The 54,919-nt window shown below is 67.1% G+C and carries 50 protein-coding genes and 4 tRNA genes; 37 read left to right on the forward strand and 17 right to left on the reverse strand.

Going from position 1 to position 54,919, the window contains the following annotated elements:
• Positions 1-191: 191 nt before the first annotated feature.
• Positions 192-893, reverse strand: a complete 702-nt coding sequence (locus tag EKG36_RS18580; RefSeq protein ID WP_126486730.1) for a lipopolysaccharide kinase InaA family protein — start codon at positions 891-893, stop codon at positions 192-194.
• 14 nt (positions 894-907) lie between these two features.
• On the reverse strand, positions 908-2,029 hold the full coding sequence (locus EKG36_RS18585) for a glycosyltransferase (protein WP_246007567.1): 1,122 nt from the start codon (positions 2,027-2,029) through the stop codon (positions 908-910).
• Positions 2,030-2,201: 172 nt separating this feature from the next.
• Between EKG36_RS18585 and EKG36_RS18590 the strand changes: the two genes are divergently transcribed.
• From EKG36_RS18590 to EKG36_RS18620, 7 genes are all read left to right on the forward strand, one after another.
• The gene (locus tag EKG36_RS18590) at positions 2,202-3,206 is read left to right on the forward strand and encodes an NAD-dependent epimerase (RefSeq protein WP_126486732.1); all 1,005 of its coding nucleotides are present in this window, start codon (positions 2,202-2,204) and stop codon (positions 3,204-3,206) included.
• Positions 3,207-3,307: 101 nt separating this feature from the next.
• Positions 3,308-3,655 carry a four helix bundle protein gene (locus tag EKG36_RS18595; RefSeq protein WP_126486734.1) on the forward strand — a complete coding sequence of 116 codons (348 nt, stop codon included), beginning with the start codon at positions 3,308-3,310 and terminating at the stop codon, positions 3,653-3,655.
• Between the two features lie 75 nt (positions 3,656-3,730).
• The gene (locus tag EKG36_RS18600; RefSeq protein ID WP_126486736.1) at positions 3,731-5,065 is read left to right on the forward strand and encodes a UDP-glucose dehydrogenase family protein; all 1,335 of its coding nucleotides are present in this window, start codon (positions 3,731-3,733) and stop codon (positions 5,063-5,065) included.
• A gap of 503 nt (positions 5,066-5,568) precedes the next feature.
• Positions 5,569-6,732, forward strand: coding sequence for a polysaccharide export protein (locus EKG36_RS18605; protein ID WP_126486738.1), 1,164 nt, complete (start codon positions 5,569-5,571; stop codon positions 6,730-6,732).
• Positions 6,733-6,912: 180 nt separating this feature from the next.
• Positions 6,913-8,904 (forward strand): polysaccharide biosynthesis protein, encoded by a 1,992-nt coding sequence (locus EKG36_RS18610; RefSeq protein ID WP_126486740.1) that lies wholly within the window; start codon positions 6,913-6,915, stop codon positions 8,902-8,904.
• A 204-nt stretch (positions 8,905-9,108) separates the two neighbouring features.
• On the forward strand, positions 9,109-10,041 hold the full coding sequence (locus EKG36_RS18615) for a hypothetical protein (protein WP_126486742.1): 933 nt from the start codon (positions 9,109-9,111) through the stop codon (positions 10,039-10,041).
• Positions 10,042-10,249: 208 nt separating this feature from the next.
• Positions 10,250-11,173: a glycosyltransferase family 2 protein gene (locus tag EKG36_RS18620; RefSeq protein ID WP_185827615.1), complete on the forward strand. Its 924-nt coding sequence runs from the start codon at positions 10,250-10,252 to the stop codon at positions 11,171-11,173.
• A gap of 86 nt (positions 11,174-11,259) precedes the next feature.
• Here the strand turns inward: EKG36_RS18620 and EKG36_RS18625 are convergent, their stop codons facing one another.
• The gene (locus tag EKG36_RS18625; protein WP_126486746.1) at positions 11,260-11,721 is read right to left on the reverse strand and encodes a DUF3592 domain-containing protein; all 462 of its coding nucleotides are present in this window, start codon (positions 11,719-11,721) and stop codon (positions 11,260-11,262) included.
• 14 nt (positions 11,722-11,735) lie between these two features.
• Between EKG36_RS18625 and EKG36_RS18630 the strand changes: the two genes are divergently transcribed.
• Both EKG36_RS18630 and EKG36_RS18635 read left to right on the forward strand, forming a co-directional pair.
• Positions 11,736-12,194 carry a tellurite resistance TerB family protein gene (locus EKG36_RS18630; protein WP_126486748.1) on the forward strand — a complete coding sequence of 153 codons (459 nt, stop codon included), beginning with the start codon at positions 11,736-11,738 and terminating at the stop codon, positions 12,192-12,194.
• A 100-nt stretch (positions 12,195-12,294) separates the two neighbouring features.
• Positions 12,295-13,536, forward strand: coding sequence for an NAD(P)/FAD-dependent oxidoreductase (locus EKG36_RS18635; protein ID WP_126486750.1), 1,242 nt, complete (start codon positions 12,295-12,297; stop codon positions 13,534-13,536).
• 2 nt (positions 13,537-13,538) lie between these two features.
• Here the strand turns inward: EKG36_RS18635 and EKG36_RS18640 are convergent, their stop codons facing one another.
• A complete protein-coding gene (locus tag EKG36_RS18640) occupies positions 13,539-13,994 on the reverse strand; it encodes a hypothetical protein (RefSeq protein ID WP_126486752.1) in 456 nt (151 codons plus the stop codon).
• A gap of 166 nt (positions 13,995-14,160) precedes the next feature.
• Here EKG36_RS18640 and pyrC point away from each other — a divergent pair, with 166 nt between their 5' ends.
• On the forward strand, positions 14,161-15,198 hold the full coding sequence (gene pyrC / locus EKG36_RS18645; RefSeq protein ID WP_126486754.1) for a dihydroorotase: 1,038 nt from the start codon (positions 14,161-14,163) through the stop codon (positions 15,196-15,198).
• Positions 15,199-15,409: 211 nt separating this feature from the next.
• On the opposite strand, the gene EKG36_RS18655 is transcribed toward pyrC, so the two are convergent.
• From EKG36_RS18655 to folD (EKG36_RS18670), 4 genes are all read right to left on the reverse strand, one after another.
• Positions 15,410-16,321, reverse strand: a complete 912-nt coding sequence (locus tag EKG36_RS18655) for an alpha/beta hydrolase (RefSeq protein WP_126486757.1) — start codon at positions 16,319-16,321, stop codon at positions 15,410-15,412.
• A 6-nt stretch (positions 16,322-16,327) separates the two neighbouring features.
• Positions 16,328-17,062, reverse strand: coding sequence for a 5'-methylthioadenosine/S-adenosylhomocysteine nucleosidase (gene mtnN / locus EKG36_RS18660; RefSeq protein WP_126486759.1), 735 nt, complete (start codon positions 17,060-17,062; stop codon positions 16,328-16,330).
• Positions 17,063-17,111: 49 nt separating this feature from the next.
• Positions 17,112-17,585 (reverse strand): S-ribosylhomocysteine lyase, encoded by a 474-nt coding sequence (locus tag EKG36_RS18665; RefSeq protein ID WP_126486760.1) that lies wholly within the window; start codon positions 17,583-17,585, stop codon positions 17,112-17,114.
• Between the two features lie 338 nt (positions 17,586-17,923).
• Complete coding sequence (gene folD / locus EKG36_RS18670) at positions 17,924-18,799, reverse strand: bifunctional methylenetetrahydrofolate dehydrogenase/methenyltetrahydrofolate cyclohydrolase FolD (protein WP_126486761.1); 876 nt, start codon at positions 18,797-18,799, stop codon at positions 17,924-17,926.
• 321 nt (positions 18,800-19,120) lie between these two features.
• On the opposite strand from folD (EKG36_RS18670), the gene EKG36_RS18675 reads away from it, so the two are divergent.
• From EKG36_RS18675 to EKG36_RS18725, 11 genes are all read left to right on the forward strand, one after another.
• Positions 19,121-19,197, forward strand: a tRNA-Pro gene (locus EKG36_RS18675).
• A 68-nt stretch (positions 19,198-19,265) separates the two neighbouring features.
• Positions 19,266-19,342: transfer RNA gene (locus EKG36_RS18680), tRNA-Arg, on the forward strand.
• Positions 19,343-19,396: 54 nt separating this feature from the next.
• A tRNA-His gene (locus EKG36_RS18685) sits at positions 19,397-19,471 on the forward strand.
• 24 nt (positions 19,472-19,495) lie between these two features.
• Positions 19,496-19,570 (forward strand) — tRNA-His (locus EKG36_RS18690).
• 262 nt (positions 19,571-19,832) lie between these two features.
• Positions 19,833-21,191, forward strand: a complete 1,359-nt coding sequence (gene tig / locus EKG36_RS18695) for a trigger factor (protein ID WP_126486763.1) — start codon at positions 19,833-19,835, stop codon at positions 21,189-21,191.
• Between the two features lie 90 nt (positions 21,192-21,281).
• Positions 21,282-21,902, forward strand: coding sequence for an ATP-dependent Clp endopeptidase proteolytic subunit ClpP (gene clpP / locus EKG36_RS18700; RefSeq protein WP_126486765.1), 621 nt, complete (start codon positions 21,282-21,284; stop codon positions 21,900-21,902).
• Between the two features lie 76 nt (positions 21,903-21,978).
• Positions 21,979-23,256, forward strand: a complete 1,278-nt coding sequence (clpX, locus tag EKG36_RS18705) for an ATP-dependent Clp protease ATP-binding subunit ClpX (protein ID WP_126486766.1) — start codon at positions 21,979-21,981, stop codon at positions 23,254-23,256.
• Between the two features lie 167 nt (positions 23,257-23,423).
• The gene (lon, locus tag EKG36_RS18710) at positions 23,424-25,832 is read left to right on the forward strand and encodes an endopeptidase La (RefSeq protein WP_126486768.1); all 2,409 of its coding nucleotides are present in this window, start codon (positions 23,424-23,426) and stop codon (positions 25,830-25,832) included.
• A gap of 177 nt (positions 25,833-26,009) precedes the next feature.
• Positions 26,010-26,282 carry an HU family DNA-binding protein gene (locus EKG36_RS18715; protein ID WP_126486769.1) on the forward strand — a complete coding sequence of 91 codons (273 nt, stop codon included), beginning with the start codon at positions 26,010-26,012 and terminating at the stop codon, positions 26,280-26,282.
• 180 nt (positions 26,283-26,462) lie between these two features.
• Positions 26,463-28,283 (forward strand): SurA N-terminal domain-containing protein, encoded by a 1,821-nt coding sequence (locus EKG36_RS18720; RefSeq protein WP_126486771.1) that lies wholly within the window; start codon positions 26,463-26,465, stop codon positions 28,281-28,283.
• Positions 28,284-28,409: 126 nt separating this feature from the next.
• Positions 28,410-29,420: a CobW family GTP-binding protein gene (locus EKG36_RS18725; protein ID WP_126486812.1), complete on the forward strand. Its 1,011-nt coding sequence runs from the start codon at positions 28,410-28,412 to the stop codon at positions 29,418-29,420.
• Positions 29,421-29,460: 40 nt separating this feature from the next.
• Here EKG36_RS18725 and folD (EKG36_RS18730) read toward each other — a convergent pair whose 3' ends face one another.
• Positions 29,461-30,393, reverse strand: coding sequence for a bifunctional methylenetetrahydrofolate dehydrogenase/methenyltetrahydrofolate cyclohydrolase FolD (gene folD / locus EKG36_RS18730; protein WP_126486773.1), 933 nt, complete (start codon positions 30,391-30,393; stop codon positions 29,461-29,463).
• A 208-nt stretch (positions 30,394-30,601) separates the two neighbouring features.
• On the opposite strand from folD (EKG36_RS18730), the gene EKG36_RS18735 reads away from it, so the two are divergent.
• Together EKG36_RS18735 and EKG36_RS18740 are read left to right on the forward strand one after the other, a co-directional pair.
• Positions 30,602-31,078 carry a methylenetetrahydrofolate reductase C-terminal domain-containing protein gene (locus EKG36_RS18735; RefSeq protein WP_126486775.1) on the forward strand — a complete coding sequence of 159 codons (477 nt, stop codon included), beginning with the start codon at positions 30,602-30,604 and terminating at the stop codon, positions 31,076-31,078.
• The gene (locus EKG36_RS18740; RefSeq protein ID WP_126486776.1) at positions 31,065-32,123 is read left to right on the forward strand and encodes a methylenetetrahydrofolate reductase; all 1,059 of its coding nucleotides are present in this window, start codon (positions 31,065-31,067) and stop codon (positions 32,121-32,123) included. Before EKG36_RS18735 ends, EKG36_RS18740 begins: the two co-directional genes overlap by 14 nt.
• Before the next feature lie 12 nt (positions 32,124-32,135).
• On the opposite strand, the gene EKG36_RS18745 is transcribed toward EKG36_RS18740, so the two are convergent.
• Together EKG36_RS18745 and EKG36_RS18750 are read right to left on the reverse strand one after the other, a co-directional pair.
• Complete coding sequence (locus EKG36_RS18745; protein ID WP_126486777.1) at positions 32,136-32,900, reverse strand: UDP-2,3-diacylglucosamine diphosphatase; 765 nt, start codon at positions 32,898-32,900, stop codon at positions 32,136-32,138.
• Positions 32,901-32,975: 75 nt separating this feature from the next.
• Entirely contained in the window at positions 32,976-33,482 is a 507-nt protein-coding gene (locus EKG36_RS18750) for a peptidylprolyl isomerase (protein ID WP_126486778.1), read from the reverse strand.
• Between the two features lie 264 nt (positions 33,483-33,746).
• Here EKG36_RS18750 and EKG36_RS18755 point away from each other — a divergent pair, with 264 nt between their 5' ends.
• Together EKG36_RS18755 and cysS are read left to right on the forward strand one after the other, a co-directional pair.
• Positions 33,747-35,426: a glutamine--tRNA ligase/YqeY domain fusion protein gene (locus tag EKG36_RS18755; RefSeq protein WP_126486780.1), complete on the forward strand. Its 1,680-nt coding sequence runs from the start codon at positions 33,747-33,749 to the stop codon at positions 35,424-35,426.
• A gap of 1 nt (position 35,427) precedes the next feature.
• Positions 35,428-36,819, forward strand: coding sequence for a cysteine--tRNA ligase (gene cysS / locus EKG36_RS18760; RefSeq protein WP_126486781.1), 1,392 nt, complete (start codon positions 35,428-35,430; stop codon positions 36,817-36,819).
• Positions 36,820-36,956: 137 nt separating this feature from the next.
• On the opposite strand, the gene EKG36_RS18765 is transcribed toward cysS, so the two are convergent.
• Positions 36,957-37,256, reverse strand: coding sequence for a hypothetical protein (locus EKG36_RS18765; protein ID WP_126486782.1), 300 nt, complete (start codon positions 37,254-37,256; stop codon positions 36,957-36,959).
• A gap of 531 nt (positions 37,257-37,787) precedes the next feature.
• Positions 37,788-38,747, reverse strand: coding sequence for a DUF1853 family protein (locus tag EKG36_RS18770; RefSeq protein WP_126486784.1), 960 nt, complete (start codon positions 38,745-38,747; stop codon positions 37,788-37,790).
• Between the two features lie 95 nt (positions 38,748-38,842).
• On the opposite strand from EKG36_RS18770, the gene osmF reads away from it, so the two are divergent.
• The 8 genes from osmF (at position 38,843) to EKG36_RS18810 (ending at position 48,577) form a co-directional block, all read left to right on the forward strand.
• Positions 38,843-39,757, forward strand: coding sequence for a glycine betaine ABC transporter substrate-binding protein OsmF (osmF, locus tag EKG36_RS18775; RefSeq protein WP_126486785.1), 915 nt, complete (start codon positions 38,843-38,845; stop codon positions 39,755-39,757).
• Between the two features lie 8 nt (positions 39,758-39,765).
• Positions 39,766-40,932 carry an ABC transporter permease gene (locus EKG36_RS18780; RefSeq protein ID WP_126486787.1) on the forward strand — a complete coding sequence of 389 codons (1,167 nt, stop codon included), beginning with the start codon at positions 39,766-39,768 and terminating at the stop codon, positions 40,930-40,932.
• Positions 40,929-41,873 (forward strand): ABC transporter ATP-binding protein, encoded by a 945-nt coding sequence (locus EKG36_RS18785; protein ID WP_126486789.1) that lies wholly within the window; start codon positions 40,929-40,931, stop codon positions 41,871-41,873. Before EKG36_RS18780 ends, EKG36_RS18785 begins: the two co-directional genes overlap by 4 nt.
• Positions 41,866-42,624, forward strand: coding sequence for an ABC transporter permease (locus EKG36_RS18790; protein WP_126486791.1), 759 nt, complete (start codon positions 41,866-41,868; stop codon positions 42,622-42,624). Before EKG36_RS18785 ends, EKG36_RS18790 begins: the two co-directional genes overlap by 8 nt.
• Positions 42,625-42,787: 163 nt before the next feature.
• Positions 42,788-44,008, forward strand: a complete 1,221-nt coding sequence (locus EKG36_RS18795) for a thiamine pyrophosphate-dependent dehydrogenase E1 component subunit alpha (RefSeq protein WP_126486793.1) — start codon at positions 42,788-42,790, stop codon at positions 44,006-44,008.
• Between the two features lies 1 nt (position 44,009).
• Positions 44,010-44,987: an alpha-ketoacid dehydrogenase subunit beta gene (locus EKG36_RS18800; protein WP_126486794.1), complete on the forward strand. Its 978-nt coding sequence runs from the start codon at positions 44,010-44,012 to the stop codon at positions 44,985-44,987.
• A 28-nt stretch (positions 44,988-45,015) separates the two neighbouring features.
• Positions 45,016-46,632 (forward strand): dihydrolipoyllysine-residue acetyltransferase, encoded by a 1,617-nt coding sequence (locus tag EKG36_RS18805; protein WP_126486796.1) that lies wholly within the window; start codon positions 45,016-45,018, stop codon positions 46,630-46,632.
• Positions 46,633-46,720: 88 nt separating this feature from the next.
• Entirely contained in the window at positions 46,721-48,577 is a 1,857-nt protein-coding gene (locus EKG36_RS18810; RefSeq protein WP_126486798.1) for a protein kinase domain-containing protein, read from the forward strand.
• Between the two features lie 3 nt (positions 48,578-48,580).
• Here the strand turns inward: EKG36_RS18810 and EKG36_RS18815 are convergent, their stop codons facing one another.
• From EKG36_RS18815 to EKG36_RS18830, 4 genes are all read right to left on the reverse strand, one after another.
• Entirely contained in the window at positions 48,581-49,114 is a 534-nt protein-coding gene (locus EKG36_RS18815; protein WP_126486800.1) for a winged helix DNA-binding protein, read from the reverse strand.
• Positions 49,114-50,412 (reverse strand): TRAP transporter large permease, encoded by a 1,299-nt coding sequence (locus tag EKG36_RS18820; protein WP_126486801.1) that lies wholly within the window; start codon positions 50,410-50,412, stop codon positions 49,114-49,116. Before EKG36_RS18820 ends, EKG36_RS18815 begins: the two co-directional genes overlap by 1 nt.
• Positions 50,413-50,425: 13 nt before the next feature.
• Entirely contained in the window at positions 50,426-50,977 is a 552-nt protein-coding gene (locus EKG36_RS18825) for a TRAP transporter small permease (protein ID WP_126486802.1), read from the reverse strand.
• A gap of 94 nt (positions 50,978-51,071) precedes the next feature.
• Positions 51,072-52,076: a TRAP transporter substrate-binding protein gene (locus EKG36_RS18830; RefSeq protein WP_126486803.1), complete on the reverse strand. Its 1,005-nt coding sequence runs from the start codon at positions 52,074-52,076 to the stop codon at positions 51,072-51,074.
• Between the two features lie 215 nt (positions 52,077-52,291).
• Between EKG36_RS18830 and EKG36_RS18835 the strand changes: the two genes are divergently transcribed.
• From EKG36_RS18835 to EKG36_RS20875, 4 genes are all read left to right on the forward strand, one after another.
• Positions 52,292-53,047, forward strand: coding sequence for a 5-oxoprolinase subunit PxpA (locus tag EKG36_RS18835; RefSeq protein WP_126486805.1), 756 nt, complete (start codon positions 52,292-52,294; stop codon positions 53,045-53,047).
• Positions 53,044-53,763 carry a 5-oxoprolinase subunit PxpB gene (gene pxpB, locus EKG36_RS18840; protein WP_126486807.1) on the forward strand — a complete coding sequence of 240 codons (720 nt, stop codon included), beginning with the start codon at positions 53,044-53,046 and terminating at the stop codon, positions 53,761-53,763. Before EKG36_RS18835 ends, pxpB begins: the two co-directional genes overlap by 4 nt.
• Entirely contained in the window at positions 53,760-54,695 is a 936-nt protein-coding gene (locus EKG36_RS18845) for a 5-oxoprolinase subunit C family protein (protein ID WP_126486809.1), read from the forward strand. Before pxpB ends, EKG36_RS18845 begins: the two co-directional genes overlap by 4 nt.
• A 118-nt stretch (positions 54,696-54,813) precedes the next feature.
• Positions 54,814-54,919, forward strand: a 106-nt coding sequence (locus EKG36_RS20875) for an OadG family protein (RefSeq protein ID WP_185827539.1), incomplete at its 3' end; no start/stop codon positions are given.

The following is a 54,919-nucleotide window of genomic DNA, read 5'->3' on the forward strand; positions in this document are numbered from 1 at the left end:
CGAAACCTCAGCTTGCCAGAAATCGTGCACCTGAATCCCGAGCGGGTCCCGATGTCACAGGCATCAGGATTTTAAAGAGCCGAAGTCATTTCATGTGCCAACTATGTTGACAGGCTCCGACCCTCGACCCTCGACCCTCGACCCTCGACCCTCACCCCTCGACCCTTACCCTTCACCCCACCTCTGGCCCGCTAATGCAACAACGCCTGCAGGCGCGAGGCTGCCTGTGCGCGATAGCGCTCGCCCCGCAGCTTGTTGACGGTCAAGGACCGTTCGAGAGCCGGCCATTGGTCGGCTCTTTTCGTTGGCAGGCGGCGCACATGGGCGTCGATCCATACGAGCCGGCCATCGGCCTTCACCAACAGGTTGTTGTAGTGCAGGTCGCGATGGGCGTAGCCGGCCCTTGCCAGCAGGGCCACCTCGTTGCAAAGGCGCTCGAGGAAGCGGCCTCGCTCGGCCTCGCCGAGGGCATCGAACACCTCGCCACCCATGCGGGCATCCGCCACGTGCTCGAGCAGCAGCAGCGAGGCATTGCGGTTGCAGGGATTCAGTGAGACGCCCCAGCCATGGCAGTGGGGCGTGGCCAGGCCGGCGTCTTGCAGGATGCGCAGGCTGAGGTATTCCTTGCGGGCATCCGATTGCAGCAGGCAGCGCTTCTCGAGGTAGTCCCGCCACACCCAGCCCAGGGGGCGATGGCGCTTGTGGAACTTGTCGGGCACCACCTTGGCGAGGAGGCGGCCGTCCTCGCTCAGGTAGAAGCGACTGCTGGCCACCGCCTCGAAGGCCGCGGTGGTCTTCGTACTGGCCAGGCGCAGCTCGCCCGGCAGAGCACTCGGGTGAAACACCAGATAGCGGCGACGGCGATCGTCGAAGGGGATGTCCAGCAGCTTCATGGTTATGGCGAGTCCTAGAGCGCCTCGAACTGCGGCAGCACGGTCTCCTTGAGGAACTGCCGGTAGTGGCGCGGCTCGATGGTCACCGGGGCCTGGTCCATGCGTGCGATCGCATCGGCCAGGCCCTTTTCGTTATCGGGGGCCACCAGGAAGTCCGCGAGCTCCTGGGTCAGGATTTCCTTCGGCCCGCTGGGGCAGTCCACGCTGATTACCGGGGTGTGCAGCAGCAGCGCCTCGATCAGCACACGCGGCAGTCCCTCGGCATCCGAGGTCAGCACCATGGCCTTGGCATGGCGAATGAAGGGGTAGGGGTTATGGTAGTAGCCGAGCAGCTTGACGCGCTCGCTCAAGCCAAGCTCCTCGACCAGGCGCTCGAGCTCCGCCTCATGCTCCGGCTTGCCCTTGCCCATGATGGCAAGCGGCGTTTCGATCCCGCTTTCGGCATAGGCCCGCAGCAGCCGGTCGTGGCGCTTGCGGGGCTCGAGGGCGGCCACGCAGAGGAAGTACTCGCCCTCGGGCAGCGACACCGGCTCGTCGGCCATGGCAACGAAGGGCTCGCGCTCGTAGGGGTTGTAGATGGGCACGATGCGCTCGGCCTCGAGCCCCACCACCTGTTCCAGGTTGGCCTTCACCCCCTGGGAGACGGCGATGACCTGGCGGCCACGGTAGAAGTGTCGCACCTTGTCGAAGGCCCGGCGACGCTGCTTCGGGTCATTGAATTTGGCCGAGACGTCCGATTTCACCCAGAAATAGAGGTTCGGCAGGTCCAGGTGGCGGGTGATCTTGTCGCAGGAGCAGGAGATCACCACATCCGGCCGCCAGGCCTCGAGGGCCTTGGCGATCCGCGAGGCCTGCCACTTCTCGGTCAACACCGTGCTGGTCGCCTTGGTGAACCAGGTGACCACGCCGAGATTCTCGATGTCCAGGCCCTCGGGCAAGCGATGTTCGATCCGCTCACGCAGGGTGAAGACCTTCACCGCGTGGCCGCGCTGACGCAGTTGGTCGGCGGTATAGAGCAGCGATTTCTGGGCGCCGCCGCCGTAGAGATCCTCGATCACGAAGGCGAAGCGCTTGGCGGGCGCGGCATCGGCCTGGGCGGAGACGTCGGGCGTCGAGGCGGAAGAGGGCATGGGCATGGGGCGATGTTAATTCCCGGAGTATTTGAATGCGCCGATTCTATCATGTCCCCGCCGGTGCGGCTCTCGGGGCTTGGCGTTGTATGGCTCGGCCTGGCTGTCTCGCTGCGTTACAATTCGCCCAACGAGCCCGCTGTCAGGCGGGCGGGGGACTGCAGGAGACATCACCACTATGAAACTGCTGATCACGGGAATGGCGGGGTTCATTGGCCATGCCGTTGCCAAGCGCCTTTCCGGACAGGGTCACGAGATCGTCGGCATCGATAACCTCAACGCCTACTACGATGTATCTCTCAAGCAGGCCCGGCTGGACGATCTGGCGGGATGCCAGGATGTGCGCTTCCTCCGGCTCGACCTGGCCGACCGGGACGCGGTGGCCGAGCTCTTCGCCAAGGAGGGCTTCGACCGGGTGATCCATCTGGCGGCCCAGCCCGGGGTGCGCTATTCGCTGGAGAATCCCCATGCCTATGCGGATGCCAACCTGATCGGGCACCTCAACGTGCTGGAGGGCTGTCGCCATGGGCGGGTGGGCCACCTGGTCTATGCCTCGTCCAGCTCGGTGTATGGCGCCAACGACAAGGTACCCTTCGACACCTCGGACCACGTCGACCATCCCATCAGTCTCTATGCGGCGACCAAGAAGGCCAACGAGCTGATGGCGCACACCTACTCGCACCTCTATGAGCTGCCGACCACTGGGCTGCGCTTCTTCACGGTCTACGGGCCCTGGGGGCGCCCGGACATGGCCATGTTCAAGTTCACCCGGGCCATCTTGGCCGGCGAGCCGATCCAGGTGTTCAACCACGGCGACATGTCGAGGGATTTCACCTACATCGACGATATCGTCGAGGGCATCGTGCGGATCCTGGATGTGGTACCCGAGCGGCGGGTCGTCTCGTCAGTGGATGACCAGCCCGACACCAGCCGTGCGCCCTATGCGCTCTATAACATTGGCCATGGCAGCCCGGTGGCGCTGATGGAGTTCGTGCGGGCGGTGGAGCAGGCCACTGGGCGGGAAGCCGTCTGTGACTTCCAGCCCATGCAGCCCGGCGACGTGCCGCGCACCTGGGCGGATACCGAGGCGCTCTTCGAGGCCACCGGCTACCGGCCCAAGGTGGGCGTGCAGGAGGGCGTGCGGCGCTTCGTGGAATGGTATCGGGGGTATTACGGGGACTGAGGGGCGAGGGACGAGGTGCGAGGGGCAAGGTATGAGAGTGGAGGTACGCGTGGGGAAGTAGGAGGTCTAAGCTGTAAGAGCGAAGGGCCAGGGAGTGCGCCATGCGATTCGAGGAGTTAGAGGTGTGGAAGCGCGCCGCGCGCTTGTCCGTGTGCATCTACCAGACTTTCCGGGAGTCCCGGGACTTCGGCTTCAGGGATCAGATCACTCGGTCATCGCTTTCCATCGCCAGCAATATCGCCGAGGGGGACGAAGGAGTGGGCGAGAAGGACCGTATCCGTTTTCTGAACTATGCCAAGGGCTCTTGTGGTGAACTGCGCACCCAGATTTACATCGGCATGCAGATCGGTTACATAGAGCGCCACACCGGGAGCCAGTGGGTGGAAGAAGCCCACGAACTTTCCCGCATGCTGTACGGCTTGATGAAACACTTTCGCGGGCGCCAATAATTTCTCGAACCTCGAACCTCGAACCTCGAACCTCGAACCTCGAACCTCGAACCTCGAACCTCACAGGGAGCATCAATGAAGATCACGATATTCGGCACCGGCTACGTGGGACTGGTCACCGGGACCTGCCTGGCCGATGTGGGGCATGAGGTGCTCTGCATGGACGTGGATGCGGAGAAGATCGCCCGGCTCGAGGCCGGTGAGATTCCTATCTACGAGCCGGGCCTCGAGGACATGGTGAAGGCCAATGTCGGCGAGGGACGGCTGCGCTTCACCACCGACCCGGCCACCGCGGTGGCTTTCGGGACCCTGCAGTTCATTGCCGTCGGCACGCCGCCGGACGAGGACGGCAGTGCCGATCTGCAGTACGTGTTGGCGGTGGCCGAGACCATCGGCCGGCACATGACCGACGAGAAGGTGGTGGTCGACAAGTCGACGGTGCCGGTGGGTACCGCCGACCGGGTCCGCGAGACCATCACCGGGGTGCTGGCGGAGCGGGGCCAGAACCTCGACTTCGAGGTGTGCTCCAACCCGGAGTTCCTCAAGGAAGGCGCGGCCATCGAGGATTTCACCCATGGCGCGCGGATCATCGTGGGGACCGACTCGGAGCGCGTGAAGGCGCTGATGCGCGAGTGCTATGCGCCCTATATTCGCCTCCAGGAAAAGCTGATGTTCATGGACGTGCGGGCGGCGGAGCTGACCAAGTACGCCGCCAACGCCATGCTGGCCACCAAGATCAGCTTCATGAACGAGATCGCCAACCTGGCCGAGCGGCTGGGCGCCGATATCGAGCAGGTGCGCCGGGGGATCGGCTCCGACCCGCGCATCGGCTACCAGTTCATCTATCCCGGCTGCGGCTATGGGGGCTCCTGCTTTCCGAAGGACGTCCAGGCCCTGGCGCGCACCGCCGGCGACGTGGGCTACCAGGCCGAGCTGCTGGGGGCGGTGGAAGCCGTGAACCAGCGCCAGAAGGGCACGCTGTTCAGCAAGCTGGTGCGGGCCTTCGATGGCGATCTCGAGGGGCGCACCATCGGCCTCTGGGGCCTGGCCTTCAAGCCCAATACCGATGACATGCGCGATGCGCCCAGTCGCACCCTGATGGAGGCGCTATGGGCCGCCGGGGCCCGGGTGAAGGCCTACGACCCCGAGGCCATGGGCGAGTGCCGGCGCCTGTATGGCGACCACAAGGAGCTCGAGCTGGTCGAGGACCGTGCCGAGGCAGTGCAGGGCGCTGATGCCCTGGTGATCTGCACCGAGTGGAAGGCCTTCCGCTCGGTGGACTTCGCCTGGCTGAAGGCCCAGCTGGCCATGCCGGTGATCGTCGACGGCCGCAACCTGTTCGAGCCCGAGGCGGTCAAGGCGCACGGCCTGATGTATTACGCCGTGGGGCGGGGCGACTCGCTGCGCTGAGTCAGGTCGCACCTCCGGGAGTGCCCACCGCGCTCCCGGAGGTCCCCCGCGCTGGACAGGGCCTGCCGCGGCCCCCGCGTCACTCTGTCTCTCTGTGCCCCTCTTCCCGGCGGAGAAAGGTCTCCTGCCTGACTTCATTCGTGAGTATCCCCCTTCCTCTAAGCTGAGTCTTATCCGGTTTCCTACTCCTCGCGCTTGCCAGACTGATCTCGCTGTCATTAGCCGATATCCCTTGTTTGCTGTCACCGCCACGAGATGTCAGGTGTTGTTGGCGCGCCTGTCGTTGGGTTTATCCCATCCCGCTCGACTCAGCATATTCCTTCTGTGAACGTACTGTAACTTCGTAAGCTGATGTTAACCGTCCCGTGACGCTCTGTGACCGAAGGTACCTTCGTGGCGCGGAGAGCGCGGGGCGGTACCACCGGGCTTTGCCAGGGTAGCTGCCTGACGACACATCATTCCGTTGCGGCAGCGGTGCAGGAATCAACCAGAGGCGCGTGGATATGGTGGCGCACACTGAAGTTCGCAGAAGCAGAAGACAGTCTCATCCACGACTTGGGCTCCTGGCGCTGGTTCCCCTTATCCTGTCGATGCTGGTGATTTCGGGTTGCGCCATTGCGCCGGGGGGGCATCTCGAACCCGACGAGGCGGGCAAGGACCTGGATGAGAGGGTCGTAGTGCGTCCGATAACGCCATCACTCGTCAGGTCGATGTCCGATGAGCTGCAGCAGGTCATGATGGCGAGAGCCACGCCGCCTGACTTGAGTGCAGCGGTGGAAGGCTATGAATATCGGATCGGCCCTGGTGATGTGCTCAGCATCATCGTCTACGACCACCCTGAGCTGACCATACCCGCGGGGGCCGAGCGTACCCCGGAAGATACCGGCAACCGTGTACGGCCCGATGGCACCATGTTCTATCCCTATGTGGGACGACTGCAGGTGGCGGGCAAGACCCTCGAAGAAGTGCGCCGATTGCTGACAAGCCGGCTGTCCAGCGTACTCACGGACCCCCAGGTTGAGGTTGGCGTCGCGGCTTTCCGCTCCCAGAAGGTCTATGTGAGCGGGGCGGTGCAGGCTCCCGGAATGGTCCCCATCGATATCGAGCCCTTGACCATACTGGACGCCATCAGCGAGGTGGGAGGCGCGCTGCCCAATGCCGATTGGCACAATGTGCTGCTCACGCGCCAGGGCCGTGAAGAACGCCTCTCCCTGTTCAACCTGTTGCGGGGAGGGGACCTTACGCAGAATCGGTTGCTGAGGGACGGTGACATCCTGCATATCCCGACCTCCGAGAACCAGAATGTGGTGGTGTTGGGGCAGGTGCTGAGACCCGGCGCCATTGCCTTGGGCAACGAGCGTATCACTTTGACCGACGCCCTGGCGCGTGCAGGAGGGGTCAACGAGCGGCTCGCCGAGCCGTCCGGCATCTTCGTCGTGCGTGGTGAACCCGCCGAGAGTGAAACCCTGGCCACCGTGTATCAACTCGATATCAGTGATGCCACCCGACTGATGCTGGGAACCCGCTTTCCACTCCAGCCTCAGGATGTCGTCTATGTAACCTCGGCGCCGGTAGCGCGCTGGAACAACGTGATCTCTCTGCTGTTGCCTTCAATCACCTTGCCGGGGGACGTCGCGACTTCGGTTGACGATATCGGAGAGCTATAGCCCCTGAAGATCGACCATCCCGTGGGCACCAGAGCCCGCGGGATGGCGATTGAATGCATGGCACCATGTCGCTCCTTATCACCGGTGGAACATCACCCGGTGAGCGTGGCGCCAGACCTGCTCCAGGTGGACAGGGCCCCAGTCACGAGATCGGCCTTGTCGTGATACGGGAGATACTTAATGCTGGCTCTAGATAGGCTGGTGAAGATGCCACGCTTCTACAAGCGGGGCCTGCTCCGGCTGGGCGATATGCTGCTGATTGCGCTTGCCATCATCGTGGCCTTGCTGCTGGTAGGGCGTGAGACGCCCCTGCAGCAGGCCGAAACCTGGTTGGTGTTGTGTTGGGTGGCGCTGTCCACCCCCATTATTTTCGGGACCCTGGGGCTTTACCGCGTCGTGCTGAGGTTCATGAACCTGAAAGTCATGGCCTCGTTGCTGTTGGGGGTGGCGCTGGTGTCTGCCAATCTGCTGTTGATGAATCTGCTGATAGGTTGGCCGTTGGCCTGGCAGGTGATGCCAGTCTTCGCCATGCTGTCGGTCATGGCGGTGGGGGGCCTCAGGTTGCTGCTCCTCGAGCTCTATCAGTTGACCCGACGTCATCAACGTCAGCCTGTCATTATCTATGGCGCGGGCGCCGCCGGGGGGGAGCTGGCGCGCTCCCTGCACCATGGTGGTCGATATCGCCCGCGGGCCTTCGTCGATGATTGGCGAGGCCTGCAGGGGTCGCTGGTGGAGGGGTTGCCCGTCTATCGTCCGGGTGATCTCGAGAAGTGGGTCGAGCGGCTGGGCATCGAGCTGGTGCTGCTGGCGATTCCCAGCGCGCCGCGTTGCCGTCGCCGCGAGATCCTCGAGCAGCTGGCGAGTCTCTCGATCCCGGTCCAGACGATTCCTGGCTCGGAAGACCTGGTCTCGGGGCGATCGCGCATTGCGGATACCTGCGATGTGCAGGTCGAAGACCTCCTCGGGCGTGAACCCGTTCCTCCCTTTGCCGAGCTGATGAGCGCCAACATTGCGCACAAGGTGGTGATGGTGACCGGAGCGGGTGGCTCGATAGGGGCCGAGCTGTGTCGCCAGATCCTGGCGCAGGAACCCCGCGTGCTCGTGCTGGTGGATAATGCGGAACATGCCCTCTACGCCATCGAGCAGGAACTGCAGCTGTGGATGCGCCGGCACGGCCGGCACATCCGCCTGCGCGGACTGTTGGCCTCGATCCAGCAGCAAGAGCGGATGCGCGAGATCCTGTCGAGCTTCGGCGTGCAGACCCTCTACCATGCCGCTGCCTACAAGCATGTGCCGCTCGTCGAGTGCAACCTGGTGGAAGGCTTGCGCAACAATGTGTTCGGCACCTTCGCCTTGGCATCGGCGGCGTTGGAATCGAGGGTGGAGACCTTTGTCATGGTTTCCACCGACAAGGCGGTACGCCCCACCAACGTCATGGGTGCAACCAAACGCTTGACGGAATTGATCTGTCAGGCGTTCGCCGGCCGTGAGCTCGGGCAGGACAAGACACGCTTCTGCATGGTGCGATTCGGCAACGTGCTTGGCTCCAGTGGCTCGGTTGTCCCCTTGTTTCGCGCCCAGATCGAACGGGGTGGTCCAGTCGAGGTGACTCATCCTGAGATCACACGATATTTCATGACCATTCCCGAGGCGGCCCAACTGGTCATTCAGGCTGGCGCCATGGGGACCGACGGGCAGGTGTTCGTCCTGGATATGGGGGAACCGGTGCGCATCGCCGACCTTGCCGCCAACATGGTGCGACTCTCCGGGCTCGAGGTGAAGGACGCCGACCACCCCGATGGAGACATCGAGATTCACTTCACCGGATTGAGGCCGGGAGAAAAGCTGTATGAGGAGCTTCTGATCAGTGGCGAGATCCAGAAAACGCGTCATCCCAGGATCAGGACCTCCAAGGAGCTTTCCTGGCCCTGGGCCGAGCTGGATGCCTATTTAAGCGATTTGCATGAGGCCATGAGCGCCTCACGGCATGGCAGGATCCAGGAATTGCTCGTAAAGGCGCCTCTCGGCTATTCGCCCGAGGGAGCAATGGTGGATCTGGTATGGGAGGCGAAGCACGCCTCTGCGCCGCACGAACCGGCGATGCAGGAGGCCTCGGAGTCATCCGCTGCGTCGCTTTTGCAAGAGCGATTCAGATCCTCCGGCTCGGCTTGAGGACATGGAGGCGGCCATGGACATTCAGCGTGGTGATCACAGGGGAGGACGCGGCGTCATTCCCCGCCGGAAAGAGGCCATGTCCAATGATTTGCGTCCATGGTGGCATCCGGCGCCGCGACGGCCGCCTTCGCTGGGAGCGTCTTGCCTGACCACTCGCCGGTCTAATGGCAAGCCGGACCGAGGCCGCTCGAGGCCAGTGCGATGAACAAGGCCAGCGTGGGGGAGCAGGAGGCCAATGACCCGGGCGCAGGGCAGCTCGATGGCAACACGATCCTCGCACTGCAGCCGCTGCTCTGGGAGTGGGGGGAAGCGCCACCGCCACCGGGAGTCGTTTTACAGTCGCAGGAGGTCAGCCTGCCTTCACGAGCCTGGAAATACCTCGTCCTGCAGCTGGCCCCGGTTCCTCCTACCTGGCCGGTTGAAGCAGAGCAGGGCTTTATTCTCAGCGTCAAGTGCCTCGCCCTGGCCGAGGGCATGCCCCTGCCTCCGCGCTTCGGCGATGACGGCTGGTTGTTGCTGACGCATCTGCCGGACGTCAAGGCGATGTCCGCCTTGTTGCTCAACCCCAATGGCGTGCACTATCTGGTTCATGCGCGGCATCGTCGCTATCGGCGATTATGGCCCAAGCGAACGGCTCAGTTGCAGGACTTTCTTTGCTGCCAGGAGCTCGAGGCGGCTCGTGTGCTATTTGACGCCTGTCTGGTGCTGGAGCTCTACGGGATACGCCGGGTCAGGGTGATTGGTTACCTGTCGCTGGACAAGGTGTCCCACCCGGTGATGCCCTTCATGGCGATGGAAGAGAAGGTGGCAAGCTGCGGGGTCGACAAGGACAAGCTGATCACAGATACCCGCAACCACTTCGAGGTCGATGGTTTCAAGGTCATGGCTTTTGAGCAGCTTCAGCGCCTGAAGCGCCATAGCCGGAACCTGCAGGACCGCAATGACCTGGCCATGATGGCAGCGCTCGAAGACGGCAGAAGCTGGTACCTGTGGCTTGGACGGTGCATCGATCTGATCCTGGTCGCTTCGGCGTCACTGCGACAGATACTAGCCCGCCTGGCGGGGTGGCTCGGGCTTAGAGCGCTCCTGAGACGCCTGTTGGGAGGCTCCAATAACAAGACGCGAGGCGGCTAGCATGAGGTAGTGGGGGCATGCCGAGTCGACGCTCGCGGGTGAACCGTTCCGCCTGATGTCATGATGGGTGTCCGTCAGGCGGGAAGCGGTTCTGCGCAGGGGAAGGGGGTGCCGTCGTGCGTTGCCAGGTGAGCGATCGTGCAGGGTCGATCGCTTCCCGGTGATGGCGACTGGCCGTTTCTCCATGCCAGCAAGGGAAACGTCACCGATGCCACAGTTCTCCGTGGTGATGCCGGTCTATAACAAGGCAAGGACCTTGTCGAAGTCACTGGCCTGCATTTATGGCCAGACATGCCGGGACTTCGAGCTTATCGTCGTCAATGATGGCTCGACGGATGGTTCGCTCGAGCTGCTGGCGCATGAAGAAGCCCTGGGGCGGCTCTGCCTGCTGCATCGTGATGTGCCGGGCGCCGGTGGTTATGCCGCCTGCAACCATGGCGCCCGATTCGCTTCGGGGCGATGGCTGGTCTTCTTCGACCCCGATGATCTTCTGCTCTTCGATCACCTGTCACGCTTCGCCGATGCCATTGCCCAGCATCCAGGCATCCAGCTATTCGTCAATGGCTATCAATGGATGGGTACCCACTATCGGTCTTCCGTCGGCAAGGGGATTGCCAAGGGGGTGATGACACGTCGACAGGCGTTGGCGGCTTATGCCCGTTGTGACTTCATTCACATGAACGGCACCTGTATCCGGCGCGAACGCTACCAGGCGCTGGGTGGTTTTCCTGCCGACCACCACGGGCGTGACAGTGATGTCACCTTCATCCTGAGAGCGCTTTGTGGGCTGGACGCGATCCACTATGACAATACCGTCACCAGTCTTTGGCTGATGGAACATGAGGCCCCGGTGAAGAGGGAAGCGCTGCCGAGCACACAACACCCGAGCGTTGAGGTGCGTGAGGCGTGTGAGGCCGGCTTGTCGCGCTGCGAGCGTTACTATCTGCGGGCGGCGACCAATCGCAAGATCCTTGCCTGGGCCGTGAAGAAGAAGTGTCAGCAACTGCCTGTCGCGCGGGACCTGGCGTCGCTGAGGCTGGGAGCGATGAGGGCGGCTCAGCTGTATCAAGCCATCTCCCTGTTGTTGCCGCGCCCCTGGTTCGAGCGCATGCACCTCGCCACCCGTGGCTGACGCGTTGCGTGCCGAGGGCCGGCTGGCGCCTGCCGAGCCAGTGTCCGATCGGCGACCGGTAGGCGCGGCTCACGAGGCGTCCCGCTTCATGGAAGCGAGAGCCACAGTGCCAGTCCGCTCATGACCGTCAGGAACAGGGCCAGGCCAAGTCGACCGGTCGGCAGGCGCGGCTCGCCCAGCAGGGTGGTTTCCGGGTTTCCCGGGGCATAGCGGATAGTCATGCGGGTGCCGGGGGGCGTGCGACCGGCGTGGGCGTCGGCAGCCTGGCGGGTGGTGAAGGAGGGAACGCCGCCGAAGCGGCCATTGTCCGAGCAGTAGATGCGTCCCTCGGCCTTGAAGGTAAACTGCACCCGCGCCAGGAAGCGACGCGGCTGGTCGTCACCCTCCCGGCGGTGGGCGTGGCCGTGGACGCCCTCCACCTCGCAGCGTGTCACCCGGGCTTCTGCCATCGGCCAGCGATTGACGCCCTGTCGCCGCCAGGCGCCGTGGCCGGCGATCACGGCGGCGAGGCCCGCGCCGAGGGCGATGAATGGCGCGATATCAGGCATGCTCGGAGCTCACCATGATCGAATCTCTGCAACGTCTTTTCCAGGACATGATGGCGGTTGGCGAGCCGCCTGAAAAGGGTGAGCCCACCCTGGCGCTGGCCACCGCGGTGCTGCTCTGCGAGGTGGCGCGGGCCGACTACCACCTGGACGATCGTGAGCTGGCCCGCCTGAGGGAGGTGCTCGGCCAGCGCTTTGTCCTCGACCTATCGGCCCTGGATGCCCTGCTCGCGCAGGCTCGGGAGGAGGTCGACACCGCAGTGGACCATCACCGTTTCGTGAGCAGCGTCCGGGAACACTGCGACTACAACGAACGCTTTGAGCTGGTCCGCCTGATGTGGTCCCTGGCCCTGGTCGATGGCCACAAGGACCCGCTGGAGGAGCACCGCATCCGCCGTCTCGCCGAGTTGCTGCATGTCAGTCATGGCGACTTCATTCGCGCCAAGCTGGCGGAGGAGGGGGCGTCGCCGGGCTGAGCTCGGGACACGCTGCGCTAGCTACAGCGATGACTGGTATGATCGAGGGCGGGTCCGCCGGGGCGGGCCCGCTCATCGTTCACGGCAAGGGAGGTGCGAGATGGCGCGCGAGATCATCGTTCTGGGAGCCGGCATCGTAGGGGTGTCGGTGGCCTGGTACCTGGCCCGGCGGGGGCATCGGGTGACGCTGGTGGATCGGCGCCCGCCTGGGTCCGAGACTTCCTTCGGCAACGCCGGGATCATCCAGCGCGAGGCGGTCCAGCCCTATCCCTTCCCCCGGGATCTCGCCACCCTGTTGCGGGTGCTGCCCAACCGGCAGGTCGATATTCGCTACCGCCCCGGTGGCATGCTGCGTGCCGCCATCCCCCTGCTGCAGTACTGGCGGAACTCCTCCCCGCGCCGCTACCGGGACATCGTGCCGGAGTACGCCTCGCTGATCGCCCTCTCGCTGGATGCCCATGCGTCCATGATCGAGGCCGCCGGCGCCGACGCCCTGGTGCGCCGGGAGGGCTGGCTGGAGGTCTTCCGGACTCGGGCGGCCCTCGAGGCGCGCCTGGAGGAGGCCCGCGCAAACGAGGCTCGCTTCGGGGTTCGCCACCGGGCGCTGGATAGCGCGGACCTTGCCGACATGGAACCGAGCCTGGCGGAGGGGCTGGCCGGGGCCGTCCACTGGCTCGACCCCTGGACCGTCGCCGATCCGGGCGGCCTGGTCCAGGCCTATGCGCGAGCCTTCGAAGCCGAAGGCGGACGGGTGCTCGAGGCGGAGGTCAGCGAGCTGAGCCGGGACCCGGCCGGCTGGCGGGTGAGCGCCGGCGGAGAAAGCCTCCTGGCCAGCGACGTGGTGATGGCCATGGGGCCCTGGTCACGGCAATGGCTGGCCAAGCTGGGAACTCTGGTGCCGCTGTTCGTCAAGCGCGGCTATCACATGCATTACGGCAGCGTCGGCCAGGCACGCCTCAAGCACTGGGTCATGGATGCCGAAGTGGGCTATCTGCTGGCGCCGATGCGGGCTGGCATCCGCCTGACCACGGGCGCCGAGCTGGAGCGGCTGGAGGCACCTGCCCATCATCGCCAGCTGGCCGCAGCGGAGGAGAAGGCGCGGCAGCTCTATCCCCTGGGGGAGCGCCTCGACCCGGCGCCCTGGAAAGGGGCCAGGCCCTGCACGCCGGACATGAAGCCGGTCATCGGCCCGGTGGAAGGGCAGCAGGGCCTGTGGTGTGCCTTGGGTCACGGCCATCAGGGCTTCACGCTCGGGCCGGCCACCGGCCGGCTGCTGGCGCAGATGATGGACGGCGAGACACCGGAGATCGATATGCGGCCGTTTCGGGTGGATCGCTTCTAGATTCAGGCGGTATCGGACGGTCCCTGGCGGGTCCGGTCACGGCTGCGGCGCTTCTCGGCCACCAGGTGGATCAACAGCTTGACCGCCAGGGTGATGATGAACACCAGCCAGCCGGCCGTGGCCAGCACGTTGAACAGCAGCATCTTCTGCTCGCCGTTCAGGGGCGTGATCAGGTGATCGATGACGATGGCCAGCAGGAAGGCCAGGCCGAGGGGCAGGGCGAGGATATGCATCCACATCTCGGTGCGACGCTTGCGCACGTGGTAGCGGCTGAGCAGGACCCGGATAGGACGATGCACGAAGCTGATCATGATCAGACTTCCCGCGATCAGCAGCGCCGCCAGGGTCGGCTCGATGTTGTCGATATACACCGAATAGCTCACCGACCAGTAGACCAGCAGCCACATCAGGCCGGCCAGGATGGCGACGAGATCGGCGTAATAGCGTACCTTCGGCATGATGTCCTCATGGTATTTTCCCGGCTGCGATGATACGGCAAATTATCCCGACGTGAAGGATTTTTCGGGTTTTCGGCCGGTGCCCGAGCCAGCATGGGCGCTGAGGCCGGGATGGCGTTGCGGTATACTGGGGCGCTGAGACCACCATGCCGAGACAGGACACGCCGTGAACTCGATTACCCTGACCCGACCGGACGACTGGCACCTCCACCTGCGTGACGGCGAGGTGCTGCCCGCCGTGGTGCCGGCCAGCGCCCGCCAGATGGGCCGTGCCATCATCATGCCCAATCTCAAGCCGCCGGTGACCACCACCGAGCAGGCCCTGGCCTATCGGGAGCGCATCCTCGCCGCCGTCCCGGCAGGGAATGACTTCGAGCCGCTGATGACCCTGTACCTCACCGATCGCACCAGCGCCGAGGAGATCGAGCGGGCGCATGCGTCAGGCCTGGTCCAGGCCGTCAAGCTCTACCCGGCGGGGGCGACCACCAACTCCGACTCCGGGGTCACCGACCTGGCGAACTGCGATGCGGCCATTGCCGCCATGGCCCGGCTGGGCATGCCGCTGCTGGTGCATGGCGAGGTGACCGATGCCGAGATCGATATCTTCGATCGCGAGGCGGTGTTCATCGAGCGGGTGATGAAACCGCTGCTGGACCGCCATCCGTCCCTGAAGGTGGTGTTCGAGCATATCACCACGGCCGACGCGGCCGCCTTCGTGGCCGCGGCCCCGGCCAGCGTGGCGGCCACCATCACCGCCCATCACCTGCTGTTCAACCGCAACCGCATGCTGGTGGGAGGGATCCGCCCGCACTACTACTGCCTGCCGATCCTCAAGCGCGAGCGTCATCGCCAGGCGCTGCTCGAGGCCGCCACTTCCGGCAGCGGCAAGTTCTTCCTGGGCACCGACAGCGCGCCCCATGCCCAGGGCGACAAGGAGAGCGCCTGCGGGTGTGCCGGAGCCTATACCGCCCCTGCGGCCCTCGAGTTCTATGCCACCGCCTTCGAACAGGCCGGGGCCCTGGAGCGGCTGGAGGGCTTCGCCAGTCATCATGGCCCGGCCTTCTACGGCCTGCCGCGCAACACCGGCACCGTCACTCTGGTGCGCGACCCCTGGACCCTGCCGGAGACGCTGCCCTACACGGTCAACCAGGCCATCGTGCCGCTACAGGCCGGCGAGACGCTGGACTGGAAATTGAAGGAATAAAGGGGCGAGGTGAAAGGGGCAAGAGCGAGGTGAAAGGGGCAAGGGGTGAGGTGCAAGGAAACCCCTTGGCTGGCTCCTTGTGGACCCACATCCTGTCTGACGAACCTCGAACCTCGAACCTCGAACCTCGAACCTCGAACCTCGAACCTCGAACCTCGAACCTCGAACCTCGAACCTCGAACCTCGAACCTCGAACCTCGAACCTCGCCCCTTACTCCGTCGCGAGCTGCTCGTCGAGAAAGGCGAGGCCGGCATCGATCGCCCCGTCGCGGGTCAGAAAGCCGCTGATATGGCCGCGCAGGCGCTGCAGGTAAAGCTCGGCGGGCACCTCGCTTGCGGCCAGCCGGGCATACATGTCGGTGGCATGATCCACCGGCACCAGGCTGTCCAGGCTGCCATGGAAGAGGAAGTGGGGCGGCGTGTCGGCATCGACATGGCGGGCTGGCGAGGCCAGCTCATAGGCCCGGCGCTGCTCGGCCCGGGTGCCGCCGATGAATTCCACCACCAGGCGGCCATCGGCGAACTTCATCAGATCACTGGGCAGCCCGCCGGCGAGGACGGCGGCCAGTCGGGCATGCTCTCCCCCGTGGGGGCTGGCCAGGGGCCCCTCGGCACCGAGCACCGAAAGCAGGCTGACCAGGTGGGCGCCGCTGGAGTAGCCCACGCCGACAATCCGTGAGGTGTCGATGCGCCACTCATCGGCGTGCTCGTGGAGCCAGGCCATGGCGACCTGCAGGTCATGGAGCTGGGCGGGGAAGCGGTAGTCCGGCGCGAAGCGATAGGCGACATTGGCGACCACATAGCCCCGGGCGGCCAGCTGCTCGGCAATGTCGGCCATGTCGCTGGGGTCGCGACGTTGCCAGCCGCCGCCGTGCACCACCAGGGCCGCCGGACGCCGGGTGTCGCCGAGCGTCTCGGGCAGATAGACGTGGGCGTTCAGCGAGGCGGGCCAGTCGTGCGGGGTATAGGGCTGCGGCGGCAGGCGCCGGAAGGCCCGCTGCGAACTGCTGGCCGGCGCGTTCTCGACAGCCGGCCGGCCGTCGGTGCTCAGGTGGGTGGCGCAGCCGCTGGCCAGCAGTGGCAGCGCAAGGGCGAGCCCCATCAGCCAGCCGCGGTGGCCCATGCGGGGTCAGTCCTCGACGGCGGCGGGCCGGGTGGCCGGTTCGGCGAGCCTGGCGACCATGGCGGTGACCATGCGGGTCGAGTGATCGGCGGCCTTGGCGAGGAACTCCTCGAACGACAGATGGTTGTCGCCGCCACCGGCGATGTCGGACAGGGCGCGGATCACCACGAAGGGGCAGCCGTAGAGATGGCAGGTCTGGGCGATGGCCGCGGCCTCCATCTCGGCGGCGAGCATGGTGGGGAAGCGCGAGCGCGTCGTGGCCACCAGGTCGGGACAGGCCATGAAGACATCGCCGGTGGCGATCAGGCCTTCGACCACCCGTACCTCGTTCATCGACTCGACGCTCTCCCGGGCCACCCGCACCAGGCGCGCGTCGGGCAGGTAGGCGGCGGGCATCTGCGGCACCTGGCCGTGCTCGTAGCCGAACACCACGGCATCGACGTCGTGGTGGCGCACCTCGCTGGACACCACCACGTCGCCGATCTCGAGGCCCTCGCCGAAACCGCCGGCGGAACCGGTATTGATGATCGCCTCGGGCTGGTACAAGTCGAGCAGCAGGGTGGTGCCGATGGCGGCGTTCACCTTGCCGATGCCGGACTGCAGGATCACCACCTCGACCCCATGCAGCTTGCCCTGATGGAAGGTCGAGCCGACATGCCGGCGGGTCTCGCGATCCTCCAGCATGGCCGCCAGCTGGGCGACCTCCTGGGACATGGCGCCAATGATACCGATGCGTTTCATCTGTCTGGGGTCTCCGCGGGGTGGGGCGTGAGCCAGGGGCAGCAGGCGATCAGGCGTCTTCGGCGAAGACCTGGGCCCATTCGTCGCGCTTGGCCAGGAAGCCGCGGGCGATGTCCTTGGCGCCTTCCAGGCTGTGGCTGGCCGCCCAGCCGCACTGCATCTCGTTGCAGGCCGGCACCGCGTCGGCTGCCAGCACGTCCTTCAGGGTGCCCTCGAGCAGGTCCAGCACGCCGTCGTAGTCGTCATGGTTGATCATGGCGATATAGAAGCCGGTCTGGCAGCCCATGGGGCTGATGTCGACGACCTTGTCGGAATGGTTGCGCGACATCTCGGCCATCAGGTGCTCCAGGGAGTGCAGCGCCGGCATGTCCATGTGGTCCTGGTTGGGCTGGCAGATGCGCATGTCGTACTTGTGGATGCGATCGCCGTGCTCACCGGTCTTGATGTCGGCCAGACGGATATAGGGCGCCTTCACCTTGGTATGGTCCAGGTTGAAGCTTTCGACGTTCATCTTGTCGCTCATCGACGGGCCTCTACGAGTCGGTGGAAAAAACAGCTGATTATTCTACCGGAGTGCAACGAAGGGTGCACGGGGGTGGCCGAAGCATCCCAGGGCAATCGCAGTTAGCGGTGTCGCTCGGGGCTGATCCGTCGAAAGGTCTGCGAGGGGGCGCTGTGAACCCTTCCTTGGGCGCTACCGACGCCCTGCCGCGCTCTCGCGTCCCGCTTCGCTTGCAGGGCCGGTGCTGGCCATCCTTGGCCAGCCCGTTCGGAGCAGTGCTCCTCACCCATGGCGTAGGCCCCCCCCCTCTTCGACCTGTCCCCGGCGCCCCTCACACCTCACATCTCGCACCTCGCCCCTCACTCCTTGCCCTTCACCGCCATGGCGTCATGCATCTCGGCGGCGAGCAGGGTGTTCTCGAGCAGCGAGGCGACGGTCATCGGGCCGACGCCGCCGGGGACCGGGGTGATGTAGCTGGCGCGGGCGGCGGCGGGTTCGAACTCGACGTCGCCGACCAGGCGGCCGTCCTCCTGGCGATTGATGCCCACGTCGATGACGATGGCGTCATCGCGCACCCACTCGCCCTTGACCAGCCCGGGGCGGCCGACCGCGACCACCAGCAGCTCGGCCCGGCGCACGTGCTCCTCGAGGTTGCGGGTGAAGCGGTGGCAGACGGTGGTGGTGCAGCCGGCCAGCATCAGCTCCAGCGCCATGGGTCGGCCGACGATATTGGAGGCGCCGACCACGGTGGCGTCCAGGCCGCGCACCTTGAGTCCGCTCTCCTGCAGCAGGGTGATCACCCCCTTGGGCGTGCAGGGGCGCAGCAGGGGCAGGCGCTGGGCCAGGCGTCCCAGGTTGTAGGGATGGAAGCCGTCGACATCCTTGTGCGGCAGGATGCGCTCGAGGATCGGCCGCGGGTCGAGGTGCTCGGGCAGCGGTAGCTGCACCAGGATGCCGTCCACGCTCGGGTCGGCGTTGAGTTCGTCGACCAGCCGCTCCAGATCGGCCTGGGAGGTCTCGGCGGGCAGCTGGTGCTTGATCGAGTGGATGCCGGCCTCCTCGCAGGCGCGGTGCTTGTTGCGCACGTAGACGGCGGAGGCGGGGTCCTCGCCCACCAGTACGACGGCGAGTCCCGGCGCCCGTCCACCGGCCTCGCGGCGTGCCTGCACCTGGCGTGCGACCTGCTGGCGGACTCGGGCGGCAATGGACTTGCCATCGATCAGTTGGGCGGTCATCGAACTTCCCTCTGGTGGTCGGGTGATGAAAGAAGGGGCGATTTTCGCATGACCGGGCGTCCAGGCAAAGCGGCGGGGGGAGGGGGGAGGAGTCAGGGGCGAGGTTCGAGGTGCGAGGAGTGAGGAGTGAGGAGTGAGGAGTGAGGAGTGAGGAGTGAGGAGTGAGGAGTGAGGAGTGAGGAGTGAGGAGTGAGGAGTGAGGAGTGAGGGGCCAAGTGCCTGATGAGTGGGCGTTGCCGCTTGACGCGGACGCTGAGATCCGTAGAATACGCAGCGCTTGACGAGGCCCCTGCGGCGGCGTCAGGGCCGTGCAAGAGCCGGCGGGGTGTAGCGCAGTCTGGTAGCGCGCCTGCTTTGGGAGCAGGATGTCGGGGGTTCGAATCCCTCCACCCCGACCACAAGCCATTGATTGAATTGAAATAAATTTCATCTACGGCTTGCGGTCAGGCGCTCGGGAACGTAGAATGCGCCCATAGCTCAACCGGATAGAGCAACGGCCTTCTAAGCCGTAGGTTGCAGGTTCGAGTCCTGCTGGGCGCGCCACGCAGAGTGGCGGCTTCCGGCGCTTGGATCTATCGGTCGGGCAGTGTCGAAATGGTGGATGTAGCTCAGTGGTAGAGCCCCGGATTGTGGCTCCGGTGGTCGTGGGTTCGATCCCCATCATCCACCCCATCTCGACACGATCTCCAGGCAGTGGTGGATGTAGCTCAGTGGTAGAGCCCCGGATTGTGGCTCCGGTGGTCGTGGGTTCGATCCCCATCATCCACCCCATTGCCTCTCTCTTCTTTACTATCAGCATGCCTCGACCCCTGTCTCGTATCGCGGCGCACCCTTGTGCGTGGCGGCTTTTCGCGTTGTCGCGAGCCGATCGACCCTCCCGCGGGAGAATCTGCGCCTCCCCCTTGTCTATAAACCAGAATGCCCCCATCTGTTCAGCCATGGCGCTTGCCACTGCCCGGTGGGATTCATAGAATTCCCCCCTTTGAACGTTTCACGCATTCCACAGAACGCCCCAGTCGGTAGAGGACAATTCATGCAAGTTTCCGTCGATACGACCTCCCAGATTGAACGCCGCATCAAGGTGCAGGTGCCGGCCGCCGAGATCGACGAGGCCGTTGCCGCCCGTCTCAAGGACGCCGCCAAGAACGTGCGCATGGATGGTTTCCGCAAGGGCAGGGTGCCGATGTCGGTGATCCGTCAGCGTTACGGCAGCGAGGTCCGCAACGAGGTGGTCGGTGAAGTGATGCGCGAGCGCTATGTGCGCGCCATCACCGACGAGAACCTCAATCCGGCCGGTTACCCGCAGATTGAGGCCGAGGTCAACGAGACCGGCAAGGACCTCGAGTTTACCGCGACCCTCGAGATCTACCCCGAGGTCGAGCTGGCCTCCATCGAGGGCACCGAGGTCGAGCGTCCGGTGGTCGAGGTGACCGATGCCGATGTCGACGAGATGATCGAGACCCTGCGCAAGCAGAACGCCGGCTGGGAAGAGGTCGAGCGGGCCGCCGAGGATGGCGACCAGCTGACCATCGACTTCCAGGGCTACCTGGGCGACGAGCCGTTCGAGGGCGGCAGCGCCGAGGGTCACGACCTGGTGATTGGTTCCGGCAGCTTCATTCCCGGCTTCGAGGAGCAGCTCATCGGGGCCAAGGCCGGTGACGACCTGGAGCTCAAGGTCACTTTCCCGGAGGACTACCAGGCCGAGAACCTGGCCGGCCAGGAGGCGACCTTCCAGGTCAAGGTTCATGCGGTCAAGGCGCAGTCCCTGCCCGAGGTGGACGCGGAGTTCGTCAAGCAATTCGGCGTCGAGGACGGCGACCTCGACCGGTTCCGCGACGAGATCACCAAGAACATGCAGCGCGAGGCCAGCCAGGCGGTCGACAACCGCGTCAAGCAGCAGGTCCTCGAGGCGCTGAAGCAGGCCAACGACATCCCGGTGCCGCAGGCCCTGATCCAGCAGGAGACCGACGGGCTCAAGCGCCAGGCGGCTCAGCAGTTCGGCCTCGGCGAGGACTTCGATGTCAGCCAGCTGCCCGACGAGCTGTTCGCCGAGCAGGCCAAGAGCCGGGTGCAGATCGGCCTGCTGCTGGCCGAGGTGATCAAGGTCAACGAGCTCGATGCCTCCGACGACGAGATCAAGGCCAAGGTCGAGGAACTGGCTCAGCAGTACCAGGACCCGCAGCAGGTGGTCGACTACTACATGGGCAACGACCAGATGAAAAGTCAGGTCAAGTCCGCCATTCTTGAAGAGAAGGCGGTCGATGCCCTGCTCGAGCAGGCCACCGTCAAGGACGTCGAGATGGGCTATCAGGAAGCCCTCGCCGCCGCTCAGCAGCAGGGTGGCGATGCCGAAGAGGCCGACGAGGCCGAGGGCGAAGCCAGTCAGGCCTGATCCCCGTCCCGGCCCTCCCGTCCGGCCGCGCGCGGCCGGACGGGGTGTCAGACGTCGCTTCCATACACCGGATGCAAGGACATCACCCAGATGAGCAACGAGTTCGATATCCAATCCGCCGGCGGCCTGGTGCCGATGGTGGTCGAACAGAGCGCACGCGGCGAGCGGGCCTACGACATCTACTCCCGCCTGCTCAAGGAGCGCGTGATCTTCCTGGTGGGGCCGGTGGAAGACTACATGGCCAACCTGCTGGTGGCCCAGCTGCTGTTCCTCGAGTCCGAGAACCCGGACAAGGACATCCACCTCTACATCAACTCGCCGGGCGGCTCGGTCACCGCGGGGATGTCGGTCTATGACACCATGCAGTTCGTCAAGCCCGACGTCTCTACCGTGTGCATCGGCCAGGCGGCGAGCATGGGCGCGCTGCTGCTGGCCGGCGGCGCGGCGGGCAAGCGCTACTGCCTGCCCAACTCGCGGATGATGATCCACCAGCCGCTCGGCGGCTATCAGGGGCAGGCCTCGGACATCGAGATCCATACCCGCGAGATCCTCGGCATCCGCGATCGTCTCAACCATATCCTGGCCCACCATACCGGCCAGGATATCGAGACCATCGCCCGGGATACCGACCGCGACAACTTCATGGACGGTCCGCAGGCCGCTGAGTATGGCTTGATCGACGCCGTGCTGGATAAGCGGCCGACATCCTGATAGCGTGAAATCATCCACGCTCTGATTACGTGATTCCCGGCGGCCCCAGGGCCGCCGCTGCGAGAGAGGTACGCGAATGGCCGACGGCAAAGGCAAGGACGAAGGCGGCAAGCTGCTGTACTGCTCGTTCTGCGGCAAGAACCAGAACGAGGTGCGCAAGCTGATTGCCGGCCCGTCCGTCTATATCTGCGATGAGTGTGTCGACCTGTGCAACGACATCATTCGCGAGGAGGTGCTCGATGCCGATGCCGAGAGCGACGAGGAGCGTCTGCCTGCCCCCCGCGAGATTCGTCACACCCTCGACGACTACGTGATCGGCCAGGACCGCGCCAAGATGGTGCTGTCGGTGGCGGTCTACAACCACTATAAGCGGCTTCGCTACGGCTCCAAGGACGAGGTGGAGCTCGGCAAGTCGAACATCCTGCTGATCGGGCCCACCGGCAGCGGCAAGACGCTGCTGGCCGAGACCCTCGCCCGGCTGCTCAACGTGCCGTTCACCATCGCCGACGCCACCACCCTCACCGAGGCCGGCTATGTGGGGGAGGATGTCGAGAACATCATCCAGAAGCTGCTGCAGAAGTGCGACTACGACGTCGACAAGGCCCAGCGCGGCATTGTCTACATCGACGAGATCGACAAGATCTCGCGCAAGTCGGACAACCCCTCCATCACCCGGGATGTCTCCGGGGAGGGCGTGCAGCAGGCCCTGCTCAAGCTGATTGAGGGCACCACCGCCTCGGTGCCGCCCCAGGGCGGCCGGAAGCATCCGCAGCAGGAGTTCCTGCAGGTCGATACCGGCAACATCCTGTTCATCGTCGGCGGCGCCTTCGCCGGCCTCGACAAGGTGATCCGGGATCGCGCCGAGAAGGGTGGCATCGGCTTCAATGCGGAGGTCAAGAGCAAGGACGAGACCAAGGGCGTCGGCGACCTGCTGCTCGACGTGGAGCCCGAGGATCTGGTCAAGTTTGGCCTGATCCCCGAGTTCGTCGGCCGCCTGCCGGTGATCGCGACCCTGACCGAGCTCACCGAGGATGCGCTGATCCAGATCCTCACCGAGCCGAAGAACTCGCTGATCAAGCAGTACGCTCGGCTGTTCGATATGGAGGGCGTGGAGCTCGATTTCCGCGAGGACGCCCTGCGCGCGGTGGCCGGCAAGGCCATGGCGCGCAAGACCGGGGCGCGGGGCCTGCGCTCGATCCTCGAGTCGGTGCTGCTCGACACCATGTACGAGATTCCTTCCCTGGAAGGGGTCACCAAGGTGGTGATCGACGCCTCGGTCATCGCCGGCGAGAGCGAGCCGCTGCTGATCTATTCCCAGCAGGAGCAGCCGCGGGTCGACGGTACCGACGGCTAGGCCGCCACGGCGCCGGTCCCGACGCGTCGGGGCGCCTGCCAGCCTGCCCAGGAAAGGGGCCGCCCAGGCGGCCCTTTTCTTTGCGCCGCCGCCGCGCCGGCCTTGTAATGCCGCGCCGCTGCCCCCACTCCCTTGGTATCCAATTGATCGTGTGAGGAACGTCTGCGATGCAGCAGAACGCCGAACAGACCCTGAGTCTGCCCCTTTTGCCGCTGCGGGACGTGGTCGTCTACCCGCAGATGGTCATTCCGCTGTTCGTCGGCCGCGAGAAGTCCATCCAGGCGCTGGAAGCCGCCATGGAAGCCGACAAGCGCGTGCTGCTGGTGGCGCAACGCGAGGCCAGCAAGGACGATCCCGACAACGCGGATCTCTTCGCCATCGGCACCGTGGCCGAGATCATGCAGCTGCTCAAGCTGCCCGACGGCACCGTCAAGGTGCTGATCGAGGGCGAGTCCCGGGCCGACATCCGCGAGATCGTCGCCGTCGATGACGGCTACAGCCGGGCCGAGGTGGAGCTGCGCGAGAGCGAGCCGCTGTCCGAGCGCGAGCAGGACGCCCTGGTCCGGGTGCTGCTCAACCAGTTCGAGCAGTACGTCAAGATGTCCAAGAAGGTGCCCAACGAGGTGCTCAACTCGCTGTCGGGCATCGAGGACCCCAGCCGCCTGGTCGACACGATCTGCGCGCACCTGTCGCTGAAGATCGACGACAAGCAGCAGTTGCTCGAGATGGACCGGGTGCGGGATCGCATCGAGCACCTGATGGCGCTGATCGAGTCCGAGATCGACCTGCTGCAGGTGGAGAAGCGCATTCGTTCGCGGGTCAAGGACCAGATGGAGAAGTCCCAGCGCGAGTACTACCTCAACGAGCAGATGAAGGCCATCCAGAAGGAGATGGGCGAGCTCGAGAACGTGCCCAACGAGGCCGACAAGTACGAGCAGGCCATCGAGGAATCCGGCATGCCCAAGGAGGCGGCCGACAAGGCGAAGCAGGAGCTGGGCAAGCTGCGCATGATGTCGCCGTCCTCGGCGGAAGCCACGGTGGTGCGCTCCTACCTGGACTGGCTGGTCTCGGTACCCTGGAAGAAGCGTACCCGGGTGCGCCATGACCTGGCCCATGCCCAGAAGGTCCTCGACGAGGATCACTACGGGCTCGAGGAGGTCAAGGAGCGCATCCTCGAATACCTGGCCGTGCACAAGCGGGTCAAGAAGCTCAAGGGCCCGGTGCTGTGCCTGGTCGGGCCTCCCGGGGTGGGCAAGACCTCGCTGGGCCAGTCCATCGCCCGGGCCACCAACCGCAAGTACGTGCGCCTGGCGCTGGGCGGCGTACGCGACGAGTCGGAGATCCGTGGCCACCGGCGTACCTATATCGGTTCGCTGCCCGGCAAGATGATCCAGCGCATGAGCAAGGCCGGGGTCAAGAACCCGCTGTTCCTGCTCGACGAGGTCGACAAGATCGGCATGGATCACCGCGGCGACCCGGCCTCGGCGCTGCTCGAGGTGCTGGACCCGGAGCAGAACGACAAGTTCAGCGACCACTACCTGGAGCTGGACTATGACCTGTCCGAGACGCTGTTCATCTGCACCGCCAACTCGATGAACATCCCCGGGCCGCTGCTCGACCGCATGGAGGTCATCCGCCTGCCCGGCTACACCGAGGACGAGAAGCTGGCCATCGCCAAGCGCTACCTGGTGCCCAAGCAGCTCAAGGCCAATGGCTTCAAGGACGACGAGCTGTCCTTCGCCGACGACGCGCTGCTCGAGCTGATCCGCTATTACAGCCGCGAGGCCGGGGTCCGCGAGCTCGAGCGCCAGATCGCCAAGGTCTGTCGCAAGGTGTTGCGCGAGCGCCTGGAGAAGGAGGGCAAGGAAGGCGCCCAGGCCCCGGTCTGCCTGTCGGCCACGGACATCGAGGCCTATGCCGGGGTGCGTCGCTACAGCTACGGCCTGGCGGACCAGCAGGACCAGGTCGGCCGGGTGACGGGCCTGGCCTGGACCTCGGTGGGCGGCGAGCTGCTCAACATCGAGTCGGTGGTGACCCCGGGCAAGGGGCGCATCAACAAGACCGGCTCGCTGGGCGACGTCATGAAGGAGTCGGTGAGCGCCGCCCAGACCGTGGTGCGGGCCCGGGCGCTGTCGCTCGGCGTCGACCCGGAGCGCTTCGAGAAGGAGGACCTGCACATCCACGTGCCCGAGGGCGCCACGCCCAAGGACGGTCCCAGTGCCGGTATCGCCATGGTCACCGCCATGATCTCCGCCTACACCGGCAGGCCGGTGCGCTGCGACGTGGCCATGACCGGCGAGGTCAACCTGCGCGGCGAAGTCATGCCGATCGGTGGCCTAAAGGAGAAATTGCTGGCTGCCAGGCGGGGTGGTATAAAGACCGTGCTTATCCCGGAGGAGAACCGCCGCGACTTGAAGGAGGTGCCGGATAATATCAAGGAAGCCCTTGATATTCGGCCTGTCCGCTGGATCGATGACGTACTCGAGGTCGCTCTGGCCGAAAAATCGGGCCAGAAAAGTGATGAGTCTCGAGCGGAAGAAGTCGCCTCTTCCCACTCGATGATCAGTACGCACTGACGATATTTTTTCCATCATGCCGGGGCAAGAACCCCGGCATGATGGGGATTGTCAGGGATGGTTGCTTGACAGGCCTTTCATCGCATTGCTATAAATTACCGCCATGCTGTGATCGCGTCAGTCAGCCGTAAGTCTCGCCGATTAGAGCCAATTTACGTAACAGTCAAGGGGTGAAGTGTGAACAAATCCGAGCTGATCGAAGCCATTGCCGCGTCTGCCGACATTCCCAAGGCAGCCGCTTCTCGTGCGCTGGATGCCATGGTCGAGACCGTGGCCGACAGCCTGAAGAAGGGCGACAGCGTTTCCCTGGTGGGTTTCGGCACTTTCACCGTCAAGGAGCGTGCGGCCCGCACCGGTCGCAACCCGCAGACCGGTGAGCCGATCGAGATCAGCGCCGCCAAGGTGCCGAGCTTCAAGGCCGGCAAGGCGCTCAAGGATTCCGTCAACTGAGGCAGCGCCGCTAGCCCAGTCATTGACGACTGATCCATACAGGCGCACCGCGGAGGCGGTGCGCCTGTTTTCGTTGTTGGCCGCATCTTGCGCAGCCGGGGCGTCTTCTCCACGGTCGCGGCCCCGACCTGTATGCGTATAATGTGGCGCGACCGACACACTTGATCCGCAGAGGCCTGCATGCTGCAAAGTATTCGTGACCGCTCCACCAGCTGGGGTGCCAAGATCATCATCGGCGCCGTGGTCGTGACCATGGCGCTGTTCGGCGTGGAGTCGCTGGTCGGCCTGCTGGGTAGCGATGGCGAGAAGGTCGCCGAGGTAAACGGCGAGCCGATCACCCGACAGCAGTTGGAGCTCGAGGTCCAGCGAGCCATCCGCAGCGGCCAGGTGCCTCCGGAGCAGGAGCGCCAGCTGCGTGCCCAGATGCTCGATACCCTGATCACCGACCGTTTGCTGACCCAGTATGCGGAAGAAGGGGGGTTGCACCTGTCCGAGGCGCAGCTCGACCAGCTGATCGTCAGCCTGCCGGAGTTCCAGGATGCCGAGGGCCGCTTCGATCGCGAACTGTTCCGCAACCGGCTGGCCAGTGCCGGCTTCACGCCGTTGTCGTTCCGTCAGCAGTTGAGGGTCGACATGAAACGGCGCCAGCTGCAGCAGGGCCTGGCCATGAGCGAGTTCAGCCTGGGCAGCGAGCAGGCGCGCCTGGCGGCCCTGCAGCGCCAGACCCGGACCTTCCGGCACTATGCCCTGGTACCGTCCGACCTCGAGTCGCCCCCTGCAGTCAGCGAAGGCGAGCTGCGCGACTACTACGAGGCGCATGCCGACGACTACCAGCGTCCGGAGCAGGTCCGCCTGGCCTATGTGGTGCTGGATCGCCAGCGCATGGCCGAGGACGCGGAGGTCGACGAGGCGGCGCTGCGTGAGGCCTGGCAGGCCGAGGCCGCCGAGGCCGACCGCCGCGTCTCGCACATCATGGTGACCTTTGGCGACGAGCGGAGCCGCGACGAGGCCGTCGCGCGCCTGGAGGCGGTCAAGGCACGACTGGCCGACGGCGAGGCGTTCGCCGACCTGGCCGCCGAGGTCTCCGATGACACCTCCACCAGCGATGCCGGGGGCGACCTGGGCGTGATCAGCCGTGGCTTCTTCGGCGAGGCCTTCGAGGAGGCGGCCTTTGCCCTGTCCGAGGGGCAGGTATCGGATATCGTCGAGACCGACAACGGCCTGCACCTGGTCAAGGTCACCGAGCTAGATCGTCCGCCCTTCGAGCAGGCCCGGGATCGCCTGGCCCGACAGGTCGCCATGGACCGCGTCGGCGATGCCTTCAACGAGCGGGCCCAGCGGCTGATCGACGAGAGCTTCGCCGCCGAGGACCTGGCGAGCGTCGCCGACAGCCTCGACCTCGAACTGCACGAGAGTAACTGGGTCAGTCGCGACGGCGCCGAGGGCGTGTTGGCCGAGCCCGGCGTCATGCGTCAGGCGTTCTCCCCCGACGTGCTGGAAGAGGGCTTCAACAGCGAGGTCATCGAGCTCGACGAGGACCGGCGGATGGTGCTGCGCGTCCTCGAGCATCGCCAGGCCACCACCCTGCCGCTCGAGGAGGTGCGTGAGCAGGTCGCCGAGGCCGTCGAGGCCAACAAGACCCGCCAGGCTCTCGAGGCCCGGGCCGAGGAGATGCTCGCCGCGCTGCGCAACGGCGAGTCGCTGTCCCTCGACTGGCAGCGCGCGGAGGCGCTGAGCCGCCAGGCCGGCAGCGACCTGGCCGAGCCGGTGGTCGAGAGCGCCTTCCGCCTGCCGCACCCGGCCGACGGCGAGACCGTCTATGGCCACGCCGTGGATGGTCAGCGCGTGGTGCTGATCGCCCTGGAGCAGGTGACCGAGGGTGAGCCCAACGCGCAGATCGAGTCCTTCGTCGCACGCATGGCCGAGCAGCTGCGCTCCCAGGCGGCCATCACCGGCCTGCTGGATCACCTGCGCGAGCAGGCCGAGATCAACCGGCCCTGAAGGCCTGGGGCGAGGAGTACGGAGTGAGGGGTGAGGAGCCCCTCACTCCCTGCGCCTAGCATTTCACACCTCACACCTCACACCTCACACCTCACACCTCACACCTCACACCTCACACCTCCCCCTATGCCCACTCCGCTCACCAATATTCCTGTCCATGTCGTCACCGGCTTCCTCGGCAGTGGCAAGAGTTCGCTGATTCGCCATTGGCTGGACACCAAGCCGGCAGGCGAGCGCTGGGCGGTGTTGATCAACGAGTTCGGCCGGGTGGGCATCGACCAGGCCCTGCTGGCCGGTCGCGACGACGTGGCGGTCAAGGCGCTGCCGGGGGGCTGCCTGTGCTGCCAGCTGGCCGTGGTCCTGCAGGCGACGCTGGTCGAGCTGCTGCGCCGCGAGCGTCCGGATCGCCTGATCATCGAGCCCTCGGGGCTCGGCCATCCCGGCGGGCTGCTGGCGCTGCTGCGTGGCGAGGCCTTCGCCGACGTGCTCCGGCTCCAGGAGGTCATCGCGGTGCTCGATCCCCGGCGTCTCGACGATCCCCGGGCCAGGGGGCACGAGACCTTCCGCGACCAGCTGGCGCTCGCCGACGGCGTTGCCCTGACCATGACCGATCTGGCGACTTCGGGCCAGGTCGCCGCGGCCCGTGACTGGATCATCGGCCTGGGCGGGGCGGTGGCCTGGATCGAGGCGGCCCCCCATGGGCGACTGCCGGCCGTCCGTGGGCCGACGTCGGCCGGCCCCCATGCGGGGAAGCTGGCAGGTCGTCCGGCGTCGCACCGGGCCCTGCTCGAGACACCGCCGGACGGCGCCTCGGTGCCCGCCCCGCCCCCGGGGGCGCCTGTCAGGGAGACTGGGAGAGCGCTGGGCCACGTCAGCCTGGGCTGGCGCTGGCATGCCGGGGAGGTCTTCTCGCGCCAGGCCCTGGAAGCCTGCCTGGCGGCGCTTCCCGCCGGGGTCCGGGTCAAGGCGGTCATGCATGCCGACGATGGCTGGTGGAGCTACAACCGGGTCGCGGGCGACGAGCCCGCCATGCCCAGCGACTGGCGGCGGGACTCCCGGCTGGAGCTCATCGGCCCGCCCGAGTCCCTGCCCGATGTCGCGTCACTGGAGGCCGAGCTGGCGGCCTGCCGCGCCTGAGCGGCGTCGCATGGCGCTCTGGCCGTCGCGTGCGCCGGCGTCACCCATGGGGATGTGTCAGGGGCAGGCCGTCGCGAGGCGCGATGGCTCGGGCGCTGGGGGGCGGGTCGGGCAGGCCGAGCTGGCGACAGGCGGCCACCAGGGTGTTGTGCAGCAGGCAGGCGATGGTCATGGGGCCGACACCGCCCGGCACCGGGGTGAGCGCGCCGGCCACTCGCGAGACGCTGACGGCATCCACGTCGCCCACCAGGCGGCGGCTGTCGCCGTCCTCGAGGCGGGTGATGCCCACATCGATGACGGTGGCGCCCGGCTTGACCCAGTCATCCCGCACCAGGCCGGGGCGGCCCGCGGCGGCCACCAGGATATCGCCCTGGCGGCAGATCGTGGCGGGGTCCGGGGTTCGCGAGTGGGCCACGGTGACGGTGCAGTCCTCCCGCAGCAGCAGGCTCGCCAGCGGGCGGCCGACGATCCGCGAACGGCCCAGCACCACGGCATGCTGGCCGGCGAGCTCGCCAAGCTGCGACTTGAGCAGCTGGACGCAGCCCAGCGGGGTGCAGGGCACCAGGCCCTCGCCCCCCACGGCCAGCGCGCCGGCGTTCAGGGGGTGGAAGCCGTCCACGTCCTTGGCCGGGTCGATGGCGTGGATCACCGCCTCGGGATCGATATGTGCCGGTAGCGGCAGCTGGACCAGGATGCCGTGGACCCGGGGGTCGCGGTTGAGGCCCGCGATCCGCTCGAGCAGCATCGCCTGGGACGTGGCGGTGGGCAGGGCATGTTCGAAGGAGCGCATGCCGACCTCCCGGGCATGCTGGCCCTTGCGCCGCACGTACACCTGGCTGGCGGGGTCGTCGCCGACCAGGATCACCGCCAGGCCGGGGAGCAGGCCCCGCTGATCCACGAGTCGCCCAACCGCGTCGGCTACCGTCTCGCGCAGCGCGTCAGCCTGCGCCTTGCCATCAATCCATGTCGCCATTGCGCGCCCGCCCGTGGTGATTCCTGTTCGGAGTCTAGGGCAGGTGTGCCGACCCGGTGTTCCCTCGGCGACGCCGGGTGTCGCGGTGGCGACGGTCGCCCTGTACTATGGTGCTGTCGTCCTGATGGAAGTGGCCGGCCGCCGGGCTTTCTAGCCTGACGGTGAGGTCCCACGGGGCCAGATGATTCACCACGGTGAGGACAGCCCCATGTACCGCATACGTCGCTGGGTGGTCCGCCATGCTCGGGCCTTCGAGATCCTCTACGACGGCTTCGAGCCGTTGCTGCGCAGGCTTGCGCCGCTGGTGGCGCGCATCGGTCCCGCGCGACTGGAGCGGCCGGTCGCCGCCGTCGAGCGGGCCATCAAGGGATGGCTGTTCGATTGCCAGATGTGCGGGCATTGCGTGCTCAATGCCACCGGCATGGCCTGTCCCATGAACTGCCCCAAGCGGTTGCGCAACGGCCCCTGTGGCGGGGTGCGCCCCGACGGGGGCTGCGAGGTGAAGCCCGAGATGCGTTGCGTGTGGATCGAGGCCTGGGAGGGCAGCCGGCGCATGCGCTATGGTGATCGTATCCAGGTGGTGCAGCTACCGGTGAATGACGCCGATCAGGGGCGCTCCTCCTGGCTCAAGGTGATGCGCGGCGAACACGGCAAGGAGGTCGCGGGCAGCCATGAAGTTCGATGACGAGCCGGTTCCCGGCTATTCGCTGCCGATCCTGCCGGGCCATGTCTCGCCCGGGCGCCTGGAGCGCGTGCTGCGTGCCGGTCGCTTCGCGCTGACCACCGAGATCGACCCGCCGGACTCCGCCGATCCGGCCGAGGTGCTGCGACGCGCGGCGATCTTCGACGGCTATGTCGATGCCATCAATGCCACCGATGGCTCCGGGGCCAACTGCCATATGTCCAGCGTCGGGGTCTGTTCACTGCTGACCCGGGTGGGCTACGCCACCATCCTGCAGATGTCCTGTCGCGACCGTAACCGCATCGCCATGCAGGGCGAGATCCTCGGGGCCGCGGCCATGGGCGCCTGCAACCTGCTGTGCCTGACCGGGGACGGCGTCCAGGCCGGGGATCATCCCCAGGCCCGGCCGGTCTTCGACCTGGATGCGATGTCGCAGCTGGAAATCGCCCGGCGCATGCGCGACGAGGGGCGCTTCGAGAGCGGTCGGGCGATCACCGACCCGCCGCGCATCTTCCTCGGGGCGGCGGCGAACCCCTTCGTGCCCCCGCACGCCTGGCGGGCGCTTCGCCTGGCCAAGAAGGTGGCCGCGGGTGCTCGCTTCTTCCAGACCCAGTACTGCTTCGATCCCCAGCGGCTGCGCGATTTCATGGCCGAGGTCGCGGACCTGGGCGTGCTCGAGGGCCCCGACCGCGTCTTCGTGCTGGTGGGGATGGGCCCCCTGGCCTCCGCACGCAGCGCGCGCTGGATCCGTGAGCACGTTCCCGGGGTGCACATCCCCGATGCGGTGATCCGGCGTCTCGAGGGCGCCCGGGACCAGCGGGCGGAGGGCGAGCGGCTGTGCTGCGATATCCTCGCCGAGGTGCGCGAGATCGAGGGCGTGAGCGGCGCCCATATCATGGCCTATCGCCAGGAACACACGGTGGCGCGGATCATCGAGGAGACCGGGGTCCTGGAGGGGCGCGTGCCCTGGTACCCGGGGCGGGACAATCCCGCCGAGCTCAATCCCGAGGCGACGGAGGCGGAGTTGCCCGCCTCCGGCACGGGCTAGGGCCGCTGCCGCTCAGCCGCTGAGGGCGAAGTCGCGCAGTACCGGCGCCTGTCCCGGCGCGATCTCGATCTCCCAGCCCCGGTTCGGCTGCCAGTCGCCCAGCACGAAACGCCGCGCCGGTGTGCCGTCGAGTTCCAGCGGGTGGACGGCGGGGCGATGGGTGTGGCCATGGATCAGGGTGGTCACGCCATGCTGGCGCAGCGCGGTGAGCACCTCGCCCGGGGTGACGTCCATGATGTCCTCGGCCTTGTTGGAGTTGGCCTCGCCCGACTGGTCGCGCAGCTGGCGCGCCAGGGCCAGCCGCTCGGTAATCGGCATGGCGAGGATCCGCGCCTGCCATGCCGGGTCGCGGGCCTGGGCCCGGAAGGCCATGTAGGCCTCGTCCCGGGTGCACAGGCTGTCACCATGCATCAGCAGTACTCGCTCGTCGCCGAGGGTCACGACGCTGGGGTCGGGGAGCAGGCATGCCCCCGCTTCCCTGGCGAAGCGCTCCCCGAGCAGGAAGTCGCGGTTGCCGTGCATCAGGTAGATGGCGGTGCCGGCTTCCGAGCGGGCCCGCAGGGCCCCGGCAACGCGCCACGCCAGGGCGGCGTTGCCGGTCGGATCGGCCTCGCCGAGATCCATCAGGTCGTCGCCGATCCAGGCCTCGAAGAAGTCGCCTAGGATATACAGGGCCTCGGCGCCCTGGGCGCGGCCCTCGAGCCAGGCCAGGAAGCCGTCGGTGATGGCGGGAGCGCCGGGATGGAGGTGCAGGTCGGAAATCAGCAGGCTGGACATGGTGGCTCTTGCGGCGTCGGAGGAAAGGCAACACACCCGCCGGGGCGGGTGTGTGGGCAGCGGGGCGGCCAGGCCTCAGGCCTCGGCATCGTCCTTCACGTAGGCACGCTGGATGATGACGTCATCGGCGGGCACGTCGGCGTGCATGCCGCGGCGGGTCGTCGGCACGGCCTTGATCCGCTCGACCACGTCCATGCCCTCGACCACCTCGCCGAACACGCAGTAGCCCCAGCCCTGGATGTTCTTGCCGCGATGGTTGAGGAAGTCGTTGTCGGCAACGTTGATGAAGAACTGGGCGGTGGCGGAGTGCGGGTCCTGGGTCCGCGCCATGGCCAGGGTGCCGGTGGTGTTGGCCAGGCCGTTGTCGGCCTCGTTCTCGATGGGCTCGCGGGTCGGCTTCTGGTTGAAGTCGAGGTCGAAACCGCCGCCCTGCACCATGAAGCCATCGATCACCCGGTGGAAGAGGGTGTTGTCGTAGAAGCCATCGCGGACGTACTGCTCGAAGTTGGCCGCCGTCTTCGGCGCCTTGTCGTGGTTGAGGGCGATGCTGATGTCGCCGAAGTTGGTCTGCAGGATGATCATCACGGTTTCCTTTCGTGAAGCCAGGGGGGCGCGCTATGTCGTCGCTCGGGGCCGGTCCGCCGACAGGTCCGCTTTCCTGTGACCTGTCCGCGGCGCCCCTCGTCGAGGCCAGCGGCGACCGCCCTGGTCGTAAAGCGGGATGCCTTGGCGCCGTATGGGCACGTGGCGCTATAATAGCCCTTTTGCGTCGATGCGCGAAGCCGGGGCCGAGGCGCCGGTGTCGCGGCGACAGGCCCGCGTTCAACCAGAGGTTGCCCTATCAACATGACCAGCGAGACCACCAGCGCGCCGAACTTCATTCGCAACCAGATTCGCGAGGAGATCGAGGCCGGCCGGCAGGGGAAGATCGTCACCCGCTTCCCGCCGGAGCCCAACGGCTTCCTGCACATCGGCCATGCCAAGTCGATCTGTCTGAATTTCGGGCTCGCCGAGCAGTTCGGTGGCGACTGTCATCTGCGCTTCGACGACACCAATCCGGCGAAGGAGGAGCAGGCCTACATCGACGCCATCAAGGAGGATGTCAGCTGGCTGGGCTTCGAGTGGGCAGGGCCGGTGCGTTTTGCCTCCGACTACTTCGATCAACTGTACAGCTGGGCCCAGCACCTGGTGCGCGAGGGCAAGGCCTATGTCGACGACCTCTCGCCGGAGGAGATGCGCGAGTATCGCGGCACCCTGACCGAGCCGGGGCGGCCGAGCCCGTATCGCGAGCGCGGCGTGGAGGAGAATCTCGACCTGCTGGAGCGCATGCGCGTCGGCGAGTTCGCCGAGGGTGAAAAGGTGCTGCGGGCCAAGATCGACATGGCCGCCGCCAATATCAACCTGCGGGATCCGATTCTCTACCGGATCCGCCACGCCCATCACCACCAGACCGGGGACAATTGGAAGATCTATCCGTCCTATGACTTCACCCATGGCCAGTCGGATGCGCTCGAGGGAGTGACCCACTCCATCTGCACCCTGGAGTTCGAGGATCACCGGCCGCTCTACGAGTGGTTCCTGGACAACCTGCCGGTGCCGGCCCGGCCGCGTCAGATCGAGTTCGCCCGGCTCAACCTCAACTACACCCTGACCTCCAAGCGCAAGCTCAAGCTGCTGGTGGACGAGGGCATCGTCGATGGCTGGGACGACCCGCGCATGCCGACCATCTCCGGGATGCGTCGCCGTGGCTACACTCCGGCCTCGATCCGCAAGTTCTGCGAGATGATCGGCGTCACCCGGGCCGACGGTGGCCTGGTGGACATCGCCATGCTGACCCACGCCCTGCGCTCGGACCTCGAGGACAATGCGCCGCGAGCGATGTGCGTGCTCAAGCCCCTGAAGGTGGTGCTGACCAATGTGCCCGAGGACCATGAAGAGGTCTATGAGGTGCCCGGTCACCCGGCCCGCGAGGACATGGGAGTGCGCCGGATTCCCTTTGGCCGGGAAATCTATATCGATCGCGACGACTTCATGGAGGAGCCGCCGAAGAAGTTCTTCCGCCTGGCGCCGGGCAAGGAGGTGCGCCTGCGCAATTCCTACGTGATCCGCTGCGACGAGGTGGTGAAGGGCGCCGGCGGCGAGGTCGAGGAACTGCGCTGCTCGGTGGACTTCGACACCCTGGGCAAGAACCCCGAGGGCCGCAAGGTCAAGGGCGTGATCCACTGGGTCAGCGCCAGCCATGGCGTGCCCGTGGAGGTACGCCTCTACGACAACCTCTTCCAGGTCGAACAGCCGGACAAGGACAAGGACGCCGACTTCCTCGAGCACCTGAATCCCGAGTCGCTGGTCACCGTGCAGGGGGTCGCCGAGCCGAGCCTGGCCGGCACCGCGCCGGAGAGCCGTTTCCAGTTCGAGCGAGTGGGCTACTTCTGCACCGACCGCCATGCCTCCTCGCCGGACAAGCTGATATTCAACCGCACCGTGGGGCTCAAGGACACCTGGGCGAAGATCAAGAAGAAGGGCTGACATGCAGATCTACAACACGCTCACCCGGCGCAAGGAAACCTTCACGCCCATCGATCCGGGCAAGGTGCGCATGTACGTCTGCGGCATGACCGTCTACGACTACTGCCATCTGGGCCATGCCCGGGTCATGGTGGCCTTCGACGTCATCACTCGCTACCTGCGCGCGCGTGGCTTCGACGTCACCTATGTGCGCAACATCACCGACATCGACGACAAGATCCTCCGGCGAGCCGACGAGAACGGCGAGACCATCGAGGCGCTCACCGACCGCATGATCGACGCCATGCACGAGGACGAGGGCCGTCTCGGGGTGCTGCGCCCCGACGCCGAGCCCCGGGCAACCCAGCATGTCGACGAGATCGTCGCCATGATCCAGGCGCTGATCGACAAGGGCTATGCCTATGCCGCGGACAACGGTGATGTCTACTATCGGGTGCGCCGGTTCGAGGGCTACGGCAAGCTCAACAACCGCGACCCCGACGAGATGCGTTCCGGGGCCCGGGTCGATGTCGACGAGCACAAGGAGGACCCGCTGGATTTCGTGCTGTGGAAGGCGGCCAAGTCCGGCGAGGCCAACTGGCTGTCGCCCTGGGGGGCGGGACGTCCCGGCTGGCACATCGAGTGCTCGGCGATGTCCACCTGCTGCCTGGGCGAGACCTTCGACATCCATGGCGGCGGGCCGGACCTGACCTTTCCGCATCACGAGAACGAGATCGCCCAGAGCGAGGCGGCCACCGGCAAGCCCTACGTCAATACCTGGATGCATGCCGGCGCCGTGCGGGTGAACCAGGAGAAGATGTCCAAGTCGCTGGGCAACTTCTTCACCATCCGCGAGGTGCTCGAGCACCACGACCCGGAAGTGGTGCGCTACCTGCTGGTCGCGAGCCACTATCGCAGCCCGATCAACTACGCCCCCGAGTCGCTGGCCGACGCCCGCAAGTCTCTGGAGCGTTTCTACAATGCCCTGGCGGACGTCGAGGCGCAGGAGGGCACGGTGGACGGGGCCTTCGATCGACGCTTCACCGCCGCCATGGACGATGACTTCAATACCGCCGAGGCGATGTCGGTGCTCTTCGACCTGGCCCGGGAGCTCAACCGGGCCAAGAAGGAGGCCCCGCAGCAGGCGCCGGCGCTGGCCGCCGAGCTCAGGCGGCTGGGCGAGGTGCTGGGTCTGCTGCAGCAGGCGCCGGCGGCCTTCCTCCAGGGCGGCGTGGCCGACCTGCCGTTGCCCGAGGCCGAGATCGAGGCGCGGATCGCCGCCCGGGCCGCGGCCAAGAAGGCCCGGGACTTCGCCCGAGCCGACAGCATCCGGGACGAGCTGGCCGCGCTCGGCATCGTGCTCAAGGACAGCCGAGAGGGGACCACCTGGGTCCTCGAGGCGCCAAGCGACTGAGCCCCATGTGCCGAAGGCGCGAGGGCAGGCCGCCTGCCATGGCGGCCACCAGCGAGCGCTCGATCCACGGGTCGTGAGCGTCCCGCCTGAGAGACGATACGCCCGGCAATTGCCGGGCGTGTTTGTGTCGGCCGCGCTCAGACGCCGGGGTCGGCGACTGAACGCGCGCCAGGGGACGGCTCCTGCGGTTCAGTGATGCGACTCTCTCGGGCATGACAGAAGCGGGAGGCTGCGTTCGGCCTGTCGTCGACGACGGCCATGGCCTCGGCAAGGCTGTTGGCCACCGCGTTCCAGGGCAGCGGCGATCCGGCGAGATGGCAGTGGTAGAGGGCGTCGTCGTCGATGTCGACGCGATGGATGTCGTTGCCCCGATTGTCCTGCCACCAGTCGGCATGGACTTGCTGCCAGCGAGGGGCAAGGGGAGCATCGATGTGCATGAGGATTTCCCTCCCTTGATCACCCGTGAAGGGCGTGAGCTCAGGATGCTTGCCAGATCGGCAGGCGCGGCGGCGTCAGTCCGTGCCAGCCTGAATAGAGAGCGACTCGGCGCCTGGCGTTGGCCTGGTGCGTGGGTACCAGGCCTTCGTGGGCGCATGGGACAGGCCGCCGGCGGTTACCCCGTCATGAGATCGGGGAGGGGGGCGCGAGAACCGGCCGAGCCGGCCTGTCCGGCCTGCTTGGGGGAGGGGGCATTTCGCCAAGGGAGCCGGGGGCAACGGCAATAGCTGATTCATATTGCATCCCTCCAAATGGAGTGCCAGCCATGGGCAGCGATTCCTGGTCGCTGGGTATCGATGTGGGAGGGCGGGCACTCATCCCGGTCGGGAGGGCCAGCCCATGACCTCAGGATAGTAGAAGAACGCTGTTCGTAAACGCTGTTCTTTAATTTTTCCCTGTGTCGGCCGGCAGCAAGAAGGGCCGCGGAAGACGAATCGGGTCGAGCGCTCGGCGGCAGGCCGGGTGTGTGGCTAGGCGGGCGGCAACGGCACCTGGCGCGGCCAGTCGTCTGTGACGACGAACAGCCGGCACCACTGCGTCGGCGACGGCGGTCCGGGGAGGCGCAGGGCGAGCTGCACCGGGGCGCCATGAGCGGCGAAATGCGTCTTCAGCCGATGTTCCAGTACCGCCAGGGGCGCCAGTCGCTCGGCACGGGGCAGGGCCAGCCAGTGAGGCTTGCACAGCCAGGCGCCACGGCTGCCCTCGGGCAGCTCGGCGCGCAGGGCCGACCAGTTGCGCCAGTGCAGCCAGCGGCCCCGCAGGTGCGCCGGCGAGGCATCCCGGGGCGGGGGCAGGTCATGGTCAAGCGGGTAGAAGAGCACGCCCGGCATGGCGAGGCGCTGCTGCAGCCGCGGCAGGGGGGAGTGGCCGAGACACGCGGCCAGGGCCGCTCGCGCGTCCGGCGAGTGCGCCAGCGGCAGCTGGTGACGTTCCAGGTGGCTGCGCTTGAGGGCCAGGCTGTCCAGTCCCCCGGGGCCGATCCAGCGGGCCTGGTCGTCCTCGGCGCCGGGGCCCTCCGGGAGGCCCAGGTAGTACTTGATAGCGACCTCCAGATGCACCGGGGCGGGGTCGCGGCGAAGCCGGTAGACCAGGTCGAGTTCGCCCAGGGTCCGGTGGTCTCGCACCACCGGCAGGTTGTGGGCCAGCAGCTGGGTGGCGGGGGCGGTGGCCAGCAGGAATTGCCACAGCCGCTCGTGATAGTGTCCCATGCGTCCCTTGAGGGTCGCGCCCACGCAGCGCTCGAGGGCGCTCGGGCGGGCCTGGAGCGCATCCAGGAAGTCCGCCAGGGCCCTGTCGTCGGCGAGCCCCAGGCTCGCCGGGTCCGGCCGGCGGAGATCGAGCAGGTCCGGTGCCAGCAGCAGCCAGGCCAGGTCCCTGACCAGCGGGTGATGCCAGCGGTCGATGATATCGTGAAGCCCGTCGGGCGGCATGCGCTCTGGTTCCTGGCGTTGAGATGCCGTTCTGACAGCCAAGCTGTACAGGCCTTATACTCAGGATACATTCAATAAGGAAGTGGGTGGTAACCATGAAGCCAGTACTGACGCGTCTCGCTGCCGTCGCGACCGGCACCCTGATGACCCTCGCCGTCGCCCAGGCCCAGGACCCGGTGGTGGTCGCCTCCAAGATCGATACCGAGGGCTCGGTGCTGGGGCAGCTGATCCTGCAGCGCCTGGAGGCCGGCGGCATCGAGGTCGAGAATCGCCTGCAGCTCGGCGGCACCAGTATCGTGCGTGGGGCGCTCACCGCCGGCGAGATCGACCTCTATCCCGAGTATACCGGCAACGGCGCCTTCTTCTTCGATATGGCCGACAGCCCGGTGTGGAAGGAGGCCGAGCAGGCCTACGAGACCGTCAGCCGGAAGGATCGGGAGCAGAACGGCCTGGTCTGGCTGACCCCGGCAGATGCCAACAACACCTGGGCGATCAGCGTGCGCGGCGAGCTGGCCCGCGAGCACGACCTGGCGAGTCTCGAGGATCTCGCGGCCTACCTGGACGACGGGGGCGAGATCAAGCTCGCCGCCAGCGCCGAGTTCGTGGAGTCGCCCCAGGCCCTGCCGGCCTTCCAGGAGGCCTACGGCTTCGAGCTGTCCGAGGAGCAGCTGCTGGTGCTCTCCGGTGGCAACACCGCCGCCACCATGCGCGCCGCCGCCCAGCAGACCAGCGGCGTCAATGCCGCCATGACCTACGGTACCGACGGCGGCCTCCAGGCCCTGGACCTGGTGGTGATGAGCGACACCCTGGGCGTGCAGCCGGTCTACCAGCCGGCCCCGGTGGTCAGGCAGAGCGTGCTCGAGGCTCACCCGGAGATCGAGTCACTGCTGGCCCCGGTCTTCGCGGCCCTGGATCGCGACACCCTGCAGCGCCTCAACGGCGATGTCGCCGTCAATGGGCGTGACCCGGCGCAGGTCGCCGCGGACTTCCTCGCCAGCCTGGACGAGTGAGGCCCGGGGTGCGTCGGGAAACCTCACGCCCCAATATCGTCCTTGCCAGCCTGCTGCTGGCCACCCTGGTCGCCTGGGTCGGCCTGGACGCCGTGAGCGTCGCGCCCAACCGCATCGTGCCCGGCAGTGGCCATGGCGCCCATGAGGTCGCCGGTACCGCCGGCCTGGCGGCGAGCCTGCTGCCCCTGCTGGCCGGGCTCGGGCTGGCCTGGCGGCCCACCCTGGGCAGGCTCAGGTTGTCGCTGGGACTGGTCGTGGCGATGCTGGCCGCCTTGCCCGCCTGGCTGGCGCTGGCCGCCGCCAACCTGGTCGACCCCGCACTGCCTCAGGCTCGCATGGGGATTGGCGCGGGTGTCTGGGTTGCGCTCTTCCTGCTGCTGCTGGCGATGATCGAGCTGCGCAGCCGGCTGTCCCTGTCGCGGGCGCTGGGCTGGGCGCTGCTGCTGGTGCCGCTGGCGAGCCTGACGGCCTGCCTGGCCGTGTGGCTCGAGCCCCTGGCCCTGCGTCAGGAGTACCTGGGGCGCAGCGAGCAGTTCCTCGGTGCCATCGGCGAGCACTTGTTGCTGGTCGGCGTGGCCGTGGCGGCGAGCCTGGTGCTGGGAGTGGCCATGGCCCTGGCCATGCGTCACTGGCCCGGGGTCCAGAAGGTCGGCTTCGCGGTGCTCAACTTCCTGCAGACGATTCCCAGCCTGGCGCTGTTCGGCCTGCTGCTGGCCCCGCTCGCCTGGCTGGCCGCCAACGTCGAGTGGTTGGCGGCCCTGGGGGTCAGCGGCATCGGCTGGGCGCCGGCGCTGCTGGCGCTGGTGGGCTACAGCCTGCTGCCTATGGTGCGCAACACCTTCGTCGCCCTGGACGAGGTCGACCCCGGGGTGATCGAGGCGGCCCGCGGCATGGGCATGAGCCGCGGCCAGGTGTTTCGCCAGGTGCGCCTGCCGCTGGCGCTGCCGGTGATCCTCGAAGGCATCCGCATCACCTCGGTGCAGGCCATTGGCCTCACCGCGGTGGCCGCGCTGATCGGCGCCGGCGGCCTCGGCACCTTCATCTTCCAGGGTCTGGGCCAGGCGGCCATGGACCTGGTGCTGCTCGGCGCCCTGCCGATCCTGGTGATGGCGCTGGTCGCCGATGCCTTGCTCGGGGCCCTCACCGACCTGCTGCGCCCGGGAGGGGCGACATGATCGATCTGATCCACGTGACCAAGCGCTTCGGCGAAGAGACCGCGGTGGAGGACATTTCGCTGTCCGTGGCCCGGGGCGAGTTCTGCGTGCTGGTAGGCACCTCCGGCTGCGGCAAGTCGACGACCCTGCGCATGATCAATCGCCTCATCGAGCACAGCGAGGGCGAGATCCATATCGAGGGCCAGCAGATCCGCGCCTTTCGCGGGGAGACCCTGCGACGGCGCATGGGCTATGCGATCCAGAGCACTGGCCTGTTCCCCCACTGGACGGTCGAGCGCAATATCGGCCTGGTGCCGCGACTGCTCAAGTGGCCGGCGGAACGGGTCCGCGAGAGGGTCGAGGAGTTGATGACCCTGCTGGGCCTGGCCGTGGACGAGTTCGCGGGCAAGTATCCGCGCCAGCTCTCGGGCGGCCAGGCCCAGCGGGTCGGGGTGGCCCGGGCCCTGGCCGCGGACCCCGATATCCTGCTGATGGACGAGCCCTTCGGCGCCCTGGACCCGATCACACGGGAAACCCTGCAGGAGGAGCTGCGTGCCCTGCAGGCCCGGCTGCAGAAGACCATCGTCTTCGTCACCCACGACATGGACGAGGCGTTGCGCCTGGCCGACCGTCTGGTGGTCATGCACCAGGGCCGCATCCGGCAGCAGGGCCACCCCCTGGCATTGCTCCGCGAGCCCGCCGACGACTTCGTCGCCTCGCTGCTCGGCGGCGAGGACCGTGGCCTCAAGGAAGCGGCCCTGCTGCCGGTGAGCGAGCGGATGCTGCCGCTGGGCCCCCGGCTGGTGGCCCGGGAGCGGGTGGTCCAGCACGCCACCCTGCGCGAGGCCCTGTCGATCATGCTCTGGCGCCACGCCGAGCGCCTGACCGTGGTCGACGACGAGGATATCCCCATCGGCGAGCTGTCGCTGCGGCGGCTGGTGGGGGCCCGAAGCCATGACTAGGGCGTTGACCTGGCGGGCCGGGACACAGGCGGGTCGCCGCTGGCTGGCGCCGGCCGTCTGGCTGTTGCTGCTGCTGGCGGCCTGCCTGGGCATGGCGCAGCTCGAGGGACTGTTCCGCCTGGTCGAGCCCGACAGCCGGGCCGTCGTCTACGCACGTGCCGACTTCCTCGTGCTGCTCGGGCGCCACCTGCTGGTGGTCGGCGTGGCGGGCCTGCTGGCGATCCTGGTGGGCGTCGGCGCCGCGGTGGCCGTCACCCGGCCGGGTGGACGCGACTTCCTGCCGCTGGTGGCCCAGCTGGCCTCCATCGGCCAGACCTTCCCGCCGGTGGCGGTGCTGGCGCTGGCCGTGCCGGTGCTCGGCTTCGGCACCCTGCCGATCATCGTGGCGCTGGTGCTCTACGGCCTGCTGCCCATCGTGCGCAATACCCTGGCCGGGATCGAGGGCATCGACCCCGGCGTGCGCGAGGCGGCACGGGGCATGGGCATGACCGGGGGGCAGCTGCTGCGCCAGGTGGAACTGCCCCTGGCGGCGCCGGTGATCCTCGCCGGCATCCGCACTTCGGTGACCATCAATATCGCCACCGCGGCCATCGGTGCCACCGTGGGCGCCAGTAACCTGGGTGACCCGATCATCTCGGGCATCGTCAACGGCAACACCGCCTATGTCCTCCAGGGCGCAGTGCTGATCGGCCTGCTGGCGCTCACCGTCGACAGCCTCTTCGCTCGCCTGCAATCCCGTCCGGTTCGCTGAGCCTGCCGTGCCCCTCATGCGGGCATGGCAGAAGGCTCCCGGGGACTGTTCAAGCCTTTCAGTTTACGTTAACGTCAATCCTGCTGCGTTGATCGGCGCCGGGGCAATCCCCTGGCGATCCGAAAGAATAGAGACAACACTGCCCTCAAAAGGGGTAAGGATCATGACGATGAGCACAACGCGAGATATCCACTCGCCGGATTTTCTGGCCGGGGACGAGTTCAGCATTCCCACCTATCGGGTCCTCACCCAGGAGGGCACCCTCCACGAGGGCGCCGAGGCCCCGACCCTCGACCGCGACAAGGCTCGCGACATCTACACGGCGATGATCGCCACCCGGGTGCTCGACGAGCGCATGATGGCCGCCCAGCGTCAGGGTCGACTGAGCTTCTATATGCAGTGCACCGGCGAGGAAGCCGCCGTGATCGGCGCCACCGCGGCACTCGACGATGCCGACATGATCATGGCCCAGTACCGCGAGCAGGGCGCCCTGGTCTATCGCGGCTTCACCTTCGATGAGTTCATGAACCAGCTGTTCGGCAACGAGCTGGACTACGGCAAGGGCCGCCAGATGCCGATCCACTACGGCTCGCGCAAGCTGCACTACATGACCATCTCCTCGCCGCTGGCCACCCAGATTCCCCAGGCCACGGGGTATGCCTACGGCCAGAAGCTGGCCGGCGACGGCCTGTGCACCGTGGTCTTCTTCGGCGAAGGCGCCGCCTCCGAGGGCGACTTCCACGCCGCCCTGAACATGGCGGCGGTCCACGAGGCACCGGTGATCTTCTTCTGCCGCAACAACGGCTACGCCATCTCCACCCCGGCCATCGAGCAGTTCGCCGCCGACGGCGTGGCGCCGCGAGCCTTCGGCTATCGCATGCACGTGATCCGCGTCGACGGCAATGACATCCTGGCGGTCTACCGGGCCACCCAGGAGGCGCGTCGCCTCGCCGTCGAGCACAACAAGCCGGTGCTGATCGAGGCCATGACCTATCGCCTGGCCGCCCACTCCTCCTCGGACGACCCTTCCGGATATCGCTCGCGCAAGGAAGAGGAGGCCTGGCGGGAGAAGGACCCCATCCTGCGCATGAAGCGCTGGATGAGCGAACAGGGCTGGTGGGACGACGAGGAGGAGAAGGCCCTCCAGGAGCGGCTGCGTCGCGAGGTGCTGGAGACCATGAAACAGGCCGAGAAACGGCCGCCGCCGCCCCTGGACAGCCTGGTGACCGACGTCTATGCCGAGGTGACCCCGGCCCTGCAGCATCAGCTCGACGCCCTCAAGGCGCACATCCGTCGCTACCCGGACGCCTACCCCAAGGGAGCCCGCTTCCTGGATCCCGAGGTGAGCCGTACCGACGACGCCAACGACAAGGGAGAGTCTTGAGATGCCGACCATGAACATGCTGCAGGCGATCAACAATGCCCTGGACATCGCCATGGCCGAGGACGAGAAGGTGCTGTGCTTCGGCGAGGACGTGGGCGGCTTCGGCGGCGTCTTCCGCGCCACCAGCCATCTCCAGGAGCGTTACGGCAAGCAGCGCTGCTTCAATACCCCGCTGGTGGAGCAGGGCATCATCGGCTTCGCCAATGGCCTGGCCGCCCAGGGCTCGGTGCCGGTGGCGGAGATCCAGTTCGCCGACTACATCTTTCCGGCCTTCGACCAGATCGTCAACGAGACTGCCAAGTTTCGCTATCGCTCCGGCGATCTCTTCAATGTGGGCGGGTTGACCATCCGTGCCCCCTATGGCGGCGGTATCTCCGGCGGCCACTATCACTCCCAGTCCCCGGAGGCCTACTTCGCCCATACGCCGGGCCTGAAGATCGTCGTGCCGCGCAATCCCTACGAGGCCAAGGGGCTGTTGCTCGCCTCGATCCGCGACCCGGACCCGGTGATCTTCTTCGAGCCCAAGCGCCTCTACCGTGCCTCCACCGGCGAGGTCCCCGACGAGGACTATCAGCTGCCGCTGGGCGAGGCAGAGATCACCAAGGAGGGCAGCGACGTCACCCTGGTGGGGTGGGGGGCTCAGATGGAGGTCATCGACAAGGCCGTGGAGCTGGCCGAGAAGGAGGGCATCTCCTGCGAGGTGATCGACCTGCGCTGCATCCTGCCCTGGGACGCGGACACGGTGGCCGAGTCGGTGCTCAAGACCGGCCGGCTGGTGGTGACCCACGAGGCACCGCGCACCGGCGGCTTCGCCGGCGAGATCGCCGCGGCCATCCAGGATCGCTGCTTCCTGTATCTGGAATCGCCCATCATGCGCGTGACCGGCCTGGACACCCCCTTCCCGCTGACGCTGGAGAAGGAATACCTGCCGGACCACCTCAAGATCTTCGAGGCCATTCGCGAGTGCGTGAACTACTGACGGCCGATATCAGGACAGGAGAGACATCATGACGGAGTTCAAGCTGCCCGATATCGGCGAAGGTATCGTGGAGTGTGAAGTCGTGGAATGGCGCGTCGACGAGGGCGATGCCATCGAGGAAGACCAGCCGGTGGTCGAGGTGATGACCGACAAGGCGCTGGTGGAGATCACCGCCCCCGAGGCCGGCCGGGTCACCAAGCTGCACGTGGGCAAGGGCGAGATCGCCAAGGTCCATGCACCGCTGTTCGCCTACGACGCCAAGGGCACGACCGCCGAGGCATCCCCGAGCGAAACGCCGGCGCCGAAGGCGGAGGCCGAGCCCCAGGCTCCGCCGGCGAGCGGTGGCCAGGCCCCGAGTGGCGGCGAGGCGCCTGCCCCGGCAGGCCAGGCCAAGGACTTTATCCTGCCGGATATCGGCGAGGGCATCGTCGAGTGCGAGGTGGTCGAGTGGCGCGTGGCCGAGGGCGAGGAGATCGAAGAGGACCAGCCGGTGGTCGATGTCATGACCGACAAGGCCATGGTCGAGATCACCGCCCCCGAGGCCGGCCGGGTCACCAAGCTGCACGTGGGCAAGGGCGAGGTCGCCAAGGTCCATGCGCCGCTGTTTGCCTATATGCCCGAGGGTGGTGCCGAGCCGGCCGAGAGTGCCCCGGCCGGCCAGGCGGCCCGGGCCGAGACGCCGCGGGCACCGGGCGAGGGCGTCGCCCCGGCGCCCCCCGCCCGCACCGGCCGGGGACCCCACGGCCGGGTCCCGGCGAGCCCCGCCGTGCGGCGCCTGGTTCGCGAGCATGCGCTGCGACTCGAGGAGATTCCCGGTTCCGGGAAGGACGGCCGCGTGCTCAAGGAGGACGTGATCGCCTACCTGGAAGGGGGCGAGGCGAGGGCGCCCCAGGCGGCCGCCACGGCGTCGCCGGCGCCCGCCCAGCCGGCCGGGCAGGGCGAGGTGCGCGTCGAGCCGCTGCGCGGCGTGCGCGCGGCCATGGCCCGGCAGATGGTGGCCGCGGCCTCGACCATCCCGCACTTCCAGTACGGCGAGGAGATCGACGTCACCGAGTTGCTGGCGCTGCGCGAGCGGCTCAAGCCCAGGGCGGAGGCCAAGGAGGCCCGGCTCACCCTGATGCCCTTCTTCATGAAGGCCATGGCGCTGGCGATCCAGGACTTCCCGATCCTCAACAGCCGGCTCAACGAGGCCGCCGACGAGATCCACTACCTGCCGTCCTGCAATATCGGCATGGCGGTGGACGGCAAGGCGGGCCTGATGGTGCCCAACGTCAAGGCCGTGGAGACGCGCAGCCTGCTGGAGGTGGCCCGCGAGATCCAGCGCCTCACCGGCGAGGCCCGGGAGGGCCGGGTGGCCCAGGCCGACCTCCGGGACGGGACCATCAGCATCTCCAACATCGGGGCCCTGGGCGGCACCTATGCCGCGCCCATCATCAACGCCCCGGAGGTGGCCATCGTGGCCATCGGCAAGACCCAGTGGCTGCCGCGCTTCGATGCGGCCGGCGAGGTCACCCGGCGGGCGATCATGACCGTGACCTGGGCCGGCGATCACCGGCTGATCGACGGCGGCACCATCGCCCGCTTCTGCAATGCCTGGAAGGGCTACCTCGAAGACCCCGAGACGCTACTGCTCGAACTGGCCTGACGGCGTTGGCCAGGACGGGGGCCGGGGAGGTGTCATGCTCCCCGGTGCCCGATACCATGGTGCAGGAAAGTCGCGAAGGGCGAGGCCGATGACCCAGCCGTTGCAGCAGTTCTATATCCCGGAAGACCAGTCGGTCTACCTGCTGAGCCACCACGACGCCCGCAAGCTCAAGGAGTGGGTAGCGCTGTGCCAGGCCCAGCTCGAGCAGCTGGGCTATAGGCATATCGAGCTGATCGGCAAGGGCGCCTACGGCTTCGTCTTTGCCGGCCTGACCGCCACTGGCGAGGAGTACGTCTTCAAGTTCACTCGGGTCAACCTGCCCCAGCACCTGCAGGACCGCCTCGAGGAGGAGGCCTTCATGCTGGAGCAGGTCGCCCATCCCCGGGTCCCCCGGCTGATCGTCTTCCAGCGGGTGCGCAATCAGTCGATCCTGGTGATGCAACGGGCGCCTGGGGTCAACCTGGAGGAGGTCTCGCTGCGCGAGGGGCAGCTGTCGCCGCGACTGATCGTGCGCATCGCCGACCAGCTCGCCGACATCCTGCGCGCCCTGCGCCGCGAGTCCGGGCCCTCCGGCAAGCCCGTGGTGCACGGCGACATCAAGCCGTCCAACCTAGTCTATGACGAGGCGCGCGAGACCATCGCGCTGATCGACTGGGGCTCCTCGGTGTTCGCCCAGCTCGACGCCGAGCTGCAGTTTGTCTCGGCCAACGTCATGGAGCTGATGTCGGACAACCTCCAGCAGACCAACGCCCGGCTTGGCGACGTCTACTTCATCGGCGAGGAGCAGCTCAACGGCGCGCTGTCCTCGCCGCGTTTCGACGAACAGGGGGCGGCCGGCACCCTCTATGCTCTGGCCTCCGCCCAGTCGTGCCGCTTCGGGCATCGCGCCATCCCGGCTACGTCACTCGGCCTGCCCATGGAGTTCGCCCGCATGCTCGACGGCATGCTGGACCCGGACCCCCGTACCCGCATGAAGGCGGGTGACCACTTCATCCGCGAGATGCCGCGACTGGGCAAGCTGGTGATGCTGGATCTGCCGAGCCCGCCGGAGGCGCCCATGGTGCCGGTCTGGACCCGGCCGGCCGACCGCGAGATCGACACCGTGGTCTACAGTTCGCGCAAGTCCTTCCTGCGCGAGGAGGGCGTACGCGAGACCTTGAACGACGTCAACGACGTCCAGCTGGATCGCTATTACAAGAACTTCATGCAGGGCATGGGCGAGACCGAGAAGGCCTTCCTGGCCGCGGTGAGCCGGCTCGGCAAGTACCCCGTGGTGGGCGGGCTGGCGGTGCGCTGGGAGGTCGATGGCGTCTATATCGATACCTCCCTGAACCTCCACGACCCGGCGCTCAAGCCGGCCTTCGTGGCTGCGGTCAACAACATGGTGACCCTCGCCCGGGCCATCCACCGGCGCGGCATCTTCAAGAGCTGCCTGTTCAATGCCCGGGACACCCTGCACCTGGACCGAGAGGGGCCCGACCGGCCCTTCGTGGTCTCGCCGGACCTTCGCCTGGCCTACGAAGTCAGCGCTGTCCCCGAGCTGGAGGATCGCTCGCGGCTGCACAGCTACTTCGAGGACGGGCCGGACCCGGAGGAGTTCCTGGTGCTGCCCGAGGCGATCATCACGTCCCTGGAGGCCCTCAACGAAATCCACCATACCGGCATGATCATCTTCGAGGCGTTGCCCGAGCACCTGAAGATCCACAGCCACTACCGCCTGCTCGACCCGTCCCGGGAGGATGAGTTCCGCCGCCGGCTGGATGACATCCTCGACGCCGTGGGGCTGATCGAGGGGCTCGGGGTCTCGGGGTTCATGAAGATGCCCTACAAGGACACCCGCTACTTCGCCCACGTGGCCCGCCAGCCGGAGCGCTTCTACCCCCGGGATCCCCGGTCAGCCCTGGAAGTCGCCCGGCGCGAGGCCGAGGCGGCACAGGGCGGCTGAGGCCTAGAGCGAGGCGGCGGAGCGCGCCGCCTGGTCGTAGAGCCCCGACATGGCTCGCAGGCTCGCGGCGATGCGGTGCAGGTCCTCGCGCTCGATGCCCAGCGTCGACAGCGAGTCGACCAGGCAGGCCTCGCGGATCTCCGCGTAGCGCTGGCAGGTCGCCCGCCCCTGGTCGGTGGTGCGAAAGAAGGTCTCCTTGCCGTGCTTCTCGCCTTCCACCAGCCCCAGCTTGCCCAGCTTCTTCAGCGCATAGGTCACCGTATGCGTGTCCTCCACGTTGAGTACCAGGCAGATATCGGCCTGACGCTTGGCGCGCTCCCGGTGGTTGATGCTGTGCAGCACCAGCACGTCGAGCGAGCCGAGCTCCGGCAGGCCGGCGGCGGTCATGCAACGCACCATCCAGCGCTGGAAGGCATGGCTGGCGATGATCATGCCGAACTCGAACTCCGAGAGCTCCTGGGCGTTGCGCGACAGGTGTTCCGAGGAGACGATCGGGCCGCGGGGCGACGCGGCGGTACGGCTGTCGTCCTGACTCATCAGTTGTTCCCCATGGCGGTGGGCAGGTAGGTGACGATCTCCGGGAAGACGCCGATCAGCACCACGCCGAGCATCATCAGGAAGAAGAAGGGCATGGCCGCCCAGGCGATGCTCAGGATGTTGCGGCCGGTCATGCCCTGGAGCACGAAGAGGTTGAAGCCGATCGGCGGGGTGATCTGCGACATCTCCACCACGATCACCAGGTAGATGCCGAACCAGATCAGGTCGATCCCCGCCGCCTCGACCATGGGCAGCAGGATCGAGGTGGTCAGCACCACCACCGAGATGCCGTCCAGGAAACAGCCGAGCAGGATGAACAGCACCGTGAGCGCCGCGAGCAGCATCACCGGCGACAGCCCCAGGGTGCCGATCCAGGCGGCCAGGTCGCTGGGCAGCCCGGTGAAGCCCATGGCGGCGGTCAGGAAGGAGGCGCCGGCGAGGATGAAGGCGATCATGCAGGAGGTGCGCACGGCACCGAGCAGCGCATCACGGAACACCCGACGGTCCATGCTGCCCTGGACCTTTGCCAGCAGCAGCGAGAGTACCACGCCCACGGCGGCGGCCTCGGTGGGCGAGGCCAGGCCGGCATAGATCGAGCCGATCACGCCGATGATCAGGCCCAGCATGGGGATCAGTCGCCGTGAGCGGCGCAGGCGCTCCCCCCAGCCGACCCGGGCATCGGCCGCCGGCACCTTGTCGGGATAGCGCCAGGCCCAGAGCATCAGGTAGCCGGCGAACAGGCTGATCAGCAGCAGGCCGGGAAAGATGCCGGCGATGAACAGCCGGGCGATGGACTGGTCGGTGGCCACGCCATAGACGATCAGGATGATCGAGGGCGGGATCAGCAGGCCCAGGGTCGCCGAGCCGGCCAGGGTGCCGATCACCAGCTGTTCGTCGTAGCCGCGACGGGTCAGCTCGGGGATGGTCATCTTGCCCATGGTGGCGCAGGTGGCGGCGGAGGAGCCGGAGACTGCAGCGAACAGCCCGCAGCCCACCACATTGGTATGCAGCAGGCGGCCGGGGATGCGCTGCATCCAGGGGGAAAGGCCGGTGAACATGTCGTCGGCCAGCCGCGAGCGGAACAGGATCTCGCCCATCCAGATGAACATCGGCAGGGCGGTGAGCTCCCAGCTGTAGCTGGCGCCCCAGATGTCGGAAGCCATCACGTCCCCGGTGGGGATGGTGGTGAACTGGCTCAGCGCGATCCAGCCCAGGCCCAGCAGCGAGAAGGCCACCCAGACGCCGCTGCCGAGCAGCACCAGCAGCGTCACGAAGAGCGTCGTGGTCAGTATCAGCATGGTCGGTTCTCGCTTATTCCTGGTTGCCGTCGTCGATGGTGAAATCCCCGGGGCGGCGCAGGGCGGTGGCCAGTGTCTGCCCCCAGGCTTCGCCCAGGGCCAGGCAGAACAGCACGATCCCGGCGAGCATGGCCGACTGCGGCAGCCACAGGGGGATGCTGAGCAGGCCGTAGGAGGTCTCGCCGAAGGCGATGCTGTCGGCCAGCAGGCGGTACAGGTACCAGGCCAGGTAGAGGCACAGGGCCAGGGCCAGGCTCAGGCAGAACACCTCGACGAAGACCCGCCAGTGGGCCGGCAGCCGGCCGATGACCAGGGTCACGCGGATGTGCGCCCCGTGGATGAAGGTATAGGCCAGCCCCAGGAAGGTCGCGCCCACCAGCAGGAAGCCGGAGATCTCGGCGAGCCCGGGAATGGTCAGGCCGATGCGGCCCACACCGATGGCGGTGGTCAGCAGGTCGATGAGGCGACCGAGGATCTGGGCGGTGATAAGCGTGCAGATCAGCACCAGGCAGGTGGCGGACAGGTAGCCGCCGAGGTTGTAGAGGGGCCTGAGTCGATAGGACATTTGGGGTACCCGAGGCTGCCGGGACGTGGCCCGGCAGGTTGGTGGTGGCAATCGAGGACGCGACCGGCGGGCAGATCCCGCCGGTCTGCCCCAGTCACTGCTTAGCGGCCCGGTAGGCCTCGAGGATGGTAGTGCCCTGCTCGCCGGCGCGCTCGGCCCACTCGTCGGTCATGGTGGCGCCGATCTCCTCGAGCTTGGCGGCGAGTTCCGGCGTCGGCGTGGTCACGGTGATGCCGTTCTCCTCGAGCACCGCCAGGGCCTCGTCGGTCTCCTCGCGGCTCATCTCCCAGCCCCGCTCCTCGGCTGTGGCGGCGGCGTCCAGCACGGCCTGGCGAGTCGTCTCGTCGAGCCGCGAGAAGGCCCGCTCGCTGACGATGACCATGTTCTTGGGTAACCACAGCTGGGCATGGTTGAAGTGGCTCAGGTAGTCCCAGGCCTTGGTGTCGGCGCCGGTGGCCGGCGAGGTGATCATGGCATCCACGCGGCCGGTGCTGAAGGCGGTGGGAATGTCCGGCACCTCGACCTGGGTCGGCACGGCGCCGGCCAGCTGGGCCAGCCGCTCGCTGGCCGAGTTGTAGGCACGCATGCTCAGGTTCTGCAGGTCCTCCGGCGCCTCGACGAGCTGGTTGGTGTAGATGCCCTGAGGCGGCCAGGGCACGGCGAACAGCAGGCGCAGCTGCTGCTCGGCGAGCTCCTCGGCGATGACCTCGCGGGAGGCCTCCCACAGGGTTCGGGCGTCCTCGTAGCTGGCCGCCAGGTAGGGGACCGAGTCCACCTCGAAGATGGCGTTCTCGTTGGCCAGCCGGGACATGATCAGCTCGCCGATGGGCACGATGCCGCGCCGTACCGAGTTCTTGATCTCGGCATGGCCGATCAGCGAGCCGTTGGAATGTACCGTGATGTCCAGCTCGCCATCGGTGGCGTCGCGGACATCGTCGGCGAACTCGCGGATATTCACGGTATGGAAGGTGCGGTCGCCGTAGGGCGTCGGCATGTCCCACTCGGTGGCGGCCTGGGCGTCGAGGCCCAGGGTGGCCAGGCCCACGCCCAGCGCGATGGCAGAGGCGAGCCGGGGCAGCGGCAGTTGACGGACGGTCATGAGCGGTTCCTCTCGCGGGTCGGTCTATTGTTATGGGGCAACGTGCGGCGTGATGGCCGCGCGATTCCATGGCTCTCGCTAGAGCATAGCGGGTGGAGGGGGAGAAGGTTATGCAGCAAGCGAGAGATACGTCAACGATATATAGACCAATTGATGATGTTATAGGAATAAAACATTGATAATTTATCGATGAAATTTTATCTGGAGAGATCCCCATGAAATCTCTGCTCCTCAACGCCGACATGGGCGAAAGCTTCGGGCCCTGGGTGATGGGGCTGGACCATGAGGTCATGCCCCACGTCGACCTGGCCAACGTGGCCTGCGGCTTTCATGCCTCCGACCCCGACGTGATTCGCATGACCGTTCGCCTGGCACGCAAGCATGGCGTGACGGTGGGCGCCCACCCGGCCTACCCGGACATGGTCGGGTTCGGGCGTCGCTCCCTGGCCTGCAGTCCCGAGGAAATCGAGAACCTTGTGCTCTATCAGGTCGGGGCGCTGGCCGGGCTGTGCCGGGCGGAGGGCGTCTCCATTGGCTACATCAAGCCGCACGGGGCGCTCTACAACGACATGATGCGGGACCCCGAGATCCTCGCCGCCGTGATGCGGGCGCTGGTGGCCTACGACGCCGACCTGCCGCTGATGGTCATGGCCACCCGGGATCCCTCCGAAGCGCGGAAGCTGGCCGACGAGCAGGGCGTGACCCTGTGGTTCGAGGCCTTTGCGGACCGCGCCTACGATGGCGAGGGACGGCTGATCTCGCGGCGCGAGCTGGGCGCCGTCCATCACGATACCGAGGTCATCGTCGACCAGGCCCGGCGCATCGCCCGGGGGGAGCCGCTGGTCGCCAGCGACGGCAGCGAGCTGGTGCTGGCGGCGGATACCCTCTGCGTGCACGGTGACAACGCCGAGTCGATCGCCGCCATCAAGGCCATCCGCGCGGCCTTGAGCGAAGCGGGGGAGGCCGGATGAGGGCCATGCGATTGCCACGGCTCGAGTCCGCCGGTCTCGACGGCTGGCTGGTGCGCCTGTTCGAGGAGATCGACGAGGCCAACATGCCCTGGATCACCGCCCTGGTGCGGGACTGCGAGGCGGCCTTCGGCGAGGCGCTCGTCGACCTGGTGCCGTCCTACACCACCTTGCTGGTGGTCTTCGACCCGCTGGCGCTCTCGCCTGGCGAGGCACACCGGCGTCTGGCGGGCGTGGTGGCGTCCCTGCGCCCCGACGAGGCGGCCGAGGGAGCGCCGCTGAGGGAGTTGCCCACCTGGTACGACCCCTCGGTGGGACCGGAGCTCGCCCGGCTCGCCGAGCGCAGCGGGCTGAGCGTGGAGGAGGTCGTCGAGCGGCACAGTGAGGCCACCTACCGGGTCTTCGCGCTGGGCTTCGCCCCGGGGTTCGCCTTCATGGGCAGTGTGGAGGAGCGCCTGGCGTGCCCCAGGCTCGAGACGCCCCGCAAGCGTGTGCCCGCGGGCAGCGTGGGGATCGCCGGTCGCCAGACGGCGGCCTATCCGATGGCCTCTCCGGGCGGCTGGAACCTGATCGGTCGCACCGCCGCGGTACTCTTCGACCGGGACCGCGAGGGCTTCAGCCTGCTGCAGGTGGGCGACAGGGTGCGCTTCGTGCCCGTGACGCGGGACGAGTTCGCCCGCCTGGGCGGTGATATCACGGCCATGGAGGACAAGCGATGAGCGATGCAGTGCCGGGATTTCGCGTGCGCCGGGCCGGCCCGCTGGCGCTGCTGCAGGATGCCGGGCGTTTCGGCGTGCGACGGCTGGGCGTGACCCAGGGCGGCCCCGCGGACCTGCATGCCTGGGCCTGGGCCAACCGCCTGGTGGGTAATGGCTGGGGCACGACGGCGCTGGAGGTCACCTTCGGCGGGCTGGCGCTCGAGGCCGCGCGCGACCTGACGCTGGCGGTCTGCGGGGGCGACCTGGGGGCGACCCTGGACGATGCGCCGCTGCCGCTGTGGCGTGGTCTGCGGGTGCGGGCCGGGCAGGTGGTGACCTTCCGTCAGCCGGTCGCCGGGTTGAGGGCCTACCTGGCGGTGGCCGGCGGCTTTCGCGCCGACCCCGTGCTCGGCAGCACGGCCTGTGTGGTCCGCGAGGGGCTGGGCGGCCATGACGGCCACGGGCAGCCGCTGACGGAGGGCGACCGCCTGGACACCAGCGCCGCGGCCCAGGACGAGCGCAGCGAGGCGGCGCCGGCCGAGGTCCGCCCCGACTACGCCGCGGTGCCGCACCTGGCCCTGCTGCCGGGGGCCCAGATCGGCGAGTTCGACGGCCTGAGCCTGTACCGGGCCTTCAACACCGCCTGGCGGGTCGACGATAGGGCCGATCGCATGGGGGTGCGGCTGACCGGTCCCCGTCTGCACTGCCGGCTGGAAACCCTGGTCTCGGAGGGGCTCGGGTTGGGTGCGGTCCAGGTGCCGCCGGATGGTCAGCCCATCGCCCTGCTCAATGATCGCCAGACCATCGGTGGCTATCCACGGCTGGGGGCGCTGACGCCCCTGGCCTGCGCGCGGCTGGCGCAGTGCCTGCCGGGCCAGGAGGTGCGCCTCACCGCGGTGGCGGCCGAGCGGGCGCTGGCCGAGCATCGCCGCTTCCTCGCGGCCGTTCGCTGACCCTGCCCGACCTCGCCCTCCCGAAGGGAGGGCGGGACCACATTGTCACGATTCGGCGTCGCGAATCCTGCTTCGTGGGCGCCTGGGGAAGATAGCCGAGTTTCGAGGAGATTTCCGCATGCAGGACATGCAGCTGTTGAACGAGGGCTTCGCCCTGATGGGGCTCGGCATGGGCTTCGTGTTTGTTTTTCTTACCGTGCTAGTGATCGTCACGACCCTGATGT

This window comes from Halomonas nitroreducens, from assembly GCF_003966155.1.
Lineage (GTDB): Bacteria > Pseudomonadota > Gammaproteobacteria > Pseudomonadales > Halomonadaceae > Halomonas > Halomonas nitroreducens.

What these genes read in the sequence shown, in the direction of transcription:
- EKG36_RS18795 (WP_126486793.1), top strand. Translation starts at nt 42,788, where the DNA reads ATGACGATGAGCACAACGCGAGATATCCACTCGCCGGATTTTCTGGCC.
- EKG36_RS18615 (WP_126486742.1), top strand. Translation starts at nt 9,109, where the DNA reads ATGAACAAGGCCAGCGTGGGGGAGCAGGAGGCCAATGACCCGGGCGCA.
- EKG36_RS18825 (WP_126486802.1), bottom strand. Translation starts at nt 50,977, where the DNA reads ATGTCCTATCGACTCAGGCCCCTCTACAACCTCGGCGGCTACCTGTCC.
- EKG36_RS18815 (WP_126486800.1), bottom strand. Translation starts at nt 49,114, where the DNA reads ATGAGTCAGGACGACAGCCGTACCGCCGCGTCGCCCCGCGGCCCGATC.
- EKG36_RS18765 (WP_126486782.1), bottom strand. Translation starts at nt 37,256, where the DNA reads ATGCACATCGATGCTCCCCTTGCCCCTCGCTGGCAGCAAGTCCATGCC.
- EKG36_RS18820 (WP_126486801.1), bottom strand. Translation starts at nt 50,412, where the DNA reads ATGCTGATACTGACCACGACGCTCTTCGTGACGCTGCTGGTGCTGCTC.
- EKG36_RS18740 (WP_126486776.1), top strand. Translation starts at nt 31,065, where the DNA reads ATGAAGTTCGATGACGAGCCGGTTCCCGGCTATTCGCTGCCGATCCTG.
- EKG36_RS18720 (WP_126486771.1), top strand. Translation starts at nt 26,463, where the DNA reads ATGCTGCAAAGTATTCGTGACCGCTCCACCAGCTGGGGTGCCAAGATC.
- tig (WP_126486763.1), top strand. Translation starts at nt 19,833, where the DNA reads ATGCAAGTTTCCGTCGATACGACCTCCCAGATTGAACGCCGCATCAAG.
- clpX (WP_126486766.1), top strand. Translation starts at nt 21,979, where the DNA reads ATGGCCGACGGCAAAGGCAAGGACGAAGGCGGCAAGCTGCTGTACTGC.
- EKG36_RS18745 (WP_126486777.1), bottom strand. Translation starts at nt 32,900, where the DNA reads ATGTCCAGCCTGCTGATTTCCGACCTGCACCTCCATCCCGGCGCTCCC.
- EKG36_RS18580 (WP_126486730.1), bottom strand. Translation starts at nt 893, where the DNA reads ATGAAGCTGCTGGACATCCCCTTCGACGATCGCCGTCGCCGCTATCTG.
- EKG36_RS18835 (WP_126486805.1), top strand. Translation starts at nt 52,292, where the DNA reads ATGAAATCTCTGCTCCTCAACGCCGACATGGGCGAAAGCTTCGGGCCC.
- EKG36_RS18750 (WP_126486778.1), bottom strand. Translation starts at nt 33,482, where the DNA reads ATGATCATCCTGCAGACCAACTTCGGCGACATCAGCATCGCCCTCAAC.
- clpP (WP_126486765.1), top strand. Translation starts at nt 21,282, where the DNA reads ATGAGCAACGAGTTCGATATCCAATCCGCCGGCGGCCTGGTGCCGATG.
- EKG36_RS18735 (WP_126486775.1), top strand. Translation starts at nt 30,602, where the DNA reads ATGTACCGCATACGTCGCTGGGTGGTCCGCCATGCTCGGGCCTTCGAG.
- EKG36_RS18845 (WP_126486809.1), top strand. Translation starts at nt 53,760, where the DNA reads ATGAGCGATGCAGTGCCGGGATTTCGCGTGCGCCGGGCCGGCCCGCTG.
- EKG36_RS18755 (WP_126486780.1), top strand. Translation starts at nt 33,747, where the DNA reads ATGACCAGCGAGACCACCAGCGCGCCGAACTTCATTCGCAACCAGATT.
- EKG36_RS18585 (WP_246007567.1), bottom strand. Translation starts at nt 2,029, where the DNA reads ATGCCCATGCCCTCTTCCGCCTCGACGCCCGACGTCTCCGCCCAGGCC.
- EKG36_RS18800 (WP_126486794.1), top strand. Translation starts at nt 44,010, where the DNA reads ATGCCGACCATGAACATGCTGCAGGCGATCAACAATGCCCTGGACATC.
- EKG36_RS18655 (WP_126486757.1), bottom strand. Translation starts at nt 16,321, where the DNA reads ATGGGCCACCGCGGCTGGCTGATGGGGCTCGCCCTTGCGCTGCCACTG.
- lon (WP_126486768.1), top strand. Translation starts at nt 23,424, where the DNA reads ATGCAGCAGAACGCCGAACAGACCCTGAGTCTGCCCCTTTTGCCGCTG.
- EKG36_RS18640 (WP_126486752.1), bottom strand. Translation starts at nt 13,994, where the DNA reads ATGCCGAAGGTACGCTATTACGCCGATCTCGTCGCCATCCTGGCCGGC.
- EKG36_RS18830 (WP_126486803.1), bottom strand. Translation starts at nt 52,076, where the DNA reads ATGACCGTCCGTCAACTGCCGCTGCCCCGGCTCGCCTCTGCCATCGCG.
- EKG36_RS18725 (WP_126486812.1), top strand. Translation starts at nt 28,410, where the DNA reads ATGCCCACTCCGCTCACCAATATTCCTGTCCATGTCGTCACCGGCTTC.
- osmF (WP_126486785.1), top strand. Translation starts at nt 38,843, where the DNA reads ATGAAGCCAGTACTGACGCGTCTCGCTGCCGTCGCGACCGGCACCCTG.
- EKG36_RS18630 (WP_126486748.1), top strand. Translation starts at nt 11,736, where the DNA reads ATGATCGAATCTCTGCAACGTCTTTTCCAGGACATGATGGCGGTTGGC.
- EKG36_RS18790 (WP_126486791.1), top strand. Translation starts at nt 41,866, where the DNA reads ATGACTAGGGCGTTGACCTGGCGGGCCGGGACACAGGCGGGTCGCCGC.
- EKG36_RS18600 (WP_126486736.1), top strand. Translation starts at nt 3,731, where the DNA reads ATGAAGATCACGATATTCGGCACCGGCTACGTGGGACTGGTCACCGGG.
- mtnN (WP_126486759.1), bottom strand. Translation starts at nt 17,062, where the DNA reads ATGAAACGCATCGGTATCATTGGCGCCATGTCCCAGGAGGTCGCCCAG.
- EKG36_RS18785 (WP_126486789.1), top strand. Translation starts at nt 40,929, where the DNA reads ATGATCGATCTGATCCACGTGACCAAGCGCTTCGGCGAAGAGACCGCG.
- EKG36_RS18605 (WP_126486738.1), top strand. Translation starts at nt 5,569, where the DNA reads ATGGTGGCGCACACTGAAGTTCGCAGAAGCAGAAGACAGTCTCATCCA.
- pxpB (WP_126486807.1), top strand. Translation starts at nt 53,044, where the DNA reads ATGAGGGCCATGCGATTGCCACGGCTCGAGTCCGCCGGTCTCGACGGC.
- EKG36_RS18620 (WP_185827615.1), top strand. Translation starts at nt 10,250, where the DNA reads ATGCCACAGTTCTCCGTGGTGATGCCGGTCTATAACAAGGCAAGGACC.
- EKG36_RS18590 (WP_126486732.1), top strand. Translation starts at nt 2,202, where the DNA reads ATGAAACTGCTGATCACGGGAATGGCGGGGTTCATTGGCCATGCCGTT.
- EKG36_RS18810 (WP_126486798.1), top strand. Translation starts at nt 46,721, where the DNA reads ATGACCCAGCCGTTGCAGCAGTTCTATATCCCGGAAGACCAGTCGGTC.
- EKG36_RS18625 (WP_126486746.1), bottom strand. Translation starts at nt 11,721, where the DNA reads ATGCCTGATATCGCGCCATTCATCGCCCTCGGCGCGGGCCTCGCCGCC.
- EKG36_RS18805 (WP_126486796.1), top strand. Translation starts at nt 45,016, where the DNA reads ATGACGGAGTTCAAGCTGCCCGATATCGGCGAAGGTATCGTGGAGTGT.
- EKG36_RS18610 (WP_126486740.1), top strand. Translation starts at nt 6,913, where the DNA reads ATGCTGGCTCTAGATAGGCTGGTGAAGATGCCACGCTTCTACAAGCGG.
- EKG36_RS18595 (WP_126486734.1), top strand. Translation starts at nt 3,308, where the DNA reads ATGCGATTCGAGGAGTTAGAGGTGTGGAAGCGCGCCGCGCGCTTGTCC.
- folD (WP_126486773.1), bottom strand. Translation starts at nt 30,393, where the DNA reads ATGGCGACATGGATTGATGGCAAGGCGCAGGCTGACGCGCTGCGCGAG.
- EKG36_RS18665 (WP_126486760.1), bottom strand. Translation starts at nt 17,585, where the DNA reads ATGAGCGACAAGATGAACGTCGAAAGCTTCAACCTGGACCATACCAAG.
- EKG36_RS18770 (WP_126486784.1), bottom strand. Translation starts at nt 38,747, where the DNA reads ATGCCGCCCGACGGGCTTCACGATATCATCGACCGCTGGCATCACCCG.
- folD (WP_126486761.1), bottom strand. Translation starts at nt 18,799, where the DNA reads ATGACCGCCCAACTGATCGATGGCAAGTCCATTGCCGCCCGAGTCCGC.
- EKG36_RS18635 (WP_126486750.1), top strand. Translation starts at nt 12,295, where the DNA reads ATGGCGCGCGAGATCATCGTTCTGGGAGCCGGCATCGTAGGGGTGTCG.
- cysS (WP_126486781.1), top strand. Translation starts at nt 35,428, where the DNA reads ATGCAGATCTACAACACGCTCACCCGGCGCAAGGAAACCTTCACGCCC.